Origin of the sequence: Mycobacterium sp. UM_WGJ, from assembly GCF_000455125.1 — a bacterium.
Taxonomy (GTDB): Bacteria; Actinomycetota; Actinomycetes; order Mycobacteriales; family Mycobacteriaceae; genus Mycobacterium.
On the sequence record NZ_AUWR01000026.1, the window covers coordinates 1 to 57,671 of the forward strand.

Genomic DNA, 57,671 nt, shown 5'->3' on the forward strand with positions numbered 1-57,671 from the left:
TGCGGGCCCGCCGCGACGAGGTGGTCGCGGCGATCAACACCAAGAACCTCGTCGACGTGCGGTCCCCGGAGGAGTTCTCCGGCAAGATCCTGGCTCCGGCGCACCTGCCTCAGGAGCAGAGCCAGCAGCGCGGCCACGTACCGAGCGCGATCAACGTGCCGTGGAGCCGTGCCGCCAACGAGGACGGCACCTTCAAGTCCGACGAGGAGCTGGCCAAGCTGTACGCCGACGCCGGCCTGGATGGTCAGAAGGAGACCATCGCCTATTGCCGTATCGGTGAGCGTTCGTCGCACACCTGGTTCGTGCTGCGTGAGCTGCTCGGACATCGCAACGTCAAGAACTACGACGGTAGTTGGATGGAATACGGCTCCCTGGTGGGCGCCCCGATCGAATTGGGAAGCTGATATGTGCTCTGGACCCAAGCAAGGGCTCGCCCTGCCTGCCAACGTCGACCTGGAGAAGGAGACCGTGATCACCGGTCGCGTGGTGGACAGCTCTGGTGCGTCCGTCGGTGGTGCGTTCGTCCGACTGCTGGACTCCTCGGACGAGTTCACCGCTGAGGTCGTGGCCTCGGCCACCGGTGACTTCCGGTTTTTCGCCGCGCCGGGCGCCTGGAGGGTGCGAGCCCTGTCCTCGGCCGGTAACGGAGACGCCGTGGTGACCCCCTCCGGGGCGGGCCTCCACGAGGTCGACATCAAAGTCGCCTGACGACTCGCGCAACCCGATGGCCTCGAATTCGACGTCCCGCCGCACCCGGCTCCGCCGGCCTTGCGAACGCCGCTAGACTTCCCCCCGTGGTGTTGTTCTTCGAGTTGATGCTGGTGGCGGCGACTGGCCTGATCACCTGGTTCGCGCTGTACACGCTGTATCGGCTGATCACCGACGAGATGTGAGTGCTTCCGACGGGGGCACCGAAGGCGGCGGCGAGCGTCAGGTCGACCGGGGTTCCGGCGACCGCGCGGTAGCTGCCGCCGCTGAGCGTGCCAAGCAGACCGCGGCACGCAACATTCCGGTCTTTGACGACCTGCCGCTCACCGATACCGCCAACCTGCGCGAGGGCGCGAACCTGCACGACGCCCTGTTGGCGCTGCTGCCGTTGGTCGGGGTGTGGCGCGGTGAAGGCGTGGGTCACGGCGCGCACGGCGACTACCGGTTCGGTCAGCAGATCGTGGTGTCGCACGACGGCGGCGACTATCTGAACTGGGAAGCGCGGTCTTGGCGGCTGTCCGACGACGAGTCCAGCCAACCGGCCCTGCGCGAAACCGGCTTCTGGCGGTTCGTGGACGATCCGGATGACCCCGACGAGTCGCAGGCCATCGAACTGCTGCTGGCGCACTCCGCGGGCTATGTGGAGCTGTTCTACGGGCGCCCGCACGGCCCGGCGTCCTGGGAACTGGTCACCGACGCGCTGGCCCGCAGCAAATCGGGGGCGCTGATCGGTGGGGCCAAGCGGCTCTACGGGATCGTCGAGGACGGCGACCTGGCCTACGTCGAGGAGCGGGTGAACGCCGACGGGGAACTGGTGCCGCACCTGTCGGCGCGATTGTCCCGCTTCATCGGCTGACCCCTTGCGTTGACTCTGCGCTGAGAGCGCAGGCTTCTCGCACCTTTGCGCCCTGACCCCAGAGCCAATGACTTCGGCGGGCCGTCAGTGGCCGATTGCGGTGTCGACCAGTGCGGCGAACTCCGCCTCGGGCACCCGCGGGTGTAGCGCCCGGCCGTCCAAGGTGTGCACCCGTGCCGCCAAGGTGATGCTGGACACCAGCCAGAGATCTTGCGCCGCAACAAGATCCTCCGACCGCAAGGGGGCGTATTCGCAGCCGTAGCCCGCGTCGCGGGCCACGTCGAACAGTGCCTCCTGGGTGGTACCGCGCAGGATCGGGTGCGACAGCGGCGGGGTGATGAGCCGGCCGGGCTCCCCCAGCACCACCGTGGAGCGCGGGCCCTCCAGGACGTAACCGTCGGAACTGATGAAGATGACGTCGTCGGCGTCCTGTTTCGCGGCGTACCGCAGCGCTGCCATGTTCACCGCGTAGGACAGCGTCTTGGCGCCGGCCAGCAGCCACGGCAGCTCCAGCCGCTGCGCCGACAGGCCGCGGTCCAAGGTCACCACCGCTACGCCCTCGCGACGGGCCGCCGCGACACGTTCCGGCAGTGCGGTCAACAGCACGTATGCGGTTGGCGCCGAACCGGTTTCTCGACCGCGGCTGTAGATCATTCGCAGGGCGCCCTCGCCCGTGCCGGCCCACTGCTGCACCGCCTCGTCGACGGCACGGCGCCAGTCGTCCAGATTCGGGGCCGGTAGGTCCATCAGCTCGGCCGAACGCGCCAGCCGGCGCAGATGAGCATCGAGCAGGCAGGCAGCGCCGCGACGCACCAGCAGCGTCTCGAAGACCCCGTCGCCGCGCAGCGCCGCCAGATCGTCGGCGTGCAAGAGAGGTGCATCGACCGCAGCAAGCCCGCCGCCTACGGTGACGATCGTCACGACGCTGTCTTTCACATCGGCCTCCGCTGCCATGGACCGTGAGCGTAGCGGCTCCGTAGAGTTGACCCGTGTCCGCCGTCCCCGCACCTGATTCCGGCCCCGACGCGGGCGCTGTCTGGCATTACGGCGACCCGTTCGGCGAACAACGCAGCGCCGAAACCGCTGCCGTGTGGGTCGATCGGTCCCACCGGGCGGTGCTCACGCTGAGCGGGGCGGACCGCAAGACCTGGCTGCACAGCCTGTGCACCCAGCACGTCGCCGATCTTCCCGACGGCGCCAGCACCGAGAACCTGACCTTGGACGCCAAGGGCCACATCCAGAATCACTGGGTCCAGACCGAGCGCAGCGAGCGGACCTACCTCGACACCGAGCCGTGGCGGGGGGCGCCCCTGGCCGAACACCTGAGCAAGATGGTGTTCTGGGCCGACGTCGCCGTCGAGCCGGCGGATCTTGCGGTGCTGGCGCTGTTGGGCCCCGGCCGGGATGCTCCGGCTGTCCTGGAGGCGTTGGGGCTGGCCGAAGCGCCCGGGCCGACGGCGGTGCCGGTCGGAGATGCCGCAGGTTTCGTTCGGCGAGCGCCCGGCCACGATGCGCTGGAATTGCTGGTGCCGCGCGCTGACAAGGGCGAGTGGCAGCGGCGGCTGACCCGGGCCGGGCTGCGCCCCGCCGGAATATGGGCCTACGAAGCCGACCGGGTGGCGGCGCGGCGCCCGCGGCTGGGGGTGGACACCGATGAGCGCACCATTCCGCACGAGCTGAACTGGATCGGCGGTCCCGGCGTCGGCGCGGTGCACCTGGACAAAGGGTGCTACAGCGGGCAGGAGACCGTCGCTCGGGTGCACAACCTGGGCAAACCGCCCCGGATGCTGGTGCTACTGCACCTGGACGGGTCGGTGGACCGGCCCTCGACCGGAGATCCGGTGACCTCGGGCGGGCGCGCGGTGGGCCGGCTGGGCACAGTGGTGGACCATTTCGAGCTGGGTCCGATCGCGCTGGCGCTGCTCAAGCGTGGACTTCCCGCCGACACACCGCTGCTGACCGGCGCCGACTCCGAGGTCAGTGCGGTGATCGACCCCGAATCGATGCCGCCGCCGGACGTGCGGGGCGCGGGGCGGCTCGCCGTCGACCGGCTACGGGGCCGGCTTTGATCGTGGTCACACCGACGCAGGGCAGGTCGGCAGCTCCGCGATCGGCACGGTAAGCTGTCGGCAGGACAATAAACACATTCAGATCGGAGCCGCCTGCACGTGGGGCCGCTCCGTTATTGCGCGAGGGGGTCCCCCATGGGCCGCGGCCGGGCTAAGGCGAAACAGACCAAGGTTGCTCGGGATCTGAAATACAGCTCACCGTCGACCGATTTCAGTCGGCTTCAGCGTGAGCTGGCCGGGTCTGAGGTCAACGACTCCGAAGGTGACGACTCCTGGAACGGCGACGACGACTGGCGCCGCTGAGCGCCACGTGTACCGCCGGTCCTGACCGGACCCAGGGCTGATCGCTAGGGCTGAGCAGACCCGCTGGGACTTAGAACCTCGGGTGTTCCCCGACCAGCTTGGCTCCGTCTCCGGGTTCCGCGTTCTTCCCCGGCTTGGCAACTGTGCCCAGCGTCCAGCAGTCGACGTGGCGGGCAGTCAGAATGGCCAGCGCGCGATCGGTGTCCTCCGGCGCGACGATGGCAACCATGCCGACGCCCAGGTTGAACGTCTTCTCCATCTCCGCGCGACTCACCCGTCCACGTTGGGCGATCATCGCGAACACCGGAGCCGGCGTCCAGGTGCCCCGGTCGACCTCGGCGATCAGTCCGTCGGGGATGACGCGAGCCAGGTTGCCGGCCAAACCGCCGCCGGTCACGTGGCAGAAGGTCCGTACCTGGGTCTCGGCGGCCAGTGCCAGGCAGTCCTTGGCGTAGATGCGCGTCGGTTCGAGCAGTTCCTCGCCGAGGGTGCGGCCGAATTCCTCGACGTGGCCGGCCAGGTTCATCCGGTCGATGTCCAGCAGCACCGCCCGCGCCAGGGAGTAGCCGTTGGAGTGCAGGCCCGAGGAGCCCATAGCGATCAGCACATCACCGGGCCGGACCCGGTCGGGGCCCAGCACGTCGTCGGCCTCGACCACGCCGACACCGGTCGCGGAGATGTCGTAGTGATCGGGTTCCATCAGGCCGGGGTGCTCGGCGGTCTCCCCGCCCAGCAGCGCGCACCCGGCCTGCACACATCCCTCGGCGATGCCGGAGACGATCGCGGCGACACGTTCCGGCACGGTGCGGCCGACGGCGATGTAGTCCTGCAGGAACAGCGGCTCGGCGCCGCAGACCACCAGGTCGTCGACGACCATTGCCACCAGGTCGATGCCGACGGTGTCGTGCTTGTCCAGTGCCTGGGCGATCGCCAGCTTGGTGCCCACGCCGTCGGTGGAAGACGCCAACAGCGGCTCACGGTAGTCGTTGCGCAGGGCGAACAGGCCGGCGAAGCCGCCGAGGCCACCCCGCACCTCCGGCCTGGTGGCCTTGGCGGCCAACGGTTTGAACAATTCGACGGCCCGGTCACCGGCGTCGATGTCCACTCCTGCCGATGCGTAGGTAACGCCCTGGGAGCTTGATTCTGCTGAGGTCATCGCGGTAAAGGCTACCGGTCGCCGCCTACGGACGGTATCGCGCTCGACGTTAGGGGTTCAGAGCCGGTTATGGCGTACCTGATTGAACGGCACCCCGCGGTCGGCGGCGTACTCGCGAGGCAGGCCCAGAACACGTTCGGCGATGACGTTGCGAGCCATCTCGTCGCTGCCACCGCCCAGGCCCACGGTCTGCCGTGACAGATACCGCCGGCCGGCCCTGAGCAGGTGCGCCTCGTCGTCGACCACGGCCAACGGACCGGCGACGGCCATGGCCGTGTCGACTTCCAGATAGGTCACATCGGAATGGAACAGCCGGATGATCGAAGCCGCGGCGGGCGGCAGTTCACCGCTGCGCATGCCCCGCCCGGCGTAGTCGATGAGCGCGTCGCGCACCATGCGCCGGGCCAGCACCCGGCCGATCTGGTCCTGGGTCAGCGGGTCGTGCGCGGTTCCGGCCTGGTGCGCCAGGGCCAGGAAGTCGCCGGCGGCCATCTCGGTGCGTTCGGGGCCGCGCCCGCTGGCGAACTCCGAACCCTGCCCCACGGCCCGCCGCTCGTGGTAGAGGAGCCGCGAGGCGACGTCCCAGCCCTTGTTGACCTCGCCGACCACCGTGTCGGGCCCGAGCCGCAGCCCGTCGAAGAATTCTTCGCAGAACTCGTTGGAGCCGTCGACCTGCTCGATGCGGCGCAGCGTGACGCCGGGCGCGTCGATCGGCACCAGGAACATCGTCAGCCCGTCGTGCTTGGGCACCGTGGAATCGGTGCGGGCCAGCAGCAACCCGAAGTCGGCGGCGAACGCACTGGTGCTCCACGTCTTGGCCCCGCTGACCACCCAGTCGTCGCCGTCGCGCTCGGCGCGGGTGATCAGCCCGGCCAGGTCGGATCCGCCGCTGGGCTCCGAGAGCAGCTGCACCAGCACCTCGTCACCGCGCAGGGCGGCACTGATGTGGCGGCGCTTCTGTTCCTCACTGCCGGTGTCGAGCAGGGTGGCGCAGCAGATGGTGAAGGTCGGGACGTTGAGGATCAGCGGCATCTCGTAGCCGGCAGACACGGCATCGAACGCCTTCTGATAGCGCAGGTCCAGGCCGAGGCCGCCGTAGTCGCGGGGAAAGCAGATCCCGGCGAATCCGCCCTCGTACAGCCGTCGCTGCAGTTCGCGGGCGCGCTGCCAGGCGCCGTCGTCGTCGCGTCCATTGCGCGGGGGGTGCTGCGGGTCCAGGCGCGGCATGTTGGCGGCCAGCCAGTCGCGTGCCGATGCGGCGAAGGCGTCGACGGTGATGTCGTTCATGCGGCGGGCTCGGTGCTGCTGGCGGCCGCGAAGATGGCCTGGTGGTGCTCGGCCGGAGTGCCGAGCAGGTTCCGGTACAGGGTGGCCCGGCGCAGATACAGGTGCAGGTCGTGTTCCCAGGTAACGCCGATTCCGCCGTGCAGTTGCACGCACTCCTGAATCAGCCGGCCGGCATGTTCGCCGAGATAGGACTTGGCCGCGCCGGCCCACATGGCGGCCTCGGGATCGCGCGCGGCCACCTTGTCCACCGCACCGGCGGTGATCGCGTGGCAGGCGTGCAGCCACATCGTCATGTCGGCGAGCCGGTGTTTGATCGCCTGGTAGGACGCCAGCGGCCGGCCGAAGCTGTACCGGTCGCGGGCCCACGCGACGGTCATCTCCATGACAGCGTCCAGGATCCCGGCCGTTTCGGCGCACACCAGCGCGATCGCGATCTGGGTCTGGCGGTCAATGAGCGCACCGGTCTGTGCCGCGCTGCCGACTGCCGCGGACGCGTCGATTTCGGTATCGCTGAATTCGATGCGCGCGTACTGCTTCACCAGATCGATGCCGGTTTGCGGCGTCACCTGAATTCCGGCGCTGTCGGTGCGGACCAGGAACTGGCGCACCGCGCCGTCGTCGGTGCGCGCGCCGATCAGCACCAGATCCGCCCGGTCTGCGGCCTCCACCCGATCCTTGACCCCGTTGAGCCGGTAGCCGCCGGCGATGCGGGTGGCGGTCAGGCCCGGCTGGTGGGGGCGAAAGCCCCGGCCGGGCTCGTCGGCAGCCCAGGTCGCCACCGTCTCCCCCGCGATCAGCGCCGCGATGTCGCGCGCATGGGCCTCTCGGTTGTCGGCGTCGACGAGACCGGCCAGGACCACGCTCACCGGGTACAGCGGCCCGGGGGCCACGGTGCGCCCGAGCTCAGTGGCGATCGCGGCCAGGTCGCGAAGCCCGCAGCCCGAAACACTGCCGCCGCCCAGCTCCTCGGGCACCAGTAGGCCGGCCCAGCCGAGATCGGCAGCTTGGCGCCACCACGCCGCGTCATAGGACCCGCCCCGGGCGTGCAGGTCGCGGTAGTCGCGCAGCGCCGCGGTCTTGTCCAGGAATGCCCGCGCCGTGGCGACGAAAAGCTCGCTCTCCGTTGACAGATCACTCATGTCGTCTCCTTCGAAAGCCGCGGTCACCGGATCGGCTCGTCGCCGAGCACCGTGGTGCGCAGCATCTCCCGGGGAGAATCGGGGTCATAGGGCGCGGCCCGATGCAGGACACCGCGGTTGTCCCAGATGACGGTGTCCCCCACCGCCCAGTGATGACGGTAGACCCGGTCGTCCACCGTGGCCCGGGTGAGCAGTTCGTTCAGCACGGCGCGTCCCTCGTCCAGATCCATGCCGACGATGTAGTCGGCGGAGGCACCGAGCACCAGTGATCGGCGGCCGTTGCGGTGCGTCCACACCAGTGGATGTTCGTGGGTGGGCCGGGAACGCCACCGGGCCAGTTCTTCCGGTGCCGGATCCGGGGTGACCCGCCGCTGGGAAGCCTCCAGCGAGTGGACGACGCGCAGCGCGCCAAAGCGCCGCTTCTCGTCGTCAGTGAGCAGATCGTAGGCGGCGTAGGAGCTGGCGAATTCGGTCTCGCCGCCCCGTTCGGCTACCTGCACCGCCGAGAGCACGGTGGCTTTCTGCGGGTATTCGTCACCGGTCGGCGTGCACCCGTCGATGTGCCAATCGAAGGTGGCGCGCAGATAGCCGGCCGAGGAGTTCTTGGCGCGGTTGAGGGTGACCGGATAGATGCCTGCGACCTCGTGGTGGCCGTCGGCGGAGTAGTCGACGCTGCCGAGGCGACCGCAGAACGCGACCTGGGCCCGGGGGTCGATATGTAGGCCGCGGAAGACCAGGACACCGTTGTCCTCCAACGCCTCGAGGACGGCAGCAGCGAGACTGTCGTCGGAGGCCAGGCGTTGCGGGTCCAGGCCGAGGACCGCCGCGCCGACCGATGCGGTCAGCTTGCTGACGATGAGCAGACTTATTGGTCTGTCCTTCCTGACACGGGTTTGGTTCCTGGCACCGCTAGGGAACGGGCCAGCCGGTGCGGACCATGACGGCATCCGCGGCGTCGACGGGGGCGGGCTGCCCCATGATCTCGACGGCCATCGCCACCATCACCAGGGAATAGATCAGCTGCAGCAGGTTGCGAGCGTCCTCGGGAAGTTCGTCCAGGGCGAACTTGTCGCAATAGTCGATCGCCTCTTCCAGCCGCGGAAAGAACGCGTCATAGAACTGCCGCAGCTCCGGGATGCTGCTGGCCACTCTTTGGTTGAAGCGCTCGGTTTCGGTTGCCAAACACCAGGTTTCGGCGAAGGGCTCCAGTTCGGAGAAGGCACTGGGCAGCCGTGCGGCGCTCATCGCTGCGCTCCCGCACCGGCCGCCTCACGCCGGTAGTCGTTAACCCAGTCGGCGACCACCTTGTGCAGATGCCGCACCAGGATCTCCTGGTCGTTCAGCGGGAAGTCGTCGACGACGCCGTATTCCAGCGCGGCTTGGGTACCGCCGAGCATGCCGGCGTCCTGCAGGGCGAACTCCTTGAGTACCACCGAGGCGACCTCGTGCTCGATGCGTTCGCGCACGGTGCGGGCCGGATGGAAGTAGGTGTGGGCCTCGAACCGGTGGGTGTTGTGCGAGGTGGGCCAGTACCGGTAGAGCAGGTACCAATCGCCGTAGATGAGGATCTCGGTATTGGGGAAGATCTGGAAGTTGCTGATCCCCCACGGTTCGATGCCGCCAGGATTCACCCCGGCCGGCAGCTCACCGATGTCGGGTGTCTCCCACGGACCGACCAGCCCACTGCGGGTGGCCCGCTCGATCGGATACATGTACTCCGGCGGCAGCAGCCACCGGCGCCGGCCGGCGGTGGAGACCAATCGGTGCGGGCCGTCGAGTTGGAAATGCCCGCAGGTGAATCCGGCCCCGGGCACCCGGACTTGGGCGGGCACTTGTTGGGAGTGCAGCGCCGGAACGTGGTAGTACTCCTGGAACGCGTCGGCGAAGATCTTCCAGTTGCTGTTGTTGTGGGCCACCCAGTCGTAGCGTTCGGTCAGCTTCTCGAACGGGTAGCCGTCCAGGCCGGTGATCATCGGCCCGAGGAAATCCCGCAGGCTCTGGCGCGGCTCGCTGTCGAAGTTGACGAAGATGAAGCCGTTCCAGATGTCGCAGTGCACTCCGCTGAGGTCGTGGGTGTCGGCGCTGTCGAGTCCCTGGTTGCGGCGGCAGCGCTTGCAGGTGATGGCGTCACCCTGACCCGACGTTTCACGGTCCGGGAAGTCATGCCAGGCCAGTTTGGTCGCGCACCGCGGGCAGACGTTGCCGAAGGCGCGGATTCCCTGGTCGGTGTGGACGAGAAGCACCGACGTCTGGGCGGCTTCGATCTCCTTGGTGACATAACTGCCGCACTCGGGAAGTTCCTCGACGCGCCCGATGTTGAGCCAGGCACGTTTGAACACCGCTTCGCGTTCGATCTCGAAGAACTCGCGTGAGGTGGAATCGGTGAACGAAACCGGACCGGTGCCCAGTTCCGGATAGTGTTCGGTCCACGATCCTTCCGCGGGCCTACCGGCTCGCACTGAAGATTGTTGTGTCACAACACCGCACCTCCGTTGACACCGAGAACCTGGCCGGTGATGAAACCGGCTTCCTCCGAGCACAAGAACCCGACCGCCGCGGCGATGTCCGAGGCCGTGCCCAGCCGTCCCATCGGGATATTGGCCGCGATCTGCTCGTTCGGTGGCAGGTAGCCGGCCGCTTGGCCCTGGTGCTGCATGGGCGTCTCGATGCCCGACGGCGGGATGTTGTTGACCGTGATGCCTTGGGCGGCGTATTCGCGAGCCAGCGATTTGGTCAAGGTGATGACCGCTCCCTTGGATGCGGCGTAGTGCGCGGCGAACGGCGATCCGCGCTGTGCACTGGACGAAGAGATCATCACGATGCGCCCCCAGCCGGCGGCGACCATGTCCGGCAGTGCGGCCTGGCAGCAGTGAAATGTCCCGGTCAGGTTGACGTCGATGATCCGGGCCCAGGCCTCGGGCGTGATGTCGCCGAAGGCGCAGTAGCCGAAGAGTCCGGCGCTGGTCACCAGGGCCGCTACCGGGCCGAGTTCGCTGCGCACCTTGGCGAAGGCCTCGGCGACGGCGGCCCGATCGGTGACGTCGACCTCGACGCCCAGCGCGGTCGTGCCCTGGCCCCGCACGTCGTCGGCGACCCGCTGCGCGGCTTGGCCATTCACGTCGAGAACGGCGATGCGATAGCCGCGTCGACCCAGTTCGTGGCAGGTGGCCTCCCCCATACCCGAACCCCCACCGGTGACCACGGCGACCCGCTGCGGCACCTCTGCGGTCATTGCATCCCCTTCGGCGTCGATCGGTGAATCGCAACCCTGGACGTCCTCGGCGCGAATGTTATCAAGTACTTGTTATTGATCTCAAGTGTTGGGCGTTCGGACGCCCAGGCGGACTCAGGGCAGCTTGATCATCGAGACGTACATCGCGACCACCGGCCGGTAGAGGTCGATCCCGTCGAGTTCGCTGGCCAGTACGGCGGAGTCGCTGGTGGCGACGAGAACCTGCGCCAGAGTCAGGGCCGGGATCAACAGCGTCCCTCCGAGCCGTTCGACGCCGTCGACGATGAAAGTCGCCAGCTGCTCGACGACCTCGGCCCGCTTGGCCGCGACGCGATCTCGGGCCTCGGGGTTGCGCAGCAGGTACAGCGTGAACTCGTACCCCAGCGCGGCATGCTCCGCGCCCCGGTCCCGGCTCAGCCGTTGCCAGCGCTCGGCGATGTCGTCGAGCTCGCGCACCCCCACCTGCGTCGCGTTCGCCATCACTTCGGCGAAGTTCTCGAAGTACCGCCGCCAGTACCGATCGCTGACCGCGAGGAAGAGCTCGTCTTTGGCTGCGAAGTGCTTGTAGATGGCGCCCTTGGTATAGCCGGCGGCCTGGGCGATGTCATCGAGAGTCGCCGTGGTGAAGCCCTTTTCGGCGAAGACCTCCTCGGCAGCGTCCAGCAGCAGCGACCGCGTGCGCTCGAGCCGGCGCTCACGGGTCCACTGCTCCACCATGGACCGAATTGTCCCACAGAATCTGCGATACCCCTTGGCAGCCGAGATACCAGTGAGTATATTTTGCCGGGCTGGGCCATCCCGGAAGGAGACCGCGCTATGAGTAGCGGCTTGTCGAGTCAAGAGGTCGGCTCCGTTCCCACCGGACCGGAGCCAAACGGCCATGGAAGTGGCGGGCCCGTCAAGGTGTGGGCGACGGTCGGCGGAGCACTGCTGACGCTGCAGCTCTACGTGTGGACCCGGTGGATCACCGGGCCCTTTTTCGAGCGCGTCCCCGGCGGGCCGAACGATCCGCCGCTGTACATGAAGGTCCCCCTGATGGCCAACGCCATCGTGCTCTGGGTCGGCCTGCCCTTCGCGGTGTGGTGGTTCTTCATCCGTCCGTGGCGCCGCGAGCGACGAATCACGTTGGACGGCCTGCTGTTTGTCTCGATGGGCCTGATGTTCTTCCTGGACCCGCTGCTCAACTACTTCAATACCTGGTGCACCTACAACACCTGGCTGTTCAACCGGGGTTCGTGGACATCGCATATCCCCGGCTGGGTGTCGCCCGAGGAACCCGGCCGCCAAGTGGCCGAACCGCTGCTGACCAACGTTCCGGGGTACGCCTACGGCGTGCTGCTGATCACCATCGCCGGGTGCTGGATCATGGGAAAGATCAAGGCGCGCTGGCCGGGTATCAGCAATCTTCGCCTGATCGCCGTCACCTATGCGATCTCATTCGTCTTCGATTTCGTCATGGAGGGCTTGGTCCTGCTGCCGATCGGTTTCTACACCTACCCGGGCGCCATCCGGTCGGTGTCGATCAATGCCGACACCTACTACCAATGGCCCATCTATGAGGGGCTGATGTGGGGCGCGGTCCAGGCGGCGCTGTGTTCGCTGCGCTTCTTCACCGACGAGCGCGGGCGCACCATCGTCGAGCGCGGTCTCGACCAGGTGCGAGGAGGCTGGGCCCGGCAGCAGTTCACCCGGTTCCTGGCGGTCTTCGCCGGGGTCAGCGCGTGCTTCTTCGTGCTCTACATGGTTCCGGCGCAATGGATCGCGCTGCACTCCGACCCGTGGCCGGCCGACCACCAGAAGCGGTCCTACTTCACTGGCGGGATCTGCGGCGACGGCACCGACCGTCCCTGCCCGAATCCTGTTCTGCCACTGCCCACCAACCGTTCCGGCTACATCGACGTCGACGGTCGCTTGGTGATGCCCGAGGGAATCGGGGTGCCACCCGTGGTGCCGTTCGAGCGCGGACAGTGACGAACACCGCGGCTGCCATCAGCACTCCGGACGTCTACTACGACCCGTGGGATGCCGGGCTCAACGCCGACCCCTATCCGATGTTCACCCGGCTGCGGGACGAAGCGCCGCTGTACTACAACGAAGTTCACGACTTCTATGCCGTGAGCCGGTTCGAGGACGTCAACCAGGCCCTGATCGACCACAAGACCTTCAGCTCGGCCCGCGGCGTGGTGTTGGAGATCCTCAAGGCAGACATCGAGATCCCGTCGGGCATGCTGATCTTCGAGGATCCACCGATCCATGACATCCATCGCAGCCTGCTAGCCCGGGCCTTCACTCCGCGCAAGATCAATGCACTCGAAGCCGCCATCCGTGAATTCACCGCCCGGTGCCTGGACCCGCTGATCGGCGCGGACCGAATCGATTTCGTCAAAGACCTCGGCGCGGTGATGCCGCTGCGGGTGGTGGGCATGCTGTTCGGCATCCCCGAGGACTACCAGCGGCGCGTTCAAGAAGACGGCGACAAGCATGTCCGCACCAAGCGCGGCGGGCAGTTGACCGACAATCCCGACGGCGCGCTCACCGACGGACAGATCTTCGCCGAGTTCATCGACTGGCGCATCGACCATCCGGCCGACGACCTGACCACCGACCTGCTGCAAGTCGAATTCACCGATGAGACCGGCTGCACGCGGCGGCTACGCCGCGAGGAACTGCTGATGTTCATGAACGTCGTCGCCGTGGCCGGCGCCGAGACCACCACCCGTCTGATCGGCTGGATGGGCAAATTGCTGTCCCAGCACCCCGATCAACGCCGGCTGCTGGCCGAAGACCGGTCTCTGCTGCCGAATGCCATCGAGGAGATCCTGCGCTATGAACCGCCGGCACTGCAGGCAGCGCGCTATGTCACGCGCGATACCGAGTTCCACGGCGGGGCGGTTCCGGCAGGGGCGGCCATCCTGACCCTGATCGGCGCGGCCAACCGCGATGAGCGTCGGTTTGGAGGCACAGCCGAATCCTTCGACGTCACGCGGCCACCGCGGCAACATCTCACCTTCGGGGTCGGCGCCCACTACTGCCTCGGTAACGCCCTGGCCCGCCTCGAAGGGCGGATCGCGCTGGATGAGATCCTCAACCGCTTCGGCGACTGGGAGGTCGATCTCGACGCGGCGATCTTCTCGTCGTCCTCAGCTGTGCGCGGCTGGGACACCATGCCCGCGCGGGTCTAAGAACTGCGCAAGGCGTCCTCAGGGCTCCACATGGTCGGCGAACAGGGTGTGGCCGGTGCCCTGCTCGACGACCCGGCCCAGCAGCGCGCGCAGCGTCTCCTGCTCATCGGCGCTCAGCACACCGAACACCTGATCATGGGCTGCGATCGCGTCGGTGACGACCGCCGAGGTGACCGCACGGCCTTCGTCGGTCAGGTAGGCCCGCAGGATTCGGCCGTGGTGGGGATCCTGCTTGCGCTCCACCAATCCACGGCGTTCGAGCGCACTGAGCGCCAGTTGCACCCCTTGCGGAGTGATGAGCAGGCGACGTGCCAGTTCCGCGCCGGACAATCCCGGTTCTCCGGCGAGTTGCCGTAACAGACCGATCTGGGCGGTGCTCACCCCGTGGTCGCTGATCGCCTCATTCACGGTCGTCAGCGAGTAGTAGAAGGCCTGCTTGAGCAGCCACAGGATGTTGTTGGTGAGATCCATGTCCTGCTTCCCTATCAACTGCGCTTGCAGACTCGGCCATCCTTCATGACAAATCGCACGTCTCCGGTGGTGCCGATGTCCCGGGTCGGGTCACCCGGTACGGCGATGATATCGGCGCAGTAGCCCGGGGCCAGTCTGCCCAGTTCGTGGGCGGCGTCGATGAGATCGGCACTGACCACGGTGGCCGCCCGCAGCGCCTGCACCGGTGTCATACCGCGTTCCACGAGTGCGCACAACTCTTTGGCGTTCTGGCCATGCGGGATTGCCGGCGCATCGGTACCGCACGCGATGCGCACACCGGCCTCGATCGCCCGCGGCAACATGGCTTTGGCCCGCGGAAACACCTCGGCCGCCTTCTTGCGCAGCTCCGGAGCGATCCGGTCGACGGCCAAGGCGTCCGTCAAATAGGTGGTGGAGACCAGGAAGGTGCCGTGATCCACCATCATCGCCAGGGTCTCGTCGGTCGCCAGGAAACCGTGCTCGATGCAGTCGATGCCGGCCCGGATGCATGCCCGAATCGCGGTGTCGCCGATGGCATGCGCGGCGACCCGCACCCCGGCCCGATGCGCCTCGTCGGCGATTGCGGCCAGTTCGGCGTCGGAGTACTGCTGGGCGCCCGGAGCGGTGCTGTGCGACATCACCCCGCCGGAGGCCGACACCTTGATCAGCTTGGCGCCGTGGCGGATCTGGTAGCGCACGCAGGCGATCACGTCCGGCACGCCATTGGCGATGCCCTCGGCGACCGACAGGGGCATCACACCGGGGGCGAGCCTTTGGAAGACCGTCGGATCCAGGTGGCCGCCATAGGGCGTGACCGCATGGCCGGCGGGGTAGATCCGCGGACCCACGTGCCAGCCCTGATCGATCGCGCGCTGCAGCGCGACGTCGAGTAGGTAACCGCCGGTCTTGACCATCAGCCCCAGGTTGCGGACGGTGGTGAAGCCGGCTTCCAGTGTGGTTCGTGCGTTGACCGCGGCACGCAATGTGCGGTAGGCGGGATCGTCCTGCACGCCGTGCAGCGGGGTGGGAAGCCCCTCCGGACTGCCCGGCCCCCCGATGAGCAGGTTGAGCTCCATGTCCATCAGCCCGGGCAACAACGTGACGTCGCCGAGGTCGATGACTTCAGTCGAAACCGGAACGGGCGCAGCGGGATTGATCGCGGTGATCCGACCGTCCTCGACCACCACGACGGCGGGTGAGTGCACCACACCGGCGTCGACGTCGAGCCACCGATCCGCGTGCAACACACAGATCTCACGTACCGGTCGGCTCACGGGAACGGCTCGGCGATGCACTCGATGACCGCCGCACCCGAGTCCGGAACGCGCGGTTGTTTCCAGGCTTCGGCCGGGAAGGCCACCGTGATCATGGAATACAGCAGGTGCATCAGGTTCAGTACATCCTCGGGCATATCGTCGAGGCTGAACTTGTCGCAGTAGGCCAGCGCCTCTTCGGCGCGCGCCGTGATGGCGTCATAGAACGCCTGCATGTCTGACATGGAACTGCTCAGGCGTTTGGCGTAGCGCTCCGGCTCAGATGGCAGGCACCATTGGCTGAACGGTTCGAGGTCGGCGAATTCCTTTGGCAGCATGACGGTCACGATCCCTTAAACCTTGGCCGTGGTGCGCTCGTGTTCGGCGATCCACGCGGCGGTCTCGGCGTGAAAGTGCCGGATCAATACCTCTTGGTCGTTGAGCAGGAAGCGATCCACCACCCCGGTGCCGATCATCGTGTGGGTGGCCTCCAAGGTGCTGGCGTCCTGCAGCCCGTACTCCTTAAACGACACCGCGGCGAGTTCTTGGGCGACCCGCTCGCGGGGAGTCCGCGGCTGGGGAAAGTACAGCGTGCCTTCGAAAATGTGCGAGTCGTGCCCCGTCGGCCAGTAGTGGTAGGTCAGATACCAGCCCTGGCCCCAGAACAGGATCGTGAAGTTGGGGAAGATCTGGAATGAGTCCAAGCCCCACGGATCGCATTTCGCGGGATTGAGGCCGTCGGGCATCGGGCCGACATCCGGCGGGTCCCACGGGCCGAAAAGCCCGCTCTGGCAGATGTCCTCGATCGGCTTGCGCATTTCGGACGACATCTCCCAGGCCCTGACACCTGAGGTGCTCACCAGCCGGTGCGGGCCCTCGATCTGATAGTGCGGCGCCTCGAAACCGGCCTGTTCGGCCGCCACCCGAAAGGCCGTCGGCGTCTGGTTCCCGTGCAGTACCGGCGCGTGATAGAACTCCTGGAACGCGTCGAGGAACAGCTTCCAGTTGGAGTTGACCGACGAGCGGTATTGCCATCGGGATGTCATCTGCCCGAATGGGTAGCCCTCCAACGCCGTAACCATGGGCCCGAGGAAGTCGCGCAGCGATTGCTCCGGAGTGGCGGCGAAGTTGACGAAGATGAATCCCTCCCAGACGTCACAGTGCACGGCGACCAAGCCGTAGCGACTCTTGTCGAGGTCGAAGAACTCTTCCTCCTGCTGAACGAAGGCCAGATTGCCATCCAAGTCGTAGCGCCAAGCGTGGTACTTGCAGGTGAACTGGCGGCAGTTCCCGCTCGTCTCCTCCAACGGCATGGTGTCCCACACCAGCTTGTTGCCTCGGTGCCGGCAGACGTTGTGATACGCCTTGATCTCGCCAGATCCGGTTCGCACCAGGATGATCGAGGTGTTGACCACCTTGAGTTCCCGGGTGAAATAGCTGCCCTTCCGCGGAACCTGCTCTACCCGACCGACATTCAGCCAGGCACGCCGGAAGATCGCCGCGCGTTCCTTCTCATAGACGTCGGGACTGATGGAATCGCGGTACGACACCGGTTCGGTACCGAGCTCGGGGTAGTGCTGGGTCCAACTACCTTCGGGCGGCTTGGGAAAACGCGCCACAACCACTCCTGTCCTCACGCCGGGTCACGAGTCTTGTTGGCGCCGACGCTATCGAGCGGCACGTTAAGTGTCAAGTAGTTGATACTGAGGCGGAAAGCCAGCTTCAGGAGTTTCCTGAAGGACTGACTTCGGGTTAGGCCTGGCTCAGCGCGGCGTCGTTGTCGCTCTCGGCTTTGCGCGCGGTGTTGCTCAGCATCTGCTCGACGACGTTCTTGCCCAAAGCACTGTCATCGGGCAGCTCGATCGGGTAGCTGCCGTCGAAACAGGCACAGCACAGCCGCGATTTGGGCTGCTCGGTGGCCGCGACCATGTCTTCCTGGCTGACGTAGCCGAGGCTGTCGGCGCCAATGGCGCGTCGCACCGCTTCGACCATCTCGGTCTGGTCCTCGACGGCGTTGGCGATCAGCTCGGCCGGCGAGGCGAAGTCGATGCCGTAGAAACACGGCCACTTCACCGGCGGGGAGGCGATCCGCACGTGCACCTCGACAGCGCCGGCCTCGCGCAGCATCCGCACCAGGGCGCGCTGGGTGTTGCCCCGCACGATCGAGTCATCGACGACGATCAGCCGCTTGCCGCGGATGATCTCCCGCAACGGGTTGAGCTTGAGCCGGATACCGAGCTGACGGATGGTCTGCGACGGCTGGATGAAGGTCCGCCCGACGTAGGCATTCTTGGTCAGGCCCTGTCCGTAATCGATACCGGACTCCTGGGCGTAGCCCACCGCTGCGGGGATGCCGGACTCCGGCACGCCGATGACCAGATCGGCCTCCACCGCGTGCTCACGGGCCAGCCGCCGGCCGATCTCCACCCGGGTGGCGTGCACCGACCGGCCGCCGATGGTGCTATCGGGCCGGGCGAGGTAGACGTACTCGAAGACGCACCCTTTCGGGGTGGGGTTGGCGAACCGGGTGGAGCGCACCCCGTCGGCGTCGATCGCCAGCAGCTCGCCGGGCTCGATGTCGCGGACGAAGGAAGCGCCCACGATGTCGAGCGCCGCGGTCTCCGAGGCCACCACCCAGCCGCGGTCGAGCCGGCCCAGCGACAGCGGCCGCACGCCCCACGGGTCGCGGGCCGCGTACAGGGTGTTCTCGTCCATGAAGGTCAGGCAGAACGCACCGCGCGCCGTCGGCAGCAGTTCCAGCGCCGCCTGCTCCAGGGAGGTGTCGGCGGCGCCGTGCGCCAGCAGCGCACCCAGGATGTCGGAGTCGGTGGTGGCCACGCCGGGACGGCGGGTGTCGATCAGGCCCAGTTCGCGGGCCCGGCCGGCCAGTTCGGCGGTGTTGACCAGGTTGCCGTTGTGCCCCAGCGCCACCCCGGTGCCGGCGGCGGTGTTGCGGAACACCGGCTGGGCGTTCTCCCAGGTGGTGTCGCCGGTGGTGGAGTAGCGGCAGTGCCCGACCGCCACGTGCCCGGGCATGGCCAACAGCGTCTGCTCTTCGAACACCTGGCTGACCAAGCCCAGGTCTTTGAAGACCAGCACCTGCGAGCCGTCGCCGACTGCGATGCCGGCGGCCTCCTGGCCACGGTGTTGCAGCGCATACAGGCCGTAATAAGTGAGCTTGGCTACTTCTTCGCCGGGAGCCCAAACTCCGAAGACGCCGCACTCTTCACGGGGTGCATTCTCAAGGTCTACTACCTGCTGGTCCGGCACGTTTCAGCTGCTCCAGGGGGACGGGCCACAGTGACGACGTTCAGTCTACGGTCAACATGCGTCAAGTTTCACCAACGGCAACCAATCGGCGATCTCGGCTGCTCGTGCACCCGACAGCCGCAGCTTTCCGGCCGCGGTCGCCGCGCTGGTCTCCAGCAGCCCGGCGGCCAGCAGCAGCCAGCTGCGGGGATCGGTCTCGACCACGTTGGGCGGGGTGCCGCGGGTGTGCCGCGGTCCGGAAATGCACTGCACCGCGACGAACGGCGGGATCCGCACCTCGACGCTGGCACCGGGGGCCAGCTCGGCGAGGGTGCGCGCGGTCAGGCGGACCGCGGCCGCCAGCTCGGCCCGGTCGGGGGCGGGCACGGTCTCATCACGCAACCACGCGGCGAGCGCCAGCACAGCGGCGCGGGTCGTGGCCGGGTCAACGCGCGGACGTGAGCGGGCAGCTGCCATGTCAGTCCGTCGGGTGCGCGGTGAACCACTCCAGCAGCAGGTCGGCGAGCCGGTCCGGCTCGGTGTCGGGAATCCAGTGGGAGACGCCCGCCATGACCTCGAACCGGTAATCCCCGGTGACGTATCGGGCGGTGTTGCGCGCCGCCTTGGGCTTGAGCGCGATGTCGTCGTCGCTCCAGACATACATCGTCGGCACCGAGATCTGCTGGTTGCTGTCGCGCAGATTCGACAGCGGCAGGCCGCGGTACCAGTTGAGCCCGCCGGTCAGCGCGCCCGGCTCCATCAAGGCCTGCGCATCCCGTTCGGCCGCGGCCGAACTCTGCCCGCTTCGCCGCAGAGCCTTAGCGGCCACGGCGCCTTTCCCGCGCGTCAGCAACCACTCCGGCAGCCACGGCAACTGGAAGAACCCCATGTACCACGACGCCAGACCCTGACGGCTGGTGACAAACGACTTCAGGAACGCGGCGGGGTGCGGTACCGACACCGGCGACACCGTGGCGAGCCGCTCGGGCAGTTCGGCCGCCACTCCCCACGCCACCGCCGCACCCCAGTCGTGTCCCACCAGGTGCACGCGTTGCGCGCCACTGGCGTCGATCAGCGCGCCGATGTCGGCGACGAGTTCGGACATGCGATAGTCGCGGCGCCGCGGCGGCCGGGCACCGGGTGAATAGCCGCGCTGGTTGGGCGCCAGGCACCGGTAGCCGGCGGCGGTGAGGCGGTCGATGACGGCGGTCCAGCTGTCGTTCCGCTGCGGGAAGCCGTGCAGCAGCACCACAACGGGCCCGTCGGGCGGCCCAGCGTCACGAACGTCGAAGACCAGGCCGTCACGGGTGTAGCGCTGCATAGGTGAAGCATGCCGCATCAGTGCCGCAACGCGTCCCTGACCCGCTCGGTGTCGGACGGCGTCCAGCCGTCGGGCGGCAGCACCGCCACCCAACCATCCAGGATCGTGTCCGCGTAATTGTGCCCGTGCCCGGCGGGCATCTGCTCACCGTGGAACAGGTCCGCGGTGACCTGCCAGAACGTCACCACCGGATACCAGCGCATCGAGGCGGTGCGGTCCGGGCCGGGCGGCTCGGTCAGCCAGTCCGGCCGCGCGAACAGCAGATCCGGCGACCACCACACCACCGGGTCGGAGGCATGCTGCAAGAACAGCACCCGGGTGCCCTCCCACGGCGGCGCAGCGATCCGGGCGATCTCGGCCGGGACCGTGCCCTGCGAGAACCGCACCGTGCGGCCGTTGTCGTAGCGCGGCAACACGGCGCTACTGCCGGGGTCGCGCCGCACCAGCAGCGCATGCCACAGTGGGCTGGCCTGCGGCGGCCCCACCCACAGCACGGCCTCGTAGCCCATGTCGGTGATGTCGGGCAGCCAGTCGAACGCGGCCTGCCCGGCCATGGACCCCAGGCTCTCCCCGTAGAGCATCAGTTTGGGCCGATGCGCGACGGGCAGGCTTCGCCAGCGCTCGGCGATGGTGCGCACCAGCAGGCGTCCGGAGTCCATCGACTTGCGCTGATCGGCCAGGAACGAAATCCAACTCGGCAGGTAGGAGTACTGCACGCCGACGATCGCGGTGTCGCCGTTGTAGAGCATCTCCAGCGCATCGGCCGCCGCCGGGTTGATCCACCCGGTTCCGGTGGTGGGTACCACCACCAGCACCCGCCGGTCGAAGGCATGGGTGCGATCCAGCTCGTCGAGCAGCAGCTGCATGCGCGCCTGGTCGTCGGCGGCGCTGTGCAGCCCGGCATACACCCGGATGGGTTCGCGGGCGGGCCGTCCGTTGATCCGGGTGAGCTCGGCGGCGTGCACTCCCCCGGCGACGAAGCTGCGGCCTTGGCTGCCCAGGGTGGCCCAGGAGGCCAGCGAATCCGGGCTGCCGGACCGCTCCGGTTGCAGCGGCTGGATCGTCCCCGGAACGGTGGCGCTGTCCTCGGGCTGGAACACCGCGCTGGCACCGGCGAAGAAACCGCGGATCAGCACGCCGTTGATCAACATGGTCAGCACGACGACGACGATCGCGCTGCCGATGAACATGGCCACTTCGTTGTGCAGGTGCCACCGCCGGATCAGCGCCCGTGCCAGCAGCCGACTGGCGTCGATCAACACCCGCACCGTGGCAACCAGCGCCGCGGCGACCCCGATCGCCACACCGAGGGTGCGCAGGTAGCCCAGTGTCGCCGGGCCTTCGATGCCCAGCAGCTCGGAGACCTGGCGCTGCCAGCCCGCGGCCGGGACCAGCATCAGAACGCACGCGGCCGGGGCCGCCACCACCACCGCCGCCTTCAGCGCTAGCAGGACCCGGCGCGGCGGCGGCCACCAGCCGGCACCGCGCAGGACGAACCGATCCACCGTGGCGCCGATCAACACTCCCAGCCCGTAGCCGAAGGCCGCGTTGATGCCGCCGATCAGTCCCTGAAACACCCAGTCGCGCGGCAGCAGCGACGGGGTCAGCGACAAGCAGAAGAACAGCGCACCGAAGGCCACCCCGACGAACTTGAGCCGCAGCAGGCTCCACGCCCACACCAGCAGCGGGTGTCTCGCCGGTGCCTCGGCCGTTCCCATACCGCTGAGGCTTTATCCGAACAGTCCCGGCAGCACCGCTTCGGAGGTGCTGCGCAGTTCGGCCAGCGACACACTGAACTGGCCCTGGACCTCGATCTCCTGCGAGGCCTGGTCCACCACGCCGACGCGGGTGGCAGGCAGGCCGCGCGCCTCGCACATCGACCGCAACCGGCTCTCCTCGGTGCGCGGCACCGCCACCAGCACCCTGCCCGCGGACTCGGAGAACAGGAAGACGAACGGGTCGGCATCTTCGGGAAGCAAGATGCGGCAACCGGTCTCACCGGCGATCGCCGACTCGACCACGGCCTGGATCAGCCCGCCTTCGCTCAAGTCGTGGGCAGCCGAGATCAGGCCGTCGCGCGATGCCGCGTTCAGCACCTCGGCGAGCAGCTGCTCGCGTTCCAGGTCGACCTTCGGCGGCAGTCCGCCCAGGTGATCGCCGGTCACCTGCGCCCAGATGGACCCGTCGAACTCGTCGCGGGTGTCGCCGAGCAGGATCAGCGTCTCACCCGGCTCGACGCCGAACGCCGTGGGAATACGGCGGCTCACGTCGTCGATCACCCCGAGCACCCCCACGACCGGGGTGGGGTGGATCGGGGTGGCGCCGGTCTGGTTGTAGAAACTCACATTGCCGCCGGTCACCGGAATCCCCAGTGCCGCACAGCCATCGGCAAGACCGCGAACGGCCTCGGCGAACTGCCACATCACCCCGGGATCTTCCGGAGAACCGAAGTTCAGGCAGTTGGTGACGGCGATCGGCGTGGCGCCGGTGACGGCCACATTGCGGTACGCCTCCGCCAGCGCCAGCTGGGCCCCGGTGTAGGGGTCGAGCTTGGTGTAGCGACCGGAGGCGTCGGTGGAGATCGTGATCCCGCGTCCGGACGCCTCGTCGATGCGCAGCATCCCCCCGTCGGCGTGCTCGGCCAGCACGGTGTTGCCGCGCACGTAACGGTCGTACTGTTCGGTGATGAACGCCCGGCTGCACAGGTGCGGGCTGCCCAGCAGCGCAAGCAGAGTCGCGCGCAGCTCCTCCCCGGTGGCCGGCCGCGGCAGCTTGTCCGAGCGGTCGGCGTTGAGCGCATCCTGGGTGTCGGGGCGCGCGACCGGGCGCTGATAGATCGGGCCTTCGTGGGCCACGGTGCGCGGCGGCACGTCGACGACGGTCTCACCGTGCCAGGTGATCTGCAGCCGGTCGCCGTCGGTCACCTCACCGATCACGGTGGCGAGCACGTCCCACTTGGCGCAGACCGCCATGAAGGCGTCCACGTTCTCCGGGGCGACCACGGCGCACATGCGTTCCTGCGACTCGCTGGACAGCACCTCGGCCGGGCTCATGTTCGCCGCGCGCAGCGGCACCTTGTCCAGCTGAATCGCCATGCCGCCGTCGCCGGCGGACGCCAACTCGGAAGTGGCACAAGACAGTCCGGCACCGCCGAGGTCCTGGATGCCGACCACCAGCTTGGCGGCGTAGAGCTCCAGGCAGCACTCGATGAGCACCTTCTCGGTGAACGGGTCACCGACCTGAACCGACGGCAGCTTCTTGCGGCCGGCACCGCTCTCATCCCCGCCGAAGGTGTCCGATGCCAGCACCGACACCCCACCGATGCCGTCCAGGCCGGTGCGCGCCCCGAACAGGATGATCTTGTTGCCGGCGCCGGAGGCGAACGCCAGGTGCAGGTCCTCTTTCTTCAGCACCCCGACACACAGCGCATTGACCAACGGGTTGCCTGCGTAGCAGGGGTCGAAGATGGTTTCGCCGCCGATGTTGGGCAGGCCCAGCGAGTTGCCGTAGCCGCCGATGCCGCGCACCACCCCGTCGAGCACCCGGCGGGTGTCCGGGGCGTCGGCGGCGCCGAAACGCAGTTGGTCCATCACCGCGACCGGGCGCGCGCCCATCGCCATGATGTCGCGCACGATGCCCCCCACGCCGGTGGCCGCACCCTGGTAGGGCTCGACGTAGGACGGGTGGTTGTGCGACTCCACCTTGAAGGTGACCGCCCAGCCGTCGCCGATGTCGACGACGCCGGCGTTCTCGCCGATGCCGGCCAGCATGGCCTTGCGCATCTCATCGGTGGTGGTCTCACCGAAGTAGCGCAGGTGCACCTTGGAGGACTTGTAGGAGCAGTGCTCGCTCCACATCACCGAGTACATGGCCAACTCGGCGTCGGTGGGGCGGCGGCCCAGGATGTCACGGATGCGCTGGTACTCGTCGTCCTTGAGACCCAACTCGGCGAACGGTTGCGGGTGCTCGGGCGTTGCGGCGGCGTGTTCGACGGTGTCCAGCGTGGTCGGGGGCGTCACGGGCACAGTCTATGGCACCGATTTGGGCTCAGTTCGGCGCCAGGAATGCCGTCAGAGCCGCCGCGTAGGAGGTCACATCGCGCGCGCCCATCAGTTCCCGCGCCGAATGCATGGCCAGCTGTGGAGCGCCCACGTCGACGGTGGGGATACCGGTGCGTGCGGCGGTCATCGGGCCGATGGTCGATCCGCACGGCAGGTCGGCCCGGTGCTCGTAGCGCTGCAGTGCCACACCTGCCTGATCGCAGGCCAACGCGAAGGTGGCGGCGGTGCGTCCGTCGGTGGCGTAGCGCAGGTTGGGCTGCACTTTGAGCACCGGGCCGGCGTTGACCGCGATCTGATGGCCCGGTTCGTGACGGTCCGGGTAGTTCGGGTGGGTGGCGTGCGCCATGTCCGCCGAGGCCAGCGTGGAGGCGGTCAGCCGCCGCAGGAAGTCCTCGCGGTCGCCGCCGGCGGCCAGCGTGATCCGCTCCAGGACGCCTCGCAGCAGATCGGACTGGGCACCGTGATCCGACGTCGACCCGACCTCCTCGTGGTCGAACAGCACCAGCACCGGCAGGTGGCGGCCCGGCGTGGCGGCGATCAGGGCTTCCAGGCCGGCGTAGCAGCTGGCCTGGTTGTCCAGCCGCGGCGCGCTGACTAAGTCGTGGCCCAGCCCGGTCACCGCCGACGGCGCCAGGTCGTGGGTCATCAGGTCGAAACCGAGCACGTCGCGGGGTTCCACGCCGGCGCGTTCGGCGACATAGCGCAGGAAGTCCGGGGATCGCCCAGTTCCCCAGACCGCGTTGACGTGGCGTTGCGGGTCCAGCTTGACCGCTGCGCGGTCCTCGGCCAGGTGGATGGCCAGTTGCGGCACCCGCAGGATCGGCTCGTCGATGCGGACCAGGTGGTGGCTGATCCCCGAGCTCTCGGAGCCGCTGCGCACCGACAGCCGCCCGCTGATTCCCAGGTCGCGGTCCAGCCAGGAGTTCAGCCAGGCACCGCCGTAGGGCGCCAGGGGCACCAGCTGCCAGCCGGCGACCTCACGGGCGGGATGTTGCTTGACCCGCAGGTTCGGGCTGTCGGTGTGCGCGCCGATGATCCGGAACGGGGTGGCCGGAGTCGTGGCACCGCCGTCCCACGCGATCAGCGAACCCGCTCGGACGGCGAAGTACCGCCCCGGCGCCTGTGGCCATCGGTCGGTCTCGGCGACCTCGGTGTAGCCGGCTGCTCGCAGCCGTTCGGCCACGGTTGCGCAGGCGTGAAACGGCGACGGTGAGACGTCGATGAACTCGCATAATCCGGTTGCGGTGGCCGCCATGGGGTCAAGTCTTTCGCATCCAGACGCCGATGGGGGCGTTAGGGTCGATAGCGTGCCGTCCGTTCAGCCCGTCACCGCTCCCCTGACCTGTGCGGCCATTTTCCTGGTGGCCACCATCGACGAGGGCGGCGAGCAGCCCGTGCACGACGCGTTGCCGGACTTGGCGGGTTTCGCCCGGGCGATCGGCTTTCGCGACCCGACCAAGCGGCTGTCGGTGGTGACCTCGATCGGCTCGGAGGCGTGGGATCGGCTGTTCGCCGGACCCCGGCCGGCCGAGCTGCATCCGTTCGTCGAGTTGACCGGTCCCCGCCACACCGCCCCGGCCACCCCCGGGGATCTGCTGTTTCACGTCAAGGGCGAGACCTTGGATGTCTGCTTCGAGCTGGCGGGACGGATCGTCAAGTCGATGGCCGGTGCGATCACCGTGGTCGACGAGGTGCACGGCTTCCGGTTCTTCGACAATCGCGACCTGCTCGGTTTCGTCGACGGCACCGAGAACCCGGTCGACGACGACGCGGTGGCGGCCACCGCGATCGGTGACGAGGACCCCGACTTCGCGGGCGGCTCCTATGTGCACATCCAGAAGTACCTGCACGACATGGCCGCCTGGGAGGCGCTGCCGGTCACCGAACAGGAGCGGGTGATCGGCCGCACCAAGGCCGACGACATCGAGTTCGACGACGCGGTGAAACCGGCCAACTCGCATATCGCGCTCAATGTCATCACCGACGAAGACGGCAACGAGCTGGACATCGTGCGCCACAACATGCCGTTCGGCTCGGTGGGCTCCGGCGAGTCCGGCACGTACTACATCGCCTACGCGCGGACGCCTCAAGTCACCGAGCAGATGCTGCGCAACATGTTCTTGGGCGACCCGCCGGGCAACACCGACCGCATCCTGGATTTCTCCACCGCGGTCACCGGCGGGATGTTCTTCACCCCCACCGCCGACTTCCTCGACGATCCGCCGCCACTCCCGGGAGCACCGGCACCCAGTACCTCCGAGCCCGTCGAGACCACCGGCGTTCACGGCTCACTGAACATCGGCAGCCTGAAAGGAACCTCGCAATGAACAACCTGTATCGCGATCTGGCCCCGGTCACCGAAGCGGCCTGGGCCGACATCGAGCAGGAGGCGACCCGCACGTTCAAGCGCCACATCGCCGGGCGCCGGGTGGTCGATGTCAGCGAGCCGGCCGGCCCGACAGCGGCCGCGGTGGGCACCGGTCGGCTGACCGGCATCAGCGCCCCCGGCGACGGTGTTGAGGCGCATCTGCGCGACAGCAAACCGCTGGTGCGCCTGCGGGTTCCGTTCACCCTGTCGCGTGACGAGATCGACGATGTCGAGCGGGGCTCGCAAGATCCCGACTGGGACCCGGTGAAGGCCGCGGCCAAGAAGCTGGCGTTCGCCGAGGACCGCATCATCTTCGGGGGCTACCCGGGCGCCGCGGTGGAGGGCATCCGCAGCGCGAGCTCGAACCCGGAGCTGACGCTGCCGGAGGACCCGCGCGGCATCCCCGACGTGATCAGCCAGGCGCTTTCAGCGCTGCGACTGGCCGGGGTGGACGGCCCGTACTCGGTGCTGTTGTCCGCTGACACCTACACCAAGGTCGCCGAGACCTCCGATCACGGCTACCCGATCCTGGAGCACCTGCGCCGGCTGGTCACCGGCGACATCATCTGGGCACCGGCGATCGACGGCGCGTTTGTGCTGACCACTCGGGGCGGCGATTTCGATCTGCGGCTGGGCACCGACGTGTCGATCGGCTACCTGTCCCATGATGCCGAGGAAGTGCAGCTCTACCTGCAGGAGACATGCACGTTCCTGTGCTACACCGCCGAGGCCGCGGTCGCGCTGACCTGCTAGCCCGGGGTGCCGGTCGGCCCGGTGCCGCCTGTACTGCCGGTCGGGCTTCCGGACCCACCGGCGCCGCCACCGCCACCGGCGCCGCCGACCGCACCCGAGCCGTCGTGAGTGCCGTGGCCGCCGCTGGCGCCACCGGAACCACCGGCGCCCCCGGCACCGCCGGTGGGGCCGTCACCGCCCGGCCCCGTCGTCGCGCCGGTGCCGCCCGCACCACCGTTGCCGCTCTGGCCGCCGACGCCACCGGCACCTCCGTCACCACCGTTGCCCCATTGGGTCACGTTGTCGTTGTACCCCTTGCCGCCGGCGCCGCCGTGGCCACCGGTCCCGCCGACGCCACCGTCACCGCCGGCACCGCCGACGTTGTTCCCGGAGGATCCACCACTGCCGCCCGCGCCTGCCGCGCCGCCTGCGCCACCGACGCCACCCGTGGAGCCGGCGTTGTCGTTGATGAACGGGCTGCCGTTCGCGCCGGTTTGTCCTGCCCCGCCTGTGCCGCCATCGCCGCCGGTGCCACCGTTGCCGCCGGCACCGTCGAGGCCGTGAGCCGCGGTACCGCCGGCACCACCGGCGCCGCCCGAGCCGCCGGCGCCCGCGGCCCCGCCGAACCCGCCACCGCCGCTGATGCCGGCCGCGTTGTTGGAGCCGAAAGCCGGCAGGCCGCCGACTCCGCCTGACCCACCGGTACCGCCGGCACCGCCGGTGCCGCCGGCCCCGCCGTTACCCGAGGAGGTACCGCCGGCGCCACCGATTCCACCACCGCCCCCGGCACCGGCGCTGGTGCCGTTCAAACCGGTGGCACCGAGGTACGGCCCGATCGTGCCGTCGCCACCGTCGCCGCCCGTGCCACCAGCACCTCCCGCGCCGCCGTTGCCGGTCACACCGCCCGATCCACCGGCGCCGCCGTCACCGCCCCTGCCGGCGGTGTCCAGGATGGTGATGGAGTCGAAACCGTCTCCGCCCTTGCCGCCGACGCCGCCGGTGCCGCCCGTCCCGGCAGTGGCCTGGTTGCCGCCCGCACCGTCGAAGCCGCCGGCACCGGCCGTGCCCGCATTGCCTCCCGCACCGCCCTTGCCGCCGTCGGCCTGGATTGAACTGATGCCGTTGGAACCGTTGCCGCCGTCACCGCCCGTGCCCGCCGCGCCGCCGTTGCCACCGGCCCCGACCGTGCCGTGCGCAGCCGCACCACCGTTGCCGCCCGTACCTCCGGTGCCGCCGTGCCCGCCGTCGCCACCGCCACCCACCGCGCCGCCGCCCAGAACACCCGAACCGCCCGAACCACCATTGCCGGCAGCACCGCCCACACCACCCTTGCCGCCGTTACCGACGTTGACGCCTCCGGCACCGCCGACACCCCCAGCACCACCGTTGCCGCCATTGGGGCCATTCTCACCCAGGGCCGCAAGACCATTCGCACCATTGCCGCCGGCACCACCGGCGCCGCCGTTGCCACCGTTGCCGTCAGTGCCGCCCGTGCCGCCCGCACCGCCGGCACCACCATTGCCCGCAGTGCCGATCGCGGTGATGGTGTTGAAGCCGTCGCCACCCTTACCGCCGTTGCCGCCGTGCGCGGTCGCGGAACCACTGGCCGCCTGGTTGGCCCCGTTGCCGTCGAAGCCGCCGACACCCGCGGTACCGGCGTTGCCTCCGGCGCCACCCGCGCCACCATCGGCGATCAACGACGAACTGCCGTTGGAGCCACTACCGCCGTCGCCGCCGGAACCGGCCGCACCACCCGTGCCGCCCGCACCCACCGTGCCGTGCGCCGCCGCGCCACCGTTTCCGCCGATACCACCGGTGCCGCCCGCACCGCCATCGCCGCCACCGCCCAGCGCACCGCCACCGAGCACACCCGAACCACCGGAACCACCGGAACCGGCATCGCCGCCGACACCACCGGCACCGCCGTTTCCGGCATTGGTGCCACCGGCCCCGCCGACACCACCGGCACCGCCGTTGCCGCCCCTGGGGCCGTTCTCACCCAGGGCCGCAAGTCCGTTCGCGCCGTTGCCGCCGTGACCACCGGCCCCGCCCGCGCCACCGTTGCCGTCAACGCCGCCGGTGCCACCGGCACCGCCGGCCCCACCATTGCCCGCAGTGCCGATCGCGGTGAGGGTGTTGAAGCCGTCGCCACCCGTACCGCCGTGCCCACCGGTACCGACCGCACCGGCGGCGGCCTGGCTGCCGCCGGCGCCGTTGAGGCCGCCGGCGCCGACACCGCCGGCGTTACCGCCCGCACCGCCCGTGCCTCCGTTGGGTATCAGCGAAGAACTGCCGTTGGAGCCGTCGCCGCCGACGCCACCGTCACCGGCGTTGCCGCCCACGCCGCCGGCGCCCATCGCGCCGAGAATCGCGGCGCCGCCCTTGCCGCCGGTTCCACCGACGCCGCCGTTGCCGCCGTCACCGCCACCGCCGAGGGCGCCGCCGCCCAGCACACCCGAGCCGCCGTTGCCTCCGGGGCCGCCCGCGCCACCGGCGCCACCGCGGCCGGCGTCGCCGATCCAGTTCTTGCTGGAACCGCCGACACCGCCGTTGCCGCCGTTGCCGGCGTTGGTGCCGTTCTCGCCCAGGACCGCAAGTCCGTTGAAGCCGCGACCGCCTTCGCCGCCGGCACCGCCGACGCCGCCGTTGGCGAAAATCCAGCCCAGCCCGTCGCCGCCGTTGCCGCCGTCCCCGGCGTTGGTGCCGTCCTGTCCGAGCACGATGTTGTCGTAGCCGGCGCCGCCGGCACCCCCGGCACCACCGATGCCCATCCAGGTGCCACCCGCACCGCCGTCGCCGCCGTCGCCGCCGTCGATCCCGGTCAAGATGCTGTCTCCGCCGTGACCGCCGGCACCGCCGTTACCGAACATTCCGGCGTCACCGCCGTTGGTGCCGTCGACCCCCGAGATCAGGCTGTTGTAACCGTCGCCGCCGTCACCGAACAACCAGCCGCCGTTGCCGCCGTCGACGCCGGGCAGGAGGCTGTCCGCGCCGTTGCCGATCACGTAACCCATGCCCAGCGAGTTGATAAATGTGTCGACCAGGATGCCGGTAGGGCTGTTGATCCAGTCCTGCATCATCGTGTGTATCGGCTGGTAGAACCAGTCATCGATGAGGCCGGAGATCGTCAGCGGGTCTGCATCGGCAGGCAGGGCCGCCAACGGATCGCCGACACCGGCCACATCCCACGACGCCGGGTTCAGCCAGTCGCTAAGGTCCAGGTCCTGCCCCGTCGACGCGGCGACCGGCGTGAACAGGTCCGACAACCAGTCAAGGTCGAACCCGTCGGCATTCGCCGCCGGCGCACCGACGAGAGGACTCAAGCCGAACGCCAGGAAGGCCCCGATCGCGGTGCCGGCGCCCAGCACACGACGACGACGCACGAGTCGAGCACCGGTGAACACATCGCGCTTGTGACAGGCCATGTGAATGGCTCCTCCCCCGAGGACTTCAACGACAAACGAACGTTAACAACGATCGTTGTTCCTCGTCAGGAGATTTTCAGTTATCTCTAAAATACTGGGACCGCGACGTCCTCAGACTGAGAGCACGGCGTCCAGCGCGGAGTAGAACAACCCCAGGCCGTCATCGCTGGGCCCGGTCAGGGCCTCGATGGCGTGCTCGGGGTGCGGCATCAGCCCGACCACCCGGCCGTTGGCCGAGCTGACACCGGCGATATCGCGCAGCGAGCCGTTGATGTTGTCGAGGTAGCGGAACACCACCCGGCCTTCGCCCTCGAGCTCGTCGAGCACCGCCTCGGAGGCCACGTAGCGGCCCTCACCGGACTTCAGCGGCACCAGCAGGTCGGCGTCGGCGTCGAACCGGGAGGTCCAGGCCGTCGAGGTGGACGCTACCCGCAGCCAGACGTCGCGGCAGACGAAGTGCAGGCCGACGTTGCGGGTCAGCGCTCCGGGCAGCAGCCCGGCTTCGCACAGCACCTGGAAGCCGTTGCAGATGCCGAGCACCGGCATGCCCTGGCCGGCGGCCCTGATGACCTCGCCCATCACCGGGGCGAACCGGGCGATGGCACCGCAGCGCAGGTAGTCACCGTAAGAGAAGCCGCCGGGCACCACCACGGCGTCGACACCCTTGAGGTCGGCGTCGGCGTGCCAGAGGCTGACGGGCTCGGCACCGACGAACCGGACCGCGCGGGCGGCGTCGACGTCGTCGAGGGTGCCCGGGAAGGTGATGACGCCGATCCGGGCGCTCACGAGGTCTCCCGGCTGACGGTGAAGTCCTCGATCACCGTGTTGGCCAGCAGCGATTCGGCGATCTCGGCCAATGCGGCGTCGTCGATCGAATCGTCGACCTCGAGCTCGAAGCGCTTGCCCTGCCGCACATCCGACACTCCGGTGTGTCCGAGCCTAGAAAGCGCTCCCACGATCGCCTGTCCCTGCGGGTCAAGGATCTCGGCTTTGGGCATCACGTGCACAACCACCCGGGCCACGGGTGCTCCCTACTGTCGACGGGGGAATCGGTCGGGTCAACAATACCGATGCCCGTCGGCGGCACCGGAGAGCACAATCTTTAGGTATGCAACTGACCCACTTCGGCCATTCCTGCCTGCTCGCCGATTTCGGCGGGACCACGGTGCTGTTCGACCCCGGCAACTTCTCGCACGGCTTCGAGGGCATCACCGGGCTGGCGGCCATCCTGGTCACTCATCAGCACCCTGACCACGCCGACGTGGCGCGGCTGCCGGCCCTGATCGACGCCAACCCGGGTGCGGCGCTCTACGCCGACCCGCAGACCGCCGCCCAGCTGGGCCCGCCCTGGCGGGCGGTGCATGTCGGGGACGGCTTCGATGTCGGTCCGCTGCGTGTGCGCGGGGTGGGCGGGCAGCACGCGGTGATCCATCCGGAGCTGCCGATGATCGACAACATCTCCTACCTGATCGGCGACGACGAGCATCCGGCCCGGTTGATGCATCCTGGCGACGCGCTGTTCGTGCCGGGCGAACCGGTGGACGTGCTGGCCACCCCGGCGGCGGCGCCGTGGATGAAGATCTCCGAGGCCGTCGACTACCTGCGCGCGGTGGCGCCGCGGGCGGCGGTGCCGATCCACCAGGGCATCATCGCCACCGAGGCGCGCGGGATCTATCACGGCCGGTTGGCCGAGATGGGACGCGCCGACTTCCAGGTGCTTCCCGAGGAGAGCGCCGTCACCTTCTAGGCGATATCGCTGGCCGCGCCCCGGCCGGCAGCCCGCCCGGAGAAGATGCACCCGCCCAGGAAGGTGCCCTCCAGCGCTCGGTAGCCGTGCACCCCGCCGCCCCCGAAACCGGCCACCTCACCGGCCGCATACAGGCCGTCGATCGGCTTGCCGTCCGCACCCAGCACCCGGGAGTCCAGGTCGGTTTCCAAGCCGCCCAACGTCTTTCGGGTCAGTATGTGCAGCTTCACCGCGATCAGCGGTCCGGCGGCCGGGTCGGTCAGCCGGTGCGGAGCCACTACCCGGCCGATCCGGTCACCCAGGTAGGCCCGGGCGCCGTGGATCGCGGTGATCTGGCCGTCCTTGCTGAATCGGTTCGCCACTTCGCGGTCGCGTGCGGTGACCTCGGCCTCGACCGTCGCGTAGTCCAACGGGACCACATCGGGCAGGTCGTTCATGGCGGCGACCAGGTCGCGAAGCGACGAAGCGTGCACGAAATCCACCCCGCGGTCGATGAACGCCTGCACCGGCGGGGGCGGTCCGGACCGGGCTCGCGACATGGCCAGCTGTCGCAGGCTACGGCTGGTCAGGTCGGGATTCTGCTCTTGGCCCGACAGCGCGAATTCCTTCTCGACGATCCGCCGGTTGAGCAGGAACCAGGTGTAGTCCTGACCGGAGCGCGCGATGTGTTCGAGCGTGCCCAAGGTGTCGAACCCGGGATACAGCGGCCCGGGCAGTCGTACGCCGGCGGCGTCGAGCCACAGCGGCGACGGGCCGGGGATGATGCGGATGCCGTGACCGGGCCAGATCGGGTCGTGGTTGGTGATGCCCTCGGTGTAGTGCCACATCCGGTCCCGATTGATCACCCGGCCGCCGGCGGCCTCGGTGATCCCGATCATCCGGCCGTCGACATGGGCGGGCACCCCGGCCAACAGTTGCGCGGGTACCCGGCCCATCCGCTCCGGCCAGTTCTGTCGCACCAGATCGAGGTTGCCGCCGATACCACCGCTGGTGACTAGCACCGCCGGAGCACGCAATTCGAACTGTCCCACCGTGTTCCGCGACGAGGCCACGCCGCGTTCGGCAGTCGAGGGTTCCAGCACACTGCCGCGAACCCCGGTCACCCGGCCGCCCTCGACGATCAGCTCGTCGACCTGGTGCCGGAAGGCGAACCGGACCCGCGAGCGGCCCCGCAGCCGGCTCGCGAAGATCTCCACCAACGCCGGTCCGGTTCCCCAGGTGATGTGGAACCGGGGCACCGAGTTGCCGTGCCCGATGGCGCCGTAACCGCCGCGCTCGGCCCAGCCCACCAACGGAAAGAGCTTCAGCCCGCGGGCCCGCAGCCAACTGCGTTTCTCACCCGAGGCGAAGTCCACGTAGGCATGCGCCCACTGGCGCGGCCAATGGTCGCACTCCCGGTCGAAGCCTGCGGTGCCCAACCAGTCCTGTAGCGCGAGTTCGTGGCTGTCGCGGACCCCCAGCCTGCGCTGCTCGGGGCTGTCGACGAAGAACAGGCCGCCGAAGGACCAGAACGCCTGTCCGCCCAGGTTCGCGCTGTTCTCCTGGTCGACGATCAAGACACGCTGACCACGGTCGACCAGCTCGCAGGCCGCCACCAGGCCGGCCAGACCCGCCCCGACGACGATCGCGTCGGCGTCCGCCTTACCGCTCATGGCGTCCCAGGGTAACGACTCAGGCGCTCAACTCCGAGGCCACATCGACCGGCGGGAGTGGCCAGCGGTAGGGCTCCGGCCGACAATCATGGCCCAGCGCCGTGTCCACCGCATCCAGCATGGCCTCGGCCACGCCGGGCTTGCTCAGCTGCCGCGCCCCTACCGACAGCCGCACCACGCCGTCGCGGCGCGCGATGCGCTCACTGGTGGCCACCACCATCCGGCACCACCAGGGCGCACTGGGGAATCCGGCCCCGGCGCCGACCACCCGGGCCCGCACGGTGTGGCCCAGTACCAGGTCGGTGACCCCGTGCAAACCGGCCAGAAGCCGGAAACCGTTGCGCGGCAACGCCTTGATCGTGCCCGGTGACACGGTCCAGCCGGGCGCGGCGAACAGCCGGGTGCGCAGTCCCAGGTGTTCCAGTACGCGGTCGGCGCCGAGCAGTCGCAGATTGGCCTCGTGGGCGGGCAGCGTGGCGAACTCGCCGCGGCGTTTCTTGGTGGCGGCCTCGTCGAAGCCGTGCAGCACGATCGCCGCGCCGTCGGCGCGCCGCTGCGCCAGCCACTCGACGGTGCCGGGATCGCGGTCGAGCCGGTAGTCGGCACCCAGTCGCGGTGCCACCAGCAGCGATACCGGTACGTCGCGGGCATCCAGTTGCGCGCAGAAGGCCTCGGCATCGGCGAGGGTGTGCGCCCCGATCCCGGAGAGGGAGACGATCAGTTGTCCGGTCACAACACCAGTGTGACCAGCACAGGTGTCCAGTCGGTGACGCCGAGGAAGACGTCAGATAGCGCTTACGGAGTCGCCCGCCGGCGGCTGTGGTCGGCCGGATCGGTGGTGTCGGCGGCGATCGCCTTGAGCCGGGCCAGATCACGCGGGTGCAGACCCGGAGTCATCTCCAGCGATTCCAGAAGCAGGTCGGTCTGTTCACGCAGAGCGGGCAGGTGCTCCGGCCGGCCGTACTCCTTGACGTGGGCGACCAGCATTCGCAGCACCCGCAGGATCGCCGCCGCCACCAGGGGCTGACTGGGCGCAACTTGGCGAAGTTGGTCGAAACCGTGCCCGATGTACTCCTTGGGGTCGAGATCCCAGGGCCGCAACAGTATTCGCCCGTCCGGGCCGGCCACTGCCCGCGGTCGCGGCGGCACCGTCAGCACCCGGCGCAACAGGCTGCCCACCCGCAACGTGGCCTCCACCGCTGTGGTCGGGTCGTTGATCGCCGAGCTGAGTGCCCGCAGTCCGATATCGACCAGCTGGCGGAAGGCGAAGTCGACGTCTTCCTGCATGGTGCGGCTGTCACTGACCACGACGGCCCGGGGCAGCTTCTGCCGCACCCGATCCGGATTGGCCGGCACCGGCCAGATGGTGACCAGGGGCTGGCCCAGGTGGATGTAGGCGCCCACCCGGGTGTCCAGCCGGATGGTGGTGCCGGCGGGGATGGCAGCCAGCAGCCGTTGGGGTTCGACCTGGCTGACCCAGCCGTTGCCGGGCGAGGTCAAGCGCAACGCGTCCGGGGGAACCTCCATGTCGGCCTCGTGGGCGGGTTGCTCGTGAGCAGCGGCGGCCGCGACAGCGTCGATCACCATCGAGCCCTCGGCCGCGATTTCACGCACCACCTGTCCGACTTCCAGCCGGTGGGCCAGGTGATCGACGTGCGCGATGATCGTGATGACGGTGGCGATCGTCAGCACGACCGCGACCGTCACCGTCAGCGGCGGCGCGGGGACCGGTGAAGACCCATCGAGATCAGGCAGGCTCAGTACGCAGTACACGAAGGTCGCGACCAGCAATCCGATCACCACCTGGCTGAGCCGGTCCCGGATGAACCAGCGCATCACTCGTGGCGACAGCTGCGAACTCGCCAGCTGCAGGCTGACGATGGTCAGCGAGAAGATGACTCCCGCAGTGGTGATCGTCGCGCCGGCGATCGTGGACAGCAGTGTGGTGGCCACGCCACTGTCCATTTTCAGAAGGAAGCGCGGCGACGGGCCGATGTTGCGGTCCGCCACCCGGGTGATGACGGCGAGCGCCATCCCGCCGAACACGATCACCAACGGCAAGGCGAACAGGCTCTCCCGGAACCGGTAGGCCAGCGCCGCTGCCCGCACGCTGGGGAAGCGCTCCGACCGGGTATGCATCAGCCAGGAAGGACGGCTTCGATGGCGGCGATCACCTCGGGTGCGTCCGGCACCGTGGTGGGCCGGAAGCGGTTGACCACGGTTGCGCCCGGGGCGAGCAGGAACTTCTCGAAATTCCACTGCACGTCACCGGCGGCGCCCTCGGCGTCGGCGGTCTTGGTCAGCTCGGCGTACAGCGGGTGGCGGTCGGCACCGTTGACGTCGGTCTTGGCCAGCAGCGGAAAGCTCACGCCATAGGTGGTCGAGCAGAAGGTCTGGATCTCCTCAGCGGTTCCGGGTTCCTGACCCATGAACTGGTTGCAGGGCACGCCCAGCACGGTCAGGCCGCGGTCGCCATAGTCCTGCGCGAGTTTCTCCAGCGCGCCGTACTGCGGGGTGAGTCCGCATTTGGACGCGACGTTGACCACGAGCACCGCGCGGTCGGCGTAATCGGCCAGCGAGGTGGAACGTCCGTCGAGGGTGGTCAGCGGGATTTCGGCGAGGCTCATGGCCGCGACGTTACCCGCAGCCGACAACCGCCAACGACCAGGCGTAGGAGAACGCGATCTCTTTCCAGCGTTCGTAGCGCCCGGAGATACCGCCGTGGCCGGCGTTCATCTCGGTTTTCAGCAACACCGGGTTGGCATCGGTCTTGGTGTGCCGCAGTTCCGCGACCCACTTCGCCGGCTCGACGTAGTACACCCGGGTGTCATTCAGCGAGGTCATCGCCAGGATTGGCGGATAGTCGCGGCGGGCGATGTTCTCGTACGGCGAGTAGGACTTCATGTAGAAGTAGACGTCTTTGTCGTCCAACGGGTTTCCCCACTCGTCCCATTCGATTACGGTCAGCGGCAGGGACGGGTCCAAGATGGTGGTCAGCGGGTCGACGAAGGGAACCTGCGCCACCACCCCGGCGAACAGGTCCGGCGCCAGGTTGGTCACCGCCCCCATCAACAGCCCGCCGGCGCTGCCGCCCATCGCCACCAGACGTCCGGGCTGACAGGTCCCCGCATCGACCAGGTGCCTTCCCACGGCGACGAAGTCGGTGAAGCTGTTCTTCTTCTCCAGCAGCTTGCCGTGCTCGTACCACAGCCGGCCCATCTCACCGCCGCCGCGAACGTGGGCTACGGCGAACACCATGCCCCGGTCCAGCAGCGACAGCCGAGCGATCGAGAACTGCGGGTCCTCGCACGCCTCGTAGGCCCCGTATCCGTAAAGCATTGTGGGAGCGGGAAGTTCGATACCGGCGCGGTGCACGATCGACACCGGGATTCGGGTTCCGTCCTGGGCGTAGGCCCAGTCGCGGTATTCGACGTAGTCGGTGCTGCGGTATTCGCCCAGCACCGGTTGTTCGCGCAGCAGAGTGCGTCCACCGGTCGCAAGGTCGATGTCGTAGACCCGTACCGGGGTGATGAAGGACGTCGCACCTACCCGCAGTTTCGGAGCGTCCCAGTTCGGATTGGCGGCCAGACCGGACGAAGTCAGCTCGGTGTCGAAGGTGATCTCTTGCGGCGGTTGGAGATCGCCGTCGGCGCCGATCGGCCACAGTTGGATGCGAGGCAGACCCTCGGCTCGGTACCCGATCACCAGATGGTGCGCGAAGGCGTCCACCGCGTCGAGTCGCACGTCGTCGCGTCCGGGGATCAAGGTCTGCTGCGCGGCCGGATCGGAGACCGGGGCCTGCACCAAGGTGAAGTTGACCGCACCGTCGTTGTGCAGCATGAGGAATTGGTCCTGGCCACCGATGACGGCGTGCTCGACGGAGTATTCGACGCCTTCCCGGCGAGGAAGCACTACGGTGAACTCGGCCTGCGGGTCGGCTGCGTCGGCGTAGCGCACCTCGGTGGTTATCGACGAGCCGGCTGCGATCAGCACGTAGGCGTCGCTGCGGGTACGTCCCACCGACAGCCAGAAGCGTTCGTCGGCCTCGTGGTAAACCTGTTCGGCGGATCCTGCCGGAGCACCGATTCGGTGTCGCCACACGGTATCCGGACGCCAGGCTTGATCGACAGTCGTGTAGTAGACCGTCTGGTTGTCGGTCGCCCAGGTCACCCCGGCGCCGATTCCGGCGATCTCGTCGGGAAGAAGTTCGCCGGTACGAAGATCCTTGAACCGCATGGTGTACCGCTCGTCGCCGATGACGTCGACGGAGTAGGCCAGGAGGTGGCTGTCCGGGCTGACGCCGGCGGCGCCGAGCGCAAAGAAGTCGTGCCCTTCGGCCTCGGCATTCTGGTCGAGCAGCACCTGCTCGCCGGGGATCTCGGTGGCCTCGTCGAGTTGCGGCGGATCCCAGTCATCGGGGCCGCTGATCGGGCAGCGGCAGTGGACGCCGTACTGCTTTCCTTCGAAGGTGCGCGCGTAGTACCACCAGTCGCCGCGACGGGCGGGAACCGACAGGTCGGTCTCCTTCGTGCGGGCCTTGATCTCGTCGAAAATGGCCTGCCGCAGGGGCTCTAGGTGTGCCGTGGCGGCCTCGGTGTAGGCGTTCTCGGCTTCCAGGTGGGCGATCACGGCGGGATCAGACTTGTCGCGCAGCCACTCATAGGAGTCGACGAAGACGTCACCGTGGTGGGTGCGGGTGGTTTCTACTCGCTTCGCCGAGGGTGGGCTCGGCAGATCCTGCGACAGGTCGGTCATGCTCCGGGGCCGACCCAGTCGTGGAAGGACAGACCCGAAATACGTTCGTAGGCCTCGATATAGCGGGCGCGGGTCGCCGCGATGATGTCGTCCGGCAGCGCCGGGGGTGGCTGATCTCCGGCCCGGTCCCAACCGGATTCCGGACCGGTCAGCCAGTTGCGGACGAACTGCTTGTCGAAGCTCTGCTGCACGACCCCGGCCCGGTAGTGGTCGGCCGGCCAGTACCGCGACGAGTCGGGGGTGAAGACTTCGTCGGCGAGCACCAGGTTGTCGTGTTCATCGACGCCGAACTCGAACTTGGTGTCGGCGATGATGATTCCCTTGGTCAGCGCGTGGTCGGCCGCCTGCACGTAGGTCGCCAGGGTGCGGTCGCGCAACTGGCTGGCGCGGACCGGGCCCACCAGGTCGATCACCTGAGCGAACGAGATGTTCTCATCGTGCTCGCCGATCTCGGCCTTGGTCGCCGGAGTGAAGAGCGGGTTGAGGAACTTGCTGGCTTCCATCAATCCGGGTGGCAACGGGATGCCGCACACGGCGCCGCTGCGCTGATAGTCCAGCAGGCCCGAGCCGGTCAGGTAGCCGCGGGCCACACACTCCACCGGCATCATCTTCAGCTGGCGCACGACCAGCGCGCGACCGAGCACCTCATCGGGGATGCGTGGGTCGTCGGGCGGCCCCGCCAGGTGATTGGGGGCCTCGACGAGGTCGAAGAAGAAGACGCTCATCGCGGTCAGGATGCGACCCTTATCCGGGATCTCACTGTCCAGGACGTAGTCGAACGCCGAGATCCGGTCGGTCGCGACGAACAGCAGATGGTGATCATCGATCCGATAGAGTTCGCGGACTTTGCCGCTGGCCAGGTGCTGGTAATCGGAGAGCGCGGGTCGCGGCATTGCGTCAGCCTATCGGGGACGACGCCGCGCGCCTCAACCCTGCCACGTGAACCACACTTCATGTACGGTAATTTGTCAGGTGTTTCACATGTAAAGTCTAACTTTCACTGCCGGCGAGGAGCGACCGCCACATGACATCGCAACTGACCACCTCCGGTAATCGCCGACTGCGGCGGCGCAGCGGTCGCACGCAACTGGCGGGTGCAGCAGCAGCAGCAGCCGGGTTGTCACTCGGGCTCGGGTTGTCACCGCTGGGCGCCGCGTCCGCGCACGCCGAGTTCTTAGACGACGCCTTCGAGCAACTCCTGGCCGGGATGGTCGTCGACTGGGGAGAGCCGTTCGCGGCCCCCGCCACCGACTTCGACTTCGCCAGCTGGTTCCAGCAATCGATCTACCTGCCCATCTACCACGGGCTGGATGAGTGGCTGGATACGCAGGCCGGTCAGCAAGTCGCCGATTTCCTGAACGGGTTCGGCTCGTACGTGATCGGTGACGGCGCCACCGGAACAGCAGCGAACCCCGACGGCGGCGCAGCCGGGTGGTTGTTCGGCACCGGGGGGACCGGCTGGGACAGCGACCAGGCCGGAGTCGCCGGCGGTGCCGGCGGCGCGGCGGGACTTATCGGCAACGGCGGGGCAGGCGGCGACGGCGGCGCCGAAGCCACCGGAGGCGCCGGTGGCAGCGGGGGCTGGCTGCTGGGTAATGGCGGGGCCGGCGGCGACGGCGGCGACGGCGCCAATGGCGGCGACGGCGGCAGCGGCATCGGCCTGTTCGCCGCCGGCGGCCACGGCGGTGACGCCGGCCAAGGCGACAGCGTCGCCTCCACTCCCGGCTGGGCGCGGCCGGCGCTGGGCGGGGCCGGCGGCAACCCCGGGCTGTTCGGCACGCATGGCTCCGTCGGTGCCTTCGGCACCTTGGACAGCGGCCCGCCGATCGGCAGCGGCGCCTTCAGCACCGCCGGCACCTGGCTCACCGACGCCGACGGCCGGGTGCTGATCCTGCACGGGGTGAACGAGGTCAACAAGTCTGCGCCCTATACCCCGGAGGCCGACCACTTCGACGAGCAGCATGCGGCGTATCTGGCCGCCAACGGCATCAACGCGGTTCGCGTCGGCGTGATCTGGTCCGGGGTAGAGCCCAGCCCCGGCCAGATCGACTACGAGTATCTGGCGTCGATCAAGGCCACCGTGGACCTGCTCGGTTCCTACGGCATCGTCAGCGTCATCGACATGCATCAGGACCTGTACAGCGACACCATCACCGGGATCGGTGACGGGGCGCCGGAGTGGGCGGTGCAGATCGGTGATGCGATCAATATCAACTTCGGCTGGCCGTGGAACTACCCGCTCAACGCCGCCGTGAACCACGCCTGGGATGCGTTCTGGACCAACTCCCCCGCCGCCTCCGACGGGATAGGCCTGCAGAACCACTACGCCAGCATGTTCCAGGCCGTGGCGGGCGTCCTCAACGGCAATCCCCACGTCGCCGGCTACGAGATCATGAACGAGCCCTGGCCGGGCTCGGGCTACCTGTCGACGGCGTTCGGCAACCCGTTCTTCGACACCCAGCAGTTGTCACCGTTCTACGAGCAGGTGACGGCGGCGATCCGCTCGGTGGACCCGAGCACCCCGGTCATCTTCGGGTCCAACACGCTGTTCGGCAACCTGCCGGTGCCCACCTTCGTGACCCCGCCGGATGATTCGAACACCATATTCGCCTTCCACAGCTACTGCCCGTGGTACGAGGTCTTGGGCAGCGACTTCGGTTGCGGGGCATACGAGGGCTACATCATGGATCACGCCGCGGCCTACTCGCAGGCACATGGCGTCCCGGCGCTGCTCACCGAGTTCGGCAACACCACCAACCCCGGTGTCATCTACGGCGCCACCGGCGCCGCCAATCAGCACGGCTTCGGCTGGCTGTTCTGGGATTACAACCACGTCCTCGTCCGTGACATGGAGCAGCCGCTGACCGGCGACAACGTGGCGACCGATGCGGTGAACGCCCTGGCCGCGCCTTACCCGCAGGCCGTGGCCGGCATCCCGGGCAGCTGGTCGTTCAACGACGGCACCTTCGCGTTCAGCTACTCCACCGAGATGGCTGACGGGTCGGGGCAGTTCGCCGCGGGGGCGCACACCAACATCTCGGTACCGCCCAGCCTCTACCCGGACGGCTACCAGGTGGCAGTCACCGGCGGGCAGGTCGTGTCAGCCGCGAACGCCCCGGTGCTGGTGATCGCCTCCAACGCCGGCGCCGCCACCATCACGGTGACCGTCACACCCAACAGCTGACGACGCATCACCTGCCGGACGGGCTCGGGGTGTGTTGGGATCGGAGGCATGACATCCCGGCTGCTGCCCTATGCCACCTCGCCCGGCCGCTTGCTGGCCCAACTGCTGAGCGACCTCGTCGTCGCGGCATGGACCTTCCTGTGGGTGATGATCGCCCTGGCGGTGCACGGTGCGGTGACCACCATCGCCGGGGTCGGACGGCAGTTCGAGCGCGGCGCCAACGGCGTGGCCGACAGCCTGGCCTCGGCAGGCAAGAGCGCGGACCGGATACCGCTGGTCGGCGACGCCGTGAGCAAGCCACTCACCGCAGCGGGTCATGCCGCAGTCGATATCGCCGGGGCCGGTCATAACCTCAACACCACTGCAGGTTGGCTGGCCTATGTGCTCGCTTTTGCTGTCGCCGCCCCGCCGATTCTGGCGGTGGCGATGCCGTGGCTGGCCTTGCGACTACGGTTCTTCCTGCGTAAACGGGCGGTGCTGGGCTTGTACTCGAACCCGGCCGGGCAGCAGCTGCTGGCGCTGCGCGCCCTGACCAATCGCCCGTTGGGGAAGCTGACCGCGGTCAGTCCGGACCCCGCCGGGGCCTGGCGGCACGCCGACCCCGTTGTGATCGGGGGCTTGGCCGCGCTGGAACTGCACGCCGCAGGCCTGGCCCGCCGATCCCCTGTCGCGCGTAGCTAGGGGCGCAGCTCCACCATCATGTGCCGCATCCCGGTGTGCCGGTTGCTGCGCGTCCACTCCACCGGTGCCACCACCGCCAATTCACCGAACCGGCTCAGCAGCTCCTCGTAGAGCACCCGCAGTTCCAGTCGGGCCAGGTGGGCACCCAGGCAGAAGTGGGCGCCGTGCCCGAAACCGATGTGGGGGTTGGGTTTACGGGTGACGTCGAACTGATCGGCCCGCTCGAAGACCGCCGGGTCCCGATTGGCCGAGCCCTCCCACACCAATACCTTCTGACCGGCGTCGATGGTCTGCCCGCCCAGCACGACACGCCGGGTGGCGGTGCGCCGCTTTGACGGAGCCGGCGAGGTCCAGCGCAGGATCTCCTCGATGGCGGTGGGCAGCAGATCGAAATCGCTACGCAGCAAACGATATTGATCGGGGTACGCAGACAGTGCCAGCAGCCCTCCGGCGATGGCGTTGCGAGTGGTCTCGGCGCCGGCGCTGAACAGCAGCTGGAAGAACAGATACACCTCGAGGTCGCTGAGCTCGGGGTCGGTCGAGTTGGCCACCACCGAGAGCATGTCGTCGGCGGGCTCGGCCCGCTTAGCCGCGATCAACTCACGCCCGAAGGTGTAGACCCGGTTGCCGGCGTCCTCGATAGACAGTCGCGACACCACCGCCTTGCGTGAGCCGCGGAAGTCGAAGCTGGGCTCGATCGCCTCGAACAGCCAGTGCCGGTCGGCCTCGGGCACACCCAACAGAATGCAGATCATCTGCATCGGCACCTCGGCGGCGATGTCGACCAGGAAGTCGAAGGGCACCCCGGGCTCGACGGCGTCGAGCAAAGACCGCGCCCGGTGCCGCAGGTCGGTCTCGACCCGGCGGATCATCCGCGGCGTCAGCCCGGAGCTGACCAGCCGGCGGACCTGGGCGTGCCGCGGGTCATCCATCATGTTCAACAGCTGCCCGGCGATCGGCAGGTCCTGCAGCACGGTGCCACCGAACGGCCGATCACCACCGGTGACCGACGAATAGGTCTGCGCATCCCGCAGCACTTCAAGCGTTTCGGCGTGCGTGGCCACCGACCAGAAGCCGTCGCCGTCAGGGGTGTGGGCGGTGGGCTCGTGCCAGTACACCGGGGCGACGCGGCGGTGCAGCGCGAACAGCTCGTGGGGGAATCCGTCGGCAAAGTTGTCCAGATCGGTGAAGTCGATGCTCGCGAGCTCCCGGACCATGACGGTTACAGGATCGCGCCCGGGCTGTAGGCAGCCCCGGCCGGGTGCCGTTCGAGCAGTTCGGCCACCTCGGCCGCCACCCGGTCGACCTGGTCGGCGGCCGCACCGGTGAAAGCCTGGCGGTCGGCGACGGCCGCATCCAGCGCGTCCCGGTCCAGCGGCAGCCGGTCATCGGCGGCCAGCCGGTCCAGCAGGTCGGGGTCGGCGCCCCGCTCGCGCATGGCCAGCGCGACAGCCACCGCGTGCTCCTTGATCACCTCGTGGGCGGCTTCCCGTCCCACACCGGCACGCACCGCGGCGATCAACACCTTGGTGGTCGCCAGGAACGGCAGGTAGCGGTCCAGTTCGCGGGTGATCACCGCCGGGTAGGCCCCGAATTCGTCGAGCACGGTCAAGAAGGTTTCGGTCTGTCCATCGACGGCGAAGAAGGCGTCGGGCAGTGCGACCCGACGCACCACCGAGCAGAACACGTCGCCCTCGTTCCACTGCGCGCCGGCCAGTTCGGCGGCCATCGAGGCATAGCCGCGCAGCACCACCTGCAGGCCGTTGACCCGCTCGCAGCTGCGGGTGTTCATCTTGTGCGGCATCGCCGACGAACCCACCTGGCCGGGCGCGAATCCTTCGGTGACCAGTTCGTGGCCGGCCATCAGTCGGATGGTCTGCGCCAGGGAGGACGGGCCGGCGCCCAGTTGCACCAGCGCCGAGACCACGTCATGGTCCAGCGAGCGGGGGTAGACCTGCCCGACGCTGGTCAGCACCGCCGAGAACCCCAGAAAACCTGCGATGGAGCGTTCCAATTGCGCCAGTTTGGCGGTGTCGCCGTCAAACAGATCCAGCATGTCCTGCGCGGTGCCCATCGGCCCCTTGATTCCGCGCAGCGGGTAGCGCTCGATCAGCTCACGTACTCGCCGCAGCGCGAGCAGGGTTTCCTCGGCAGCCGACGCGAACCGCTTACCCAAGGTGGTGGCCTGCGCCGCGACGTTATGGCTGCGCCCGGCCATCACCAGGTCACGGTAGGCTACCGCGTGGCTGACCAGGCGCGCAGCGACCGCGACGCCGTGGTCGTGGACCAATTGCAGGGACTGGCGGATCTGCAGCTGCTCAACGTTTTCGGTCAGGTCCCGGCTAGTCATGCCCTTGTGGATGTGCTCGTGACCGGCCAGCGCATTGAACTCCTCGATGCGGGCCTTGACGTCGTGGCGGGTCACCCGCTCGCGGGCTGCGATCGACGCCAGATCGACATCTGCGACGGCGGCTTCGTAGTCGGCGATCGCCTGTGCGGGCACCGGCACACCCAGCTCGGATTGGGCGCGAAGCACCGCCAGCCACAGCCGCCGCTCGGCAACGATTTTGGCCTGCGGCGACCAGATTTCTGTCATGGCGGTGCTGGCGTAACGGGTGGCCAGCACATTGGGGATGCTCACGAGCAGCTAGCTTACGGTCGTGCGCTCCGGTGGAGTCGGGCTGGCCTGGGCAGCGGGCACGGCTTGCACCACGACCGGGCCTCGACCTTCGGACAGCGATATCGCGGCATCGATGAGGTGCTCGCCGACCACCTGGACGGCGCGCCACGGGGGCAGCGGTTCGCAGATGAAGGCGGGATTGGTTCGGGTGGCACGGCGCATCACGTGCTGGCACCCCTGCGAGAATTGCACGCGCTGCACCGTCGCGTCGTCGGCCCGGCTGGTCAGGGAGTACGGATTCTGGGTGTAGCGAATGCACGTGCCGTCCCGGTCGATGCCGTAGCCGGCCAGCAGACCGTCATAGGGGTCGACGGTGACTGGCCAGAAGGGCGGCGCGAGGTCGAAGGACCGCACGATCTCGTGCCGCGGCCCGACAGGGACGTGTCGGGTGAGGGATCGGGTGCGGCAGCGGGTGGCGATATCGAAGGGCCGCACCCGCCTGTTGTGCATGAAGACCAGGAAAACCTCGATTGCTATCCGGGCTGCCGGCGGCCACTCCAGAGGCGTCAACGCGACGTTACTTTCGTTGACGCGGCCAACGGTCAACATCGCGACTCCATAGGTCGATAAAAGCGGACAGGCCCCCCGTAGTCTGACACAGGTGTTCCGGGCCAGCCAGGCTGACGTCACGCAGGCCGTATTACCGAGCGCCCCGGAGTCGATGCCCGGCGACGCCGGCCCTTGGGAACAGGCACTGTCGGCAGGCCAAGCCAAACGCTTGGGTGTCGCCCGGCCGCAAACGCCCGAGCACCGGCGGACGCCGGCTGCCGACGCTACAGCGCGTGCAGGATGTCCTCGACCCGGTCCTTGGCGTCACCGAACAACATGGCGGAGTTCTGCCGGAAGAACAGCGGGTTCTGCACGCCGGCATAGCCCGAAGCCATGGAGCGCTTGAAGACGATCACGTTGTCGGCGTCCCACACCGTCAGCACCGGCATGCCCGCGATCGGACTGGACGGGTCTTCGGCAGCGGCCGGGTTGACGGTGTCATTGGCGCCGATCACCAGGACCACCGACGTGTCGCCGAAGTCGTCGTTGATCTCGTCCATCTCCAGCACGATGTCGTAGGGCACCTTGGCTTCGGCCAGCAGCACGTTCATGTGGCCGGGCAGCCGGCCGGCGACCGGGTGAATGCCGAAGCGCACGTCGACGCCACGGTCGCGCAGCTTGCGGGTGAGCTCTGCGACCCCGTACTGCGCTTGAGCAACCGCCATCCCGTAGCCGGGGGTGATGATCACCGAGTCGGCGCCGCCCAGCAGTTCCGCCACACCTTCGGCGGTGATCTCGCGGTGTTCGCCGTAGTCCTTGTCCTCGGCCGGGCCGGCTTCGATCCCGAAGCCACCGGCGATCACCGAGATGAACGAGCGGTTCATCGCCTTGCACATGATGTAGGACAGGTAGGCGCCGGAGGAGCCGACCAGCGCGCCGGTGATGATCAGCAGGTCGTTGGAGAGCAGGAAGCCCGAGGCGGCCGCCGCCCAGCCGGAGTAGCTGTTGAGCATCGAGACGACCACCGGCATGTCGCCGCCACCGATGGAGGCCACCAGATGCCAACCCAGTGCCAGCGCCAGCACGGTGACCGCGATCAGCAGCCACAGCTGCGGCTCGTGCACGAACCACACCGTGAGTGCGAAGAACGCGACCAGAGCGCCGATGTTCAGGAAGTTCTTGCCCGGCAGCATCAGCGGGTTGGACTTCATCCGCGCGGACAGTTTGAGGTTGGCCACGATCGAGCCGGTGAAGGTGACCGCCCCGATGAACACTCCGATGAACACCTCAGCGGAGTGAATACCCAGCAAGCCCGAGGCCGCCAGCTCCTGCGCGTCAGGTCCGGTCCTGGCAGCCTCGACATGCAGGTAGCCGTTCCAGCCGACCAGCACGGCAGCCAGACCGACGAACGAGTGCAGCAGCGCGATCAGCTCGGGCATCCCGGTCATTTCGACGACCTTGGCCCGCCACAAGCCGATCGCCGCCCCCACCAGGGTGGCCCCGATGAGCAACGCCAGGCCGACCGGATTGATGTCGTGATGGACCGCCAAGGTGATCGTCGCCGCCAGCGCCACCGCCATCCCCAGGATGCCGAAGCTGTTGCCGGCCTTGGACGTCTCGTGCTTACTCAGCCCGGCCAGGGCCAGGATGAACAGCAAGGCCGCGACGATGTATGCCGCCGAGGCGGCGGTCTCAACTGAAAACATAAGCGGGGTCTACTCCAAGTCGGGGTGCGCAGCGCCTCAGCTGCGAGAGAACATGGCGAGCATGCGGCGGGTCACCGCAAATCCACCGAAGATGTTGATGCTGGCCAGCAGGATCGCCGCGGCGGCCAAACTCGTGATGGCTGGGTCGCCGTGGCCGATCTGCAGCAACGCGCCGACCACGATGATCCCCGAGATCGCATTGGTCACCGACATCAGCGGCGTGTGCAGCGCGTGGTGCACATGACCGATCACGTAGTAACCGATCACGATCGCCAGCGCAAAGACAATCAGGTGCACCTGCAGCGCGGCCGGCGCCATCGCGACCAGCGCGAACAGCACGGCTGCGGCCGAGACCACCACACCCAGCCGGCGCCCGGCCGACATCGGTTCTTTGTTGGCCTGCGCGACCACCGGTGCTTCGGCGACTTTGGCCGGGGCGGCCGAGACCTGCACCGGCGGCGGGGGCCACGTCGACTCGCCGTCGCGCACCACGGTCATCGACCGCTGCACCACGTCGTCGAAGTCCAGCACCAGCTGGCCGTCCTTGCCGGGTGTCATCAACTTCATCAGGTTGACCAGGTTGGTGCCGTAGAGCTGCGACGCCTGCGCGGGCAGCCGGCCGGCCAGGTCGGTGTAGCCGATGATCGTCACCCCGTTGTCGGTAACGACGGCCTGGTCCTTGACGGTGCCCTCGACGTTGCCGCCGTTGGCCGCGGCCATGTCGACGATCACGCTGCCCGGCTTCATCGACGCCACCATGTCGGCGGTGATGATCCGCGGCGCGGGCTTACCGGGGATGAGCGCGGTGGTGACGATGATGTCGACGTCGGCGCATTGGTCGGCGTAGAGCTGCGCCTCCCGAGCCTTGTAGTCGTCGCTCATCTCCTTGGCGTAGCCGGTGGCCGATACCTCGGTCTCGGTCGATTCGATCGACAGGTATTCCCCGCCGAGCGAGCGGACCTGGTCGGCCACCTCGGGACGCGGGTCGGTGGCCCGCACGATCGCCCCAAGACTGCCGGCGGCGCCGATCGCGGCCAAGCCCGCCACTCCGGCGCCCACCACCAACACTTTGGCCGGCGGCACCTTGCCCGCGGCGGTCACCTGGCCGGTGAAAAACCGGCCGAAGACATGGGCCGCCTCGATCACGGCGCGGTACCCCGCGATGTTGGCCATGGAGCTCAGCACGTCCAGCGACTGCGCACGCGAGATCCGGGGAACCGCGTCCATCGACAGCGCCGTGATGGGCCGGCGGGCCAGGTCCTCCACGCGATCGGGGTTCAGGGCCGGTGCCAACAGGCTGACCAGCGTCGCACCCGGCTTCATTCCGTCCAGCTGCTCGGTCGAGGGGGCGTTGACCCCGAAGACGATGTCGGCGGTGCGGGCATCCCCGATGGTGGCGCCGGCCTCGGTGTACGCCGCGTCGGAAAAGGACGACGCTTCTCCGGCACCGGAATCCACTACGACGTCGTAACCGAGCTTGGCTAGTGCAGCGACGGTCGTCGGCGTCGCCGACACACGCGTCTCACCGGGCTGCGCCTCGGATAGGACACCGATATTCATGACGTAGCTCTCCACATCCGCGTCTCTTCGCCGTCTTCCGGCGCTTACGGCGCCTTTCCCAGCACCTCCGGACCCCTCGTTACCCGCCAGTAGCTAAGGAGCGATAAAGGGATCGAGGCAGCATACCGTGTGGGCTTCTCAGGCCGACACCGCGCGCTGGTCCAGTGGCGCGAGCATATCGATGACGTCGACGACCGCGGCCCGGGCCGCCGCCCGGGGGCCCTGCAGGTCATCGACGAGCGCCGCCATCACCGCACCGTCGACCATGCAGACCAGGGAATAGGCCATCTCGACCCGCGCGATCCGCCCGGAGCGCTCGACGGCCTCGGTGACCGCATCAGACCGTTGGTGCAGGACACGGCGTTGAATGTCGCGCAGCGCCGGGTGGCGAGAGCACACGATATAGCGCTCATAGCGGGAGATGAGCTGCTCGGTGATCTGCGCACCGCTCTCCTCCCCCACCAACAGCTCGACCAGGATGTCCGCCGTGGTCTCGGCACTGCGTCGACGCCGGGACAACTCGGTGATACGAGCCCGCAGTTGCGCGACCTCCAACATCCCGATGTGTTCGACCGCGTGCGCGATGAGGTCTTCGAGTGACGAGAAGTAATAGGTCGTCGATGCCAGCGGCAGACCGGCCCGCTGCGCTACGGCGCGGTGGCGCACCGCATCGAACCCGCCCTCGCGCAGCAGCTCGGCAGCGGCGCTGATCAGCGCATACCGCCGCCGCTCGCCCTTGGGCGTAACTGCTGTCATCACGCCTAGAGATGCTGCCAGCCCAGGTAGCGCCGCATCATGCGTTTCCGTCTTTTGCCGACAAACAACACCCCGCTGGCATGATGGCCGCCATGCCTGTGTTGAGCCGACGAGCGGTGCTGCGCGCCGGGGCCATGCTGGGCAGTGCGGGCGCACTGGGGGCGAGCTCACTCCTTGGTGCGCGGCCCGCGCAGGCCGCACCCACAATGACGACGGGCTCGTTCGTCTCGGCCGCGCGCGGAGGTATCACCACCAATTGGGCGATCGCCCGGCCCCCCGGCCAGACCGGGGCGTTGCGTCCGCTGATCGCGTTGCACGGCAAGGGAAGCGACGCCGCGACGGTGATGGCCGGCGGGGTCGAACAGGGCCTGGCCGAAGCTGTCAACGCGGGCCTGCCGCCGTTCGCGGTGGTTGCCGTCGACGGCGGCGGGAGCTACTGGCACCGCCGCACATCCGGGGAGGACTCGGGGGCCATGGTGACCGAGGAGTTATTGCCACTGCTGGCCGAGCAGGGCCTGGACACCTCGCGAGTGGGTTTCATCGGCTGGTCGATGGGCGGCTACGGCGCGCTGCTGCTGGGGGGGCGACTCGGCGCGCGCCGAACCGCAGCGATCTGCGCGGTCAGCCCCGCACTGTGGCTGACCCCCGGAGCGACAGCGCCGGGGGCATTCGATGGCGCGTCGGACTACTCGGCCAACTCCGTTTTCGGGATGCCCGCACTCGGCTCGATACCGATTCGGGTGGACTGCGGAAACGACGACCCGTTCTATTCAGCAACTCAGGCGTTTATCGCCCAGCTGCCCAACCCTCCCGCGGGCGGGTTCTCCCCCGGTGGGCACGACGGCACATATTGGAGTTCCCAGATTCCGGCCGAGTTGACTTGGATAGCTCCGCTGCTGACGGCCTGAGCGCAAGTTCCACTTAAAAAGGACATATCTCAGCCGCTCGCGGCGCGATCGCCACCCATCGTTTCCAAACTCGGACGATTCGTCGCGAAAATCGGACTTATCGGTTCGCGAATTTCGCTTGTTTTCCAGGACTTTGGAGAAAGTTGCCGCATTTACATAACCGCAAATATCTTGTGTGACGAAGAGCACTCGGGATAAATTCAGAATGCGCACTCACGTTTAACTCAACGTTTTCTGAGCCCTTTCGACGGATTGGAAGGCCCGTGATGACAAATCGACTTATCCGAACGGCCACCGTTGCTGCCACCGCGGGTGGCGGCTTGATCACCGCGGCATTAGTGGCCTTTGTCCAGGGCGCAGTCGCTGCCGCCGCGCCCGGTGAAGACGCTTTCACCATCGACGGCACCACATTCGATCCGACATTGACTGGCGGCGGCCAGGGCTTCAACCTCGTCGCACCGCTCAACCTGGCGCCGCCGCTGCTGGGCCTGGGCGGCGGGTCGGTGGCGGTCGGTAGAAACATCTTGGACCTCGCCCCGCAGAGCTTCGATCTATCCAACGGCACCACGTCGCTCGGCAGCATCGACACCAACGAAACCGTCTCCTATCTGTTCGGCCTGCCCAACACCGCGTTCACCGTCACCGGCAGCACCCCCGCCGATGGTGTCGAGGCCTCGGCACTTCCCGTGACCGGAACCGTCTACGACGTGTTCAACCTGGGCGGCGGCTTCTACAACGTCTATGTCGCCACTCCCGGCGAGAACGGCACCGTCACCGACACCCTGGTGACGCCGTTCGGCAATATGAACCTCGACGCGCTGTTCGTCGGCATGAACGCCGCCAACCCGCTCGACCCGTCCCTCGCGTTCGCCGCGCTGCAGGCCGGCGACAGCAGCATCGGCGATGACGCCTTCAGCATCGGCGGCTTCACCTTCAACCCGTTCAGCACCGGGGAGGACGGCACGGTGACCGACGGCTTCGCCCCCGTCAGCTCGCTCGCCGGTATCCCGCCGTTGCTGAATCTCGGCGGCGGCCAACTGGTGATCAGCACGGCCTTCCCCAACGTGCAGCCCACCCCGTTCGCACCCCAGGACTTCACCGTCTACAACGGAACCGGGTCGAGCGCCACCGAGATCGGCACCGCCCACACGGCGGTGGACGTGACGAACCTGTTGGGCATGACCAACACGCAGTTCGTCGTCCAAAACGTCACAGCGGCCGACGGTGTTGACGACGCGTTGCTGCCGGTTAAGGGAGCGGTCTATGACGCGTTCAACTTCGGCGGCGGCTGGGCGAACGTCTACACCGCCACCCCGGACGTCGTCGCCGAAGACGGCACCGTCACCCACGGCACCGTTCACGACACCCTGGTGACCCCGTTCGGCAACATGAGCCTGGACGCACTGTTCGGCGGCTTCAATGCCGCCAACCCGCTCGACCCGGGTGACGCCTTCACCGGCCTGCAGGTCGGCGACAGCTCCTATGGCGACGACGCCTTCAGCCTCGGCGGCTACGTCTTCGACCCGTTCACCGGAGCCGGCGACAACGTGGCCGAGGGCTTCCGCGCCATTCCCGCGCTGTTCGGCGCCGCGCCGCTGCTGAGCCTCGGCGGCGCCACCGTCGCTCTCGGCGCTGGGGTGGACCCGATCAACTTTGCGCCGCAAGACTTCACCATCTACGGCGGGACTGACGACACCGACCTCGGAACCATCCGGGCCAGCGTAAATGTGGCGAACCTGCTGGGTATGGCCAACACCGAGTTCACCGTCCAAAGCGTCACGGCCGCCGACGGTATGGAGGACGCGTTGCTGCCGGTGAAGGGAACGGTCTACGACGTCCTCAACTTCGGCGGCGGTTGGCAGAACATCTACATCGCCACGCCCGGGGAGGACGGCACCATCACCGACACCCTGGTGACCCCGTTCGGCAACGTCGACCTGAGTTCGCTGTTCGACATGTTCAACGCCGCCAACCCGCTCGACCCGGGCGACGCCTTCACCGGTCTCGACGACGCGATGTCAGCGATGGCCTCCTCCTGGGACCCGCTGGCGCTCTTCGGCCTCTGACGCACTGCCTGAAATCCAATCGAACAGAGAGGAATACCTGTGAAGAGGAATCGACGTATGCAACTGACCGCTGCCGCCGTCACTGCGGGCGGCGGGCTGCTGACCGCCGCGTTCCTGCAAACCGCTACGGCCGTCGCCGAAAGCGACGCCGACGCGGCTTTCACCATCGGCGGCCTCACCTTCACCGACCCGATGGCGATCGACTTCCTAGGCGCAGCGACGCCCGGCTATGAGCCCCTCACCCCGGTATTCGCCAACGCACCGCTGTTGTCGCTGGGCAGCGACAGCCTGCTGGGTCTGCTCAGTCTCGGATCGCAGCAGTTCACGCTCGAAGACAGCAGCGGCGTCACGCTCGGTACGATCCTGACCTCCACCAACGTGCAGAACCTCTTGGGCATCCAGACGGCGCAGTTCACCGTCACCAGCATCGATCCCGCCGCGGGCCTCACCGACGGTCAGGCTGCCGAGCTCCCGGCCGACGGCACCGTCTATAGCATCACCAACTTCGGTGGCGGCTTCGCCAACGTCTACGTGGCCACCCCGAACGCCGACGGTACAGCCGCGGCCAGCATCACCAACACGTTGATGACCCCGTTCGGCAACTTCGACCTGCCGACGTCCTACGACGCCATCGCACCACTGGACCCGGGTGCGGCGCTGGAAGCACTGGGGAACACCTCCGGCGTCACCGGTCTCAGCGATAACGCCTTTACCATCGGCGGCACCACCTTCGACCCGGGCAGCGGCGGAGTCACCGTGGCCGAACCGCTGTCGCTGGCCAGCTTCGCCCCGTTACTGAACTTCGCGGCCAGTGGGATCAACATCAGCGGCACCGGCACCAGCGGCACTCAGACGTCCCAGGTCTTCGACGTCTACACCAACGGCAGCGACGCCGGCAGCGTCGCCAGCTATCTCTGGTACTCCGACCTGTTGGGGATCGACAGCACGCAGTTCACCGTCGGGGCCATCACCCCGGCCGCCGACGCGATCCAAGGCGCGCTGAGCGCCGAACTCGACTTCACCGGCGCCAACTTCACCGCGCAGGAGTTGGCCGCTGCCTTGGCAGCCAACAGCGCACCGCTGACCTTCGGCAACGGCGAGATCGACGACACCGCGGTCACCATCGCCCTCGCCAGCAGCGGCATCAATCTGACCGGCAGCGGCATCACCACTGCCGACATCGCCGAGGTGCTCAACGGTATGAACCTCAGCGACCTGCCCGCGGTCGGAACGGTTTACAGCGTCACCGACTTTGGCGGCGGCTTTGCGAACGTCTACGAAGCCATCCCGGGAACCGGCGGCGGATCGGCCGCCATCACCAACACCCTGGTGACTCCGTTCGGCAACCTCAACCTACCGACGTCATTCGATGCCACCGCCCCGCTGGACCCGGCGGCACCATTGGGGGCACTCGCTGCGACGTCTGACAGCGCCACGCTCTCCGACAACGCGTTCACCATCGGCGGCCTCACCTTCGACCCAGGCAGCGACGGGTTCAACACCGATGGCGCCTATCCGCTGTTCGGCATCGCGCCGCTGCTGCAGATCGCCGGCGTCAACGCGCTGGGAGCCTTCCTGCCCAGCCAGACCGGAGTCGCCATGTACGACAGCAGCGGCGCCGACCTGGGCACAGTCACTCTCGGCGAGAACATGTCGAACATCTTCGGCATCGAGACCACGCAGTTCACCGTCACCTCAGTCGATGCCCTCTCAGGTCTGACCGACGCGCAAATCGCAGAGTTGCCGACACTGGGCACGGTCTACAGCGTCACCGATCTCTGGGGTTTCACGAACGTCTATGAGGCCGTCGCGAACGCCGACGGCACGGCCGCGTCCAGCATCACCGACACGTTGATCACCCCGTTCGGCAACATCGACCTGTCGGGCATGTTCAGCATGTTCGACGCCGTCTCACCGCTCGACGCCGGAGATGCGGTGTCGGGCATCGACCTGACGGCCGGCGGCTTCGACTTCTTCGACCCGAGTAGCTGGTTCTGACGCGGCGTGCAGCGTCACCTCAGACGGTGACCACCGTCTACTGCTGGCAGAGCTTGCCCAGCGTGGTGATGTGCGAATCGAGGTCATGCCCCAGCTGCTCGCGCTCCGTATTCGGTTGCCCGACAAGGTAGCTGAGGTTCAGGCGCTCCAGCGCACCGGCCATCTTCTCGGTGGAGTCCACGATGTCTTGCGGCGTCGCGGGGTCCGCCTCGAGCCGGCCACGCAGGTAAGCCGCACCCGCAGTCAGCGACAACCGGGCGTTGGCGGCCACCGCGAGTTGGGCCACGGGGTTCTCCGGCTCCGGGTTCTTCATGTGCATGTTGTTGGCCACCGCTTGGCGAGCCAGTACGACCGCGCCGCACACGTCTTTCTTCGCGTCGTTGACCTGCTCACCGCTGAACTTGGCAGAACCACCCGAGGACGAGCCACCGGACGGGTGCCACAAGCCGGCGACGGCCGCACCACCGATGAGCCCGGCGACCAGTCCGACCGCCGCGGCGATCAGCAGGGGGCGGACGGTGCTCGACTGCGGCGGTGTCGGAGCCGGGGTCGGAGCTGACCGCCGTTTCGCCGTGCCGGCGGCTTTTGCCGGGCGTTCCTGCGCTTCGGATTCACTTTTCGCCGGGTCGTCCTGCTTTTCGGATTCAGTGGACTCCGGTTCAGTGTGGTCAGCCATGCCACCCAGGATAGCGGTAGGCCCCTGCGGTCAGATCTGGATCTTCCCCTGGGCGGCGGCCGCGCCGATGTCGCTGCGGAAGTGGCTTCCCGGCAAGCGTATTGAGTCGAGGATCCGGTAGGCGTCGGCACGCGCGGCATTCAGGTCGTCTCCGACACCCACCACCGACAGCACCCGCCCGCCGGAGGACACCACCGCCCCATCGTCACGGCGTGCGGTGCCGGCGTGCAAAACCCCTTCGGCCTCGGCGCCCACGATCACGTCACCGACGCGCGGCCGGCCGGGATAGTTCTCCGCGGCCAGCACCACCGTCACCGCCGCCGCATCCCGCCAGCGCAACTTGCCGAACTCGCTGAGCCCGCCGGTGGCGGCGGCATGCAGCAACTGCCCGAGCGGCGACTCGAGCAGTGCCAACACCGCCTGGGTCTCCGGATCGCCGAAGCGGCAATTGAATTCGACCACCGCCGGCCCGGTCGACGTCATCGCCAGACCGGCATACAGCAATCCGGTGAACCGGGCGCCTCGCCGGACAAGTTCGGCCGCGACGGGCTCAACGACGTCGGCGACGATGCCGGCGACAGCCTCCCGGGACAACCACGGCAACGGTACGTAAGCGCCCATGCCGCCGGTGTTGGGGCCGCTGTCGCCGTCACCGACCCGCTTGAAGTCCTGCGCCGGCAGCAACGGGACCACGGTAGCGCCGTCGACGACACAGAACAGGGATAGTTCGGGACCGTCCAGGAAGGATTCCAGCAGCACCGGATGCCCGCTGTCGAGCAGTCCGGCGGCGTGGGCCCGGGCCGCTGCCCGATCTGCCGTGACGACGACGCCCTTGCCGGCGGCCAGCCCGTCGTCCTTGACCACCCAGGCCGCCTCCCCGGCATCGGGCCCGAACCGGGTCAGGGCGGCGTCCAGGTCGGCGGGGCTGTCGACGATCTCCGAGCGGGCGGTGCGCACGCCGGCGGCGGCCATCACGTCCTTGGCGAACGCCTTGGAGCCTTCGATGCGGGCGGCGTCCTGCGACGGCCCGAAGCAGGCGATCCCGGCGGCACGCACCGCATCTGCGACACCCAAGACCAGCGGCACCTCCGGCCCGATCACCACCAGGTCGGCCTCGACGTCGCGGGCCAAGGCGGTGACCGCCGTAGCCGAGGTGATGTCGATGTCTCGTTGCTCGGCCACTGCGGCGGTACCGGCGTTGCCGGGGGCGATCACCAGGTGATCGACCTTGGGGTCGTTGCGAAGGGCTAGGAGTAACGCATGTTCCCGGGCGCCGGAACCGATCACCAGCACGCGCATGGGCGCCACTCCTCTCCGAGTTTCGCCTCGCTAGTCGGCGAGACTCGCGACACAGGATATATAGCGTCGGCCACTGCAGATGGCGCTGCATGCCTCCAGCAGCGCACCGCCGGACCCGACAAGCCGGCTAGGCCGGGGCGCCCGTCGCGCCGGCCTGGCCGCCAGAACCTGCCTGCCCACCGGAACCACCTGTCCCCGCGGCGCCGGCCGTACCGCCCGCGCCGCCCACGCCTGGGTTGCCGCCGTTGACTCCGGAGACTCCGTTGGCACCGTTACCCCCGACGCCGCCGTTGCCGCCGTCGCCGTTTTGGCTGCCCTCCGTGCCGCGGCCAGCTAAAGCATCCGGACTGCTGGTTCCGGCGTTGCCACCGGCCCCACCGGTGCCGCCGATGCCGCCGGTGCCGTTGTTGCGATAGATGTCGCCGTTCGCGCCCGCTCCGCCATCGCCGCCGTAGGCACCGTTGCCGCCGATTCCACCAGTGCCGATGCTGCCGGCGTTTCCGCCATTACCACCGCGTCCGCCGTTGCCGCCGTAGCCGTTGTTGGCGTCGATCCGGCCGGCCCGGCCGTTTCCACCGGTACCGCCATTCCCTCCGGAACCGGCCTGGCCAGTGGCAGCGCCGGCATTGCCGCCGTGCCCCCCACTGCCACCGTTGCCGCCGTAGCTGTTGTTGGAGGTGGAGGTGCTGTCCGCACCGTTGC

Annotated in this window: 51 protein-coding genes and 1 pseudogene (1 of these 52 running past the window's edge); 15 read left to right on the forward strand and 37 right to left on the reverse strand. The window is 68.3% G+C overall.

Annotation, left to right across the window (positions count from 1 at the left end; all coding sequences use genetic code 11):
* The 3 genes from N416_RS0109485 to N416_RS0109500 all read left to right on the forward strand — a co-directional run.
* Positions 1-404 (forward strand): sulfurtransferase (locus N416_RS0109485; protein ID WP_024441868.1); only part of this gene is annotated, 404 nt, incomplete at its 5' end.
* 1 nt (position 405) lies between these two features.
* Positions 406-708: a DUF1416 domain-containing protein gene (locus N416_RS0109490; RefSeq protein ID WP_024441869.1), complete on the forward strand. Its 303-nt coding sequence runs from the start codon at positions 406-408 to the stop codon at positions 706-708.
* A 181-nt stretch (positions 709-889) separates the two neighbouring features.
* Entirely contained in the window at positions 890-1,564 is a 675-nt protein-coding gene (locus N416_RS0109500) for an FABP family protein (protein ID WP_024441871.1), read from the forward strand.
* Between the two features lie 84 nt (positions 1,565-1,648).
* Here the strand turns inward: N416_RS0109500 and N416_RS0109505 are convergent, their stop codons facing one another.
* Entirely contained in the window at positions 1,649-2,518 is an 870-nt protein-coding gene (locus N416_RS0109505) for an aminodeoxychorismate lyase (RefSeq protein ID WP_051190227.1), read from the reverse strand.
* Positions 2,519-2,553: 35 nt separating this feature from the next.
* Here N416_RS0109505 and N416_RS0109510 point away from each other — a divergent pair, with 35 nt between their 5' ends.
* Both N416_RS0109510 and N416_RS22545 read left to right on the forward strand, forming a co-directional pair.
* A complete protein-coding gene (locus tag N416_RS0109510; RefSeq protein WP_024441873.1) occupies positions 2,554-3,633 on the forward strand; it encodes a folate-binding protein YgfZ in 1,080 nt (359 codons plus the stop codon).
* 135 nt (positions 3,634-3,768) lie between these two features.
* The gene (locus N416_RS22545; protein ID WP_081654520.1) at positions 3,769-3,936 is read left to right on the forward strand and encodes a DUF3073 domain-containing protein; all 168 of its coding nucleotides are present in this window, start codon (positions 3,769-3,771) and stop codon (positions 3,934-3,936) included.
* Between the two features lie 70 nt (positions 3,937-4,006).
* On the opposite strand, the gene purM is transcribed toward N416_RS22545, so the two are convergent.
* The 8 genes from purM to N416_RS0109555 all read right to left on the reverse strand — a co-directional run bounded on the left by purM (position 4,007) and on the right by N416_RS0109555 (position 11,467).
* Positions 4,007-5,092 carry a phosphoribosylformylglycinamidine cyclo-ligase gene (gene purM, locus N416_RS0109520; RefSeq protein ID WP_024441874.1) on the reverse strand — a complete coding sequence of 362 codons (1,086 nt, stop codon included), beginning with the start codon at positions 5,090-5,092 and terminating at the stop codon, positions 4,007-4,009.
* Positions 5,093-5,149: 57 nt separating this feature from the next.
* Positions 5,150-6,379 (reverse strand): acyl-CoA dehydrogenase family protein, encoded by a 1,230-nt coding sequence (locus N416_RS0109525; RefSeq protein ID WP_024441875.1) that lies wholly within the window; start codon positions 6,377-6,379, stop codon positions 5,150-5,152.
* Positions 6,376-7,518: an acyl-CoA dehydrogenase family protein gene (locus N416_RS0109530; protein ID WP_024441876.1), complete on the reverse strand. Its 1,143-nt coding sequence runs from the start codon at positions 7,516-7,518 to the stop codon at positions 6,376-6,378. The genes N416_RS0109525 and N416_RS0109530 overlap by 4 nt, the downstream gene beginning before the upstream one ends.
* Before the next feature lie 23 nt (positions 7,519-7,541).
* Complete coding sequence (locus N416_RS0109535) at positions 7,542-8,387, reverse strand: TauD/TfdA family dioxygenase (RefSeq protein ID WP_024441877.1); 846 nt, start codon at positions 8,385-8,387, stop codon at positions 7,542-7,544.
* A 40-nt stretch (positions 8,388-8,427) separates the two neighbouring features.
* Complete coding sequence (locus tag N416_RS0109540; RefSeq protein WP_024441878.1) at positions 8,428-8,763, reverse strand: hypothetical protein; 336 nt, start codon at positions 8,761-8,763, stop codon at positions 8,428-8,430.
* Positions 8,760-9,995: an SRPBCC family protein gene (locus N416_RS0109545; protein WP_036457608.1), complete on the reverse strand. Its 1,236-nt coding sequence runs from the start codon at positions 9,993-9,995 to the stop codon at positions 8,760-8,762. Before N416_RS0109545 ends, N416_RS0109540 begins: the two co-directional genes overlap by 4 nt.
* Positions 9,992-10,750 carry an SDR family NAD(P)-dependent oxidoreductase gene (locus N416_RS0109550; RefSeq protein WP_024441880.1) on the reverse strand — a complete coding sequence of 253 codons (759 nt, stop codon included), beginning with the start codon at positions 10,748-10,750 and terminating at the stop codon, positions 9,992-9,994. Before N416_RS0109550 ends, N416_RS0109545 begins: the two co-directional genes overlap by 4 nt.
* A 114-nt stretch (positions 10,751-10,864) precedes the next feature.
* Positions 10,865-11,467, reverse strand: coding sequence for a TetR/AcrR family transcriptional regulator (locus tag N416_RS0109555; protein WP_024441881.1), 603 nt, complete (start codon positions 11,465-11,467; stop codon positions 10,865-10,867).
* A gap of 99 nt (positions 11,468-11,566) precedes the next feature.
* Here N416_RS0109555 and N416_RS0109560 point away from each other — a divergent pair, with 99 nt between their 5' ends.
* Positions 11,567-12,721, forward strand: coding sequence for a spirocyclase AveC family protein (locus N416_RS0109560; protein ID WP_024441882.1), 1,155 nt, complete (start codon positions 11,567-11,569; stop codon positions 12,719-12,721).
* On the forward strand, positions 12,718-13,932 hold the full coding sequence (locus N416_RS0109565) for a cytochrome P450 (protein ID WP_231384100.1): 1,215 nt from the start codon (positions 12,718-12,720) through the stop codon (positions 13,930-13,932). The genes N416_RS0109560 and N416_RS0109565 overlap by 4 nt, the downstream gene beginning before the upstream one ends.
* 18 nt (positions 13,933-13,950) lie before the next feature.
* On the opposite strand, the gene N416_RS0109570 is transcribed toward N416_RS0109565, so the two are convergent.
* The 10 genes from N416_RS0109570 to N416_RS0109615 all read right to left on the reverse strand — a co-directional run bounded on the left by N416_RS0109570 (position 13,951) and on the right by N416_RS0109615 (position 25,542).
* Positions 13,951-14,403 (reverse strand): MarR family winged helix-turn-helix transcriptional regulator, encoded by a 453-nt coding sequence (locus N416_RS0109570; protein ID WP_024441884.1) that lies wholly within the window; start codon positions 14,401-14,403, stop codon positions 13,951-13,953.
* Between the two features lie 14 nt (positions 14,404-14,417).
* Positions 14,418-15,677, reverse strand: a complete 1,260-nt coding sequence (locus N416_RS0109575; protein WP_231384102.1) for an amidohydrolase family protein — start codon at positions 15,675-15,677, stop codon at positions 14,418-14,420.
* Positions 15,674-15,994 (reverse strand): hypothetical protein, encoded by a 321-nt coding sequence (locus tag N416_RS0109580; protein WP_155943347.1) that lies wholly within the window; start codon positions 15,992-15,994, stop codon positions 15,674-15,676. The genes N416_RS0109575 and N416_RS0109580 overlap by 4 nt, the downstream gene beginning before the upstream one ends.
* 15 nt (positions 15,995-16,009) lie before the next feature.
* The gene (locus N416_RS0109585) at positions 16,010-17,275 is read right to left on the reverse strand and encodes an SRPBCC family protein (protein WP_024441887.1); all 1,266 of its coding nucleotides are present in this window, start codon (positions 17,273-17,275) and stop codon (positions 16,010-16,012) included.
* Between the two features lie 133 nt (positions 17,276-17,408).
* Positions 17,409-18,926, reverse strand: coding sequence for an amidophosphoribosyltransferase (gene purF, locus N416_RS0109590; RefSeq protein WP_024441888.1), 1,518 nt, complete (start codon positions 18,924-18,926; stop codon positions 17,409-17,411).
* A 51-nt stretch (positions 18,927-18,977) separates the two neighbouring features.
* Positions 18,978-19,382, reverse strand: a complete 405-nt coding sequence (locus tag N416_RS0109595) for a sterol carrier family protein (protein WP_024441889.1) — start codon at positions 19,380-19,382, stop codon at positions 18,978-18,980.
* Position 19,383: 1 nt separating this feature from the next.
* Positions 19,384-20,226 (reverse strand): alpha/beta fold hydrolase, encoded by an 843-nt coding sequence (locus tag N416_RS0109600; protein WP_024441890.1) that lies wholly within the window; start codon positions 20,224-20,226, stop codon positions 19,384-19,386.
* Between the two features lie 17 nt (positions 20,227-20,243).
* Positions 20,244-21,944, reverse strand: a complete 1,701-nt coding sequence (locus N416_RS0109605; protein WP_024441891.1) for an alpha/beta-hydrolase family protein — start codon at positions 21,942-21,944, stop codon at positions 20,244-20,246.
* A gap of 12 nt (positions 21,945-21,956) precedes the next feature.
* Positions 21,957-24,227, reverse strand: a complete 2,271-nt coding sequence (purL, locus tag N416_RS0109610) for a phosphoribosylformylglycinamidine synthase subunit PurL (RefSeq protein WP_192830947.1) — start codon at positions 24,225-24,227, stop codon at positions 21,957-21,959.
* Positions 24,228-24,273: 46 nt separating this feature from the next.
* Positions 24,274-25,542: a M18 family aminopeptidase gene (locus N416_RS0109615; RefSeq protein ID WP_024441893.1), complete on the reverse strand. Its 1,269-nt coding sequence runs from the start codon at positions 25,540-25,542 to the stop codon at positions 24,274-24,276.
* Between N416_RS0109615 and N416_RS0109620 the strand changes: the two genes are divergently transcribed.
* Positions 25,541-26,614 (forward strand): Dyp-type peroxidase, encoded by a 1,074-nt coding sequence (locus tag N416_RS0109620; protein ID WP_196805121.1) that lies wholly within the window; start codon positions 25,541-25,543, stop codon positions 26,612-26,614. The genes N416_RS0109615 and N416_RS0109620 overlap by 2 nt on opposite strands.
* The gene (locus tag N416_RS0109625) at positions 26,611-27,408 is read left to right on the forward strand and encodes a family 1 encapsulin nanocompartment shell protein (RefSeq protein WP_024441895.1); all 798 of its coding nucleotides are present in this window, start codon (positions 26,611-26,613) and stop codon (positions 27,406-27,408) included. The genes N416_RS0109620 and N416_RS0109625 overlap by 4 nt, the downstream gene beginning before the upstream one ends.
* Here the strand turns inward: N416_RS0109625 and N416_RS23210 are convergent.
* The 3 genes from N416_RS23210 to purS form a co-directional block, all read right to left on the reverse strand.
* A complete protein-coding gene (locus tag N416_RS23210; protein WP_024441896.1) occupies positions 27,405-30,812 on the reverse strand; it encodes a PGRS repeat-containing protein in 3,408 nt (1,135 codons plus the stop codon). The two genes, N416_RS0109625 and N416_RS23210, sit on opposite strands and share 4 nt — an antisense overlap.
* Positions 30,813-30,923: 111 nt before the next feature.
* On the reverse strand, positions 30,924-31,598 hold the full coding sequence (gene purQ, locus N416_RS0109635; protein WP_024441897.1) for a phosphoribosylformylglycinamidine synthase subunit PurQ: 675 nt from the start codon (positions 31,596-31,598) through the stop codon (positions 30,924-30,926).
* A complete protein-coding gene (purS, locus tag N416_RS0109640; protein WP_024441898.1) occupies positions 31,595-31,834 on the reverse strand; it encodes a phosphoribosylformylglycinamidine synthase subunit PurS in 240 nt (79 codons plus the stop codon). The genes purQ and purS overlap by 4 nt, the downstream gene beginning before the upstream one ends.
* Positions 31,835-31,920: 86 nt before the next feature.
* Between purS and N416_RS0109645 the strand changes: the two genes are divergently transcribed.
* On the forward strand, positions 31,921-32,559 hold the full coding sequence (locus N416_RS0109645) for an MBL fold metallo-hydrolase (RefSeq protein ID WP_024441899.1): 639 nt from the start codon (positions 31,921-31,923) through the stop codon (positions 32,557-32,559).
* Here the strand turns inward: N416_RS0109645 and N416_RS0109650 are convergent.
* The 6 genes from N416_RS0109650 to N416_RS0109675 all read right to left on the reverse strand — a co-directional run bounded on the left by N416_RS0109650 (position 32,556) and on the right by N416_RS0109675 (position 39,859).
* Positions 32,556-34,211: an FAD-binding dehydrogenase gene (locus N416_RS0109650; RefSeq protein ID WP_024441900.1), complete on the reverse strand. Its 1,656-nt coding sequence runs from the start codon at positions 34,209-34,211 to the stop codon at positions 32,556-32,558. The two genes, N416_RS0109645 and N416_RS0109650, sit on opposite strands and share 4 nt — an antisense overlap.
* A gap of 19 nt (positions 34,212-34,230) precedes the next feature.
* The gene (locus tag N416_RS0109655) at positions 34,231-34,944 is read right to left on the reverse strand and encodes a DUF2334 domain-containing protein (RefSeq protein WP_024441901.1); all 714 of its coding nucleotides are present in this window, start codon (positions 34,942-34,944) and stop codon (positions 34,231-34,233) included.
* A gap of 62 nt (positions 34,945-35,006) precedes the next feature.
* The gene (locus tag N416_RS0109660; RefSeq protein WP_024441902.1) at positions 35,007-36,350 is read right to left on the reverse strand and encodes a DUF2254 domain-containing protein; all 1,344 of its coding nucleotides are present in this window, start codon (positions 36,348-36,350) and stop codon (positions 35,007-35,009) included.
* On the reverse strand, positions 36,350-36,838 hold the full coding sequence (locus N416_RS0109665; RefSeq protein ID WP_024441903.1) for a glutathione peroxidase: 489 nt from the start codon (positions 36,836-36,838) through the stop codon (positions 36,350-36,352). The genes N416_RS0109660 and N416_RS0109665 overlap by 1 nt, the downstream gene beginning before the upstream one ends.
* Positions 36,839-36,848: 10 nt before the next feature.
* Positions 36,849-38,966: a S9 family peptidase gene (locus N416_RS0109670; RefSeq protein WP_024441904.1), complete on the reverse strand. Its 2,118-nt coding sequence runs from the start codon at positions 38,964-38,966 to the stop codon at positions 36,849-36,851.
* A complete protein-coding gene (locus N416_RS0109675) occupies positions 38,963-39,859 on the reverse strand; it encodes a phosphoribosylaminoimidazolesuccinocarboxamide synthase (RefSeq protein ID WP_024441905.1) in 897 nt (298 codons plus the stop codon). The genes N416_RS0109670 and N416_RS0109675 overlap by 4 nt, the downstream gene beginning before the upstream one ends.
* A 131-nt stretch (positions 39,860-39,990) precedes the next feature.
* Between N416_RS0109675 and N416_RS24245 the strand changes: the two genes are divergently transcribed.
* Both N416_RS24245 and N416_RS0109685 read left to right on the forward strand, forming a co-directional pair.
* Positions 39,991-42,150 carry a cellulase family glycosylhydrolase gene (locus tag N416_RS24245; protein ID WP_024441906.1) on the forward strand — a complete coding sequence of 720 codons (2,160 nt, stop codon included), beginning with the start codon at positions 39,991-39,993 and terminating at the stop codon, positions 42,148-42,150.
* Between the two features lie 48 nt (positions 42,151-42,198).
* Positions 42,199-42,831, forward strand: coding sequence for a hypothetical protein (locus tag N416_RS0109685; protein WP_024441907.1), 633 nt, complete (start codon positions 42,199-42,201; stop codon positions 42,829-42,831).
* Here the strand turns inward: N416_RS0109685 and N416_RS0109690 are convergent.
* The 6 genes from N416_RS0109690 to N416_RS0109715 all read right to left on the reverse strand — a co-directional run bounded on the left by N416_RS0109690 (position 42,828) and on the right by N416_RS0109715 (position 50,022).
* Positions 42,828-44,048: a cytochrome P450 gene (locus N416_RS0109690; protein ID WP_024441908.1), complete on the reverse strand. Its 1,221-nt coding sequence runs from the start codon at positions 44,046-44,048 to the stop codon at positions 42,828-42,830. The two genes, N416_RS0109685 and N416_RS0109690, sit on opposite strands and share 4 nt — an antisense overlap.
* A gap of 5 nt (positions 44,049-44,053) precedes the next feature.
* Entirely contained in the window at positions 44,054-45,472 is a 1,419-nt protein-coding gene (gene purB / locus N416_RS0109695; RefSeq protein ID WP_024441909.1) for an adenylosuccinate lyase, read from the reverse strand.
* A gap of 6 nt (positions 45,473-45,478) precedes the next feature.
* Entirely contained in the window at positions 45,479-46,060 is a 582-nt protein-coding gene (locus tag N416_RS0109700; RefSeq protein ID WP_024441910.1) for a hypothetical protein, read from the reverse strand.
* A gap of 224 nt (positions 46,061-46,284) precedes the next feature.
* The gene (pntB, locus tag N416_RS0109705; protein ID WP_024441911.1) at positions 46,285-47,706 is read right to left on the reverse strand and encodes a Re/Si-specific NAD(P)(+) transhydrogenase subunit beta; all 1,422 of its coding nucleotides are present in this window, start codon (positions 47,704-47,706) and stop codon (positions 46,285-46,287) included.
* A gap of 36 nt (positions 47,707-47,742) precedes the next feature.
* Positions 47,743-49,266 carry a Re/Si-specific NAD(P)(+) transhydrogenase subunit alpha gene (locus N416_RS0109710; RefSeq protein ID WP_024441912.1) on the reverse strand — a complete coding sequence of 508 codons (1,524 nt, stop codon included), beginning with the start codon at positions 49,264-49,266 and terminating at the stop codon, positions 47,743-47,745.
* A gap of 138 nt (positions 49,267-49,404) precedes the next feature.
* Complete coding sequence (locus N416_RS0109715; protein WP_036457610.1) at positions 49,405-50,022, reverse strand: TetR/AcrR family transcriptional regulator; 618 nt, start codon at positions 50,020-50,022, stop codon at positions 49,405-49,407.
* A gap of 80 nt (positions 50,023-50,102) precedes the next feature.
* On the opposite strand from N416_RS0109715, the gene N416_RS0109720 reads away from it, so the two are divergent.
* The 3 genes from N416_RS0109720 to N416_RS0109730 all read left to right on the forward strand — a co-directional run bounded on the left by N416_RS0109720 (position 50,103) and on the right by N416_RS0109730 (position 54,994).
* Positions 50,103-50,930: an alpha/beta hydrolase-fold protein gene (locus N416_RS0109720; protein ID WP_024441914.1), complete on the forward strand. Its 828-nt coding sequence runs from the start codon at positions 50,103-50,105 to the stop codon at positions 50,928-50,930.
* A 266-nt stretch (positions 50,931-51,196) separates the two neighbouring features.
* Complete coding sequence (locus tag N416_RS0109725) at positions 51,197-52,996, forward strand: hypothetical protein (RefSeq protein ID WP_024441915.1); 1,800 nt, start codon at positions 51,197-51,199, stop codon at positions 52,994-52,996.
* Positions 52,997-53,053: 57 nt separating this feature from the next.
* The gene (locus N416_RS0109730; protein ID WP_024441916.1) at positions 53,054-54,994 is read left to right on the forward strand and encodes a hypothetical protein; all 1,941 of its coding nucleotides are present in this window, start codon (positions 53,054-53,056) and stop codon (positions 54,992-54,994) included.
* 37 nt (positions 54,995-55,031) lie between these two features.
* On the opposite strand, the gene N416_RS22110 is transcribed toward N416_RS0109730, so the two are convergent.
* From N416_RS22110 to N416_RS24250, 3 genes and pseudogenes are all read right to left on the reverse strand, one after another.
* A complete protein-coding gene (locus N416_RS22110) occupies positions 55,032-55,670 on the reverse strand; it encodes a hypothetical protein (RefSeq protein WP_024441917.1) in 639 nt (212 codons plus the stop codon).
* Positions 55,671-55,700: 30 nt separating this feature from the next.
* Complete coding sequence (gene purD, locus N416_RS0109740; RefSeq protein WP_024441918.1) at positions 55,701-56,969, reverse strand: phosphoribosylamine--glycine ligase; 1,269 nt, start codon at positions 56,967-56,969, stop codon at positions 55,701-55,703.
* Between the two features lie 127 nt (positions 56,970-57,096).
* Positions 57,097-57,671, reverse strand: a pseudogene (locus N416_RS24250) (PE family protein); its annotated part runs 2,561 nt beyond the window's last position; the annotation flags it as partial.

Excerpts from the sequence above, each read along its gene's own strand:
- N416_RS0109540 (WP_024441878.1), bottom strand. The coding sequence starts at position 8,763 with ATGAGCGCCGCACGGCTGCCCAGTGCCTTCTCCGAACTGGAGCCCTTC.
- N416_RS0109530 (WP_024441876.1), bottom strand. The coding sequence starts at position 7,518 with ATGAGTGATCTGTCAACGGAGAGCGAGCTTTTCGTCGCCACGGCGCGG.
- N416_RS0109675 (WP_024441905.1), bottom strand. The coding sequence starts at position 39,859 with ATGCCGCGACCCGCGCTCTCCGATTACCAGCACCTGGCCAGCGGCAAA.
- N416_RS0109715 (WP_036457610.1), bottom strand. The coding sequence starts at position 50,022 with ATGACAGCAGTTACGCCCAAGGGCGAGCGGCGGCGGTATGCGCTGATC.
- N416_RS0109660 (WP_024441902.1), bottom strand. The coding sequence starts at position 36,350 with ATGCATACCCGGTCGGAGCGCTTCCCCAGCGTGCGGGCAGCGGCGCTG.
- N416_RS0109600 (WP_024441890.1), bottom strand. The coding sequence starts at position 20,226 with ATGCAGCGCTACACCCGTGACGGCCTGGTCTTCGACGTTCGTGACGCT.
- purD (WP_024441918.1), bottom strand. The coding sequence starts at position 56,969 with ATGCGCGTGCTGGTGATCGGTTCCGGCGCCCGGGAACATGCGTTACTC.
- N416_RS0109615 (WP_024441893.1), bottom strand. The coding sequence starts at position 25,542 with ATGGCGGCCACCGCAACCGGATTATGCGAGTTCATCGACGTCTCACCG.
- N416_RS0109550 (WP_024441880.1), bottom strand. The coding sequence starts at position 10,750 with ATGACCGCAGAGGTGCCGCAGCGGGTCGCCGTGGTCACCGGTGGGGGT.
- N416_RS0109560 (WP_024441882.1), top strand. The coding sequence starts at position 11,567 with ATGAGTAGCGGCTTGTCGAGTCAAGAGGTCGGCTCCGTTCCCACCGGA.
- N416_RS22110 (WP_024441917.1), bottom strand. The coding sequence starts at position 55,670 with ATGGCTGACCACACTGAACCGGAGTCCACTGAATCCGAAAAGCAGGAC.
- N416_RS0109690 (WP_024441908.1), bottom strand. The coding sequence starts at position 44,048 with ATGGTCCGGGAGCTCGCGAGCATCGACTTCACCGATCTGGACAACTTT.
- pntB (WP_024441911.1), bottom strand. The coding sequence starts at position 47,706 with ATGTTTTCAGTTGAGACCGCCGCCTCGGCGGCATACATCGTCGCGGCC.
- N416_RS23210 (WP_024441896.1), bottom strand. The coding sequence starts at position 30,812 with ATGGCCTGTCACAAGCGCGATGTGTTCACCGGTGCTCGACTCGTGCGT.
- N416_RS0109570 (WP_024441884.1), bottom strand. The coding sequence starts at position 14,403 with ATGGATCTCACCAACAACATCCTGTGGCTGCTCAAGCAGGCCTTCTAC.
- N416_RS0109595 (WP_024441889.1), bottom strand. The coding sequence starts at position 19,382 with ATGGCAGCTGCCCGCTCACGTCCGCGCGTTGACCCGGCCACGACCCGC.
- N416_RS0109620 (WP_196805121.1), top strand. The coding sequence starts at position 25,541 with ATGGGGTCAAGTCTTTCGCATCCAGACGCCGATGGGGGCGTTAGGGTC.
- N416_RS24245 (WP_024441906.1), top strand. The coding sequence starts at position 39,991 with ATGACATCGCAACTGACCACCTCCGGTAATCGCCGACTGCGGCGGCGC.
- N416_RS0109645 (WP_024441899.1), top strand. The coding sequence starts at position 31,921 with ATGCAACTGACCCACTTCGGCCATTCCTGCCTGCTCGCCGATTTCGGC.
- N416_RS0109555 (WP_024441881.1), bottom strand. The coding sequence starts at position 11,467 with ATGGTGGAGCAGTGGACCCGTGAGCGCCGGCTCGAGCGCACGCGGTCG.
- N416_RS0109710 (WP_024441912.1), bottom strand. The coding sequence starts at position 49,266 with ATGAATATCGGTGTCCTATCCGAGGCGCAGCCCGGTGAGACGCGTGTG.
- N416_RS0109625 (WP_024441895.1), top strand. The coding sequence starts at position 26,611 with ATGAACAACCTGTATCGCGATCTGGCCCCGGTCACCGAAGCGGCCTGG.
- N416_RS0109650 (WP_024441900.1), bottom strand. The coding sequence starts at position 34,211 with ATGAGCGGTAAGGCGGACGCCGACGCGATCGTCGTCGGGGCGGGTCTG.
- N416_RS0109685 (WP_024441907.1), top strand. The coding sequence starts at position 42,199 with ATGACATCCCGGCTGCTGCCCTATGCCACCTCGCCCGGCCGCTTGCTG.
- N416_RS0109505 (WP_051190227.1), bottom strand. The coding sequence starts at position 2,518 with ATGGCAGCGGAGGCCGATGTGAAAGACAGCGTCGTGACGATCGTCACC.
- N416_RS0109525 (WP_024441875.1), bottom strand. The coding sequence starts at position 6,379 with ATGAACGACATCACCGTCGACGCCTTCGCCGCATCGGCACGCGACTGG.
- N416_RS22545 (WP_081654520.1), top strand. The coding sequence starts at position 3,769 with ATGGGCCGCGGCCGGGCTAAGGCGAAACAGACCAAGGTTGCTCGGGAT.
- N416_RS0109700 (WP_024441910.1), bottom strand. The coding sequence starts at position 46,060 with ATGTTGACCGTTGGCCGCGTCAACGAAAGTAACGTCGCGTTGACGCCT.
- N416_RS0109665 (WP_024441903.1), bottom strand. The coding sequence starts at position 36,838 with ATGAGCCTCGCCGAAATCCCGCTGACCACCCTCGACGGACGTTCCACC.
- purM (WP_024441874.1), bottom strand. The coding sequence starts at position 5,092 with ATGACCTCAGCAGAATCAAGCTCCCAGGGCGTTACCTACGCATCGGCA.
- N416_RS0109725 (WP_024441915.1), top strand. The coding sequence starts at position 51,197 with ATGACAAATCGACTTATCCGAACGGCCACCGTTGCTGCCACCGCGGGT.
- N416_RS0109605 (WP_024441891.1), bottom strand. The coding sequence starts at position 21,944 with ATGGGAACGGCCGAGGCACCGGCGAGACACCCGCTGCTGGTGTGGGCG.
- N416_RS0109720 (WP_024441914.1), top strand. The coding sequence starts at position 50,103 with ATGATGGCCGCCATGCCTGTGTTGAGCCGACGAGCGGTGCTGCGCGCC.
- N416_RS0109730 (WP_024441916.1), top strand. The coding sequence starts at position 53,054 with ATGCAACTGACCGCTGCCGCCGTCACTGCGGGCGGCGGGCTGCTGACC.
- N416_RS0109670 (WP_024441904.1), bottom strand. The coding sequence starts at position 38,966 with ATGACCGACCTGTCGCAGGATCTGCCGAGCCCACCCTCGGCGAAGCGA.
- N416_RS0109490 (WP_024441869.1), top strand. The coding sequence starts at position 406 with ATGTGCTCTGGACCCAAGCAAGGGCTCGCCCTGCCTGCCAACGTCGAC.
- N416_RS0109580 (WP_155943347.1), bottom strand. The coding sequence starts at position 15,994 with ATGCTGCCAAAGGAATTCGCCGACCTCGAACCGTTCAGCCAATGGTGC.